This is a genomic window from Alistipes sp. CHKCI003 (assembly GCF_900021155.1).
Taxonomy (GTDB): domain Bacteria; phylum Bacteroidota; class Bacteroidia; order Bacteroidales; family Rikenellaceae; genus Alistipes; species Alistipes excrementavium.
The window spans coordinates 1-40435 of sequence record NZ_FCNT01000083.1; the positions used below are offsets into that span (position 1 = coordinate 1).

Sequence of the window (40435 nt, forward strand, 5' to 3'; positions counted from 1 at the left end):
ACCCCCCCGTCCGCACGGTCCTCACGGGCCGCCTCGTCCGCACGGTCCGCGACATCCGCACCGTTTTACAGGTCGCCCGCACCGCCCGCGCCGGGCGGCCCCTCCCGTCCGCACCGGCACGGCGGACGCACGGAATATCCACCTCCGATTCATTTCGACGATGACCCGCCGGCCGCTGCTCTTCGTGCTTCTTTCGCTGCTGCTCGCGGCGCTCTTCGCCGCCGATCTGGCCGTAGGCTCGGTAGCGGTCTCGTTCGGGGATATTTGGGGCGCGCTCACCGGCGGTGCGTGCGACCCGGTATCCCGCGAGATCATCCTCAAGATCCGGCTGCTGAAAGCCTCGACGGCCCTTCTCGCCGGCATGGCGCTGGCGGCCAGCGGCCTGCAGATGCAGACCCTCTTCCGCAACCCGCTCGCAGGCCCCTACGTACTGGGCATCAGCTCGGGCGCCGGACTGGGCGTGGCGCTCTTTCTTTTGGGCGCCCCCCTGCTCGGTGTCGCGAACCACACGCTGCTCCAGTCGCTCGGCATCGCAGGGGCCGCATGGCTCGGTTCGGCCCTCGTGCTGTTCGTCATCGTGGCCGTCAGCCGCCGCATCAAGGACATCATGGTTCTCCTGATCCTCGGCATGATGTTCGGCTCGGGCATCGGCTCGGTGGTCGAGATCCTGCAATACCTCAGCGAGGAGTCGGCGCTCAAATCGTTCGTCATCTGGACCATGGGTTCGCTCGGAGACGTAACGGCCGCCCAGATGGCGCTCATCGCGCCCGTCGTCGGAGCGGGTCTGACGCTCTCCGTCGCGGCGATCAAACCCCTCAACCTGCTGCTTCTGGGCGAAAACTATGCCCGCACGATGGGTCTCGACATCGTTCGTTCGCGTCGGCTCGTCTTCCTCTCGACCGTGCTGCTCGCCGGCACCGTAACCGCCTTCTGTGGTCCGATCGGCTTCATCGGGCTGGCCGTGCCCCACCTCGCGCGCATGCTCTTCGCCAGCGCCGACCACCGCATCCTGATGCCGGCGTCGATGCTCACGGGCGCCGTGCTGCTCCTCGTCTGCGACCTCGTCGCCAAGAGCCTCGCCTTCCCGATCAACACCATCACGGCCCTCTTGGGCATCCCGGTGGTGATATTCGTCGTACTCCGCAACCGCAATCTTTTCTGATGGGCATCACACTCCGCCGCCTCACGCTGAGCTACGGCTCGCGCATCCTGCTCGACCGCGTTTCGGCCGACCTCCCCGACAGTGCGCTCACGGCGCTTCTCGGCCGCAACGGCACCGGCAAAAGCACGCTTCTGCGCGCCATCGCCGGTCTGGGTCCCTCGGCCTCGGGCTCCATTCGCCTGTGCGGGCGGGAGCTGCACGGGCTCACGCAGCGGCAACGGGCCCGGACCGTCGGTTTCGTCGCCACGGACAAGGTCCGCATCGCCAACCTCACCTGCGAGGAGGTCGTCGCACTGGGCCGTGCGCCCTACACCGACTGGATCGGCCGCCTGAGCGGCGGCGACCGCGAAATCGTGCGGCATGCGCTGCGGCTGACGGGCATGGAGTCGTTCGCCGCGAAGACGATGGACACGCTCTCCGACGGCGAATGCCAACGCATCATGATCGCCCGCGCGCTCGCCCAAGACACGCCCGTGATCCTGCTCGACGAACCCACGGCGTTTCTCGACCTACCGAACCGCTACGAGCTCTGCACCCTGCTGCGGCGTCTGGCCCGCGAGCAGCACAAGTGCATCCTCTTCTCGACGCACGAGCTCGACATCGCCCTCTCGCTCTGCGACGGCGTGGCGCTGATCGACCCGCCCGCGCTGCACCACCTGCCGACCTCCGAGATGATCCTCAGCGGCCATATCGAGCGTCTTTTCGCGGGCGGCGGCATCCGCTTTGATCCCGCGTCGCGGAGCGTCCGGCCCCTAAAAGAATAGAAGAAACGATTTTTTTCATCCATTTTTTTGTTCGGGCCGCTTTTTTGTTTACCTTTGCACCGCTAAAGTAACCCCGCCGAGGAGGGGAAATAGCGGTAAAGGCCCGTTCGTCTATCGGTTAGGACGCAAGATTTTCATTCTTGAAAGAGGAGTTCGACTCTCCTACGGGCTACTCGAACGGCGTTTCCGCCGACGCGGAAATGACGGACGGGCGAACGATGCGAGGAGCGGGCTCACGCCTATCCGCAAACAGCCGAGGCTGTACGAAGAATAAGGAGCCGGAGAGGGGGAGGGCCGGAATCCATCGGATTCCGCCACGCCCGGGACCGGCAAAAATGCGACGGAGCGGAGGAAGTCCTCCGACCCGCGAAAAAAGAAACGGAAAAAGTAAAAATATAAAGTTCAAAAGTTATGGCAAACCATAAGTCGTCGAAAAAACGCATCCGCCAGACAGCAACCAAGCGTGCGCACAACCGCCTTTACCACAAGACGGCCCGCAACGCCGTGAAGGCCCTGCGCAATACCACCGAGAAGAGCGCCGCCGAGGCTCTGCTTCCGAAGGTAACCGCTATGCTGGACAAGCTCGCAAAGCACAACATCGTCCACAAGAACAAGGCGGCCAACCTGAAGAGCGCCTTGCAGCTCCATGTGAACGCTCTGTAATAGAACCGGTTTACCGATCCGAGAGATCCCGGCTTCCCCGATCGGGGAAGCCGGATATTTTTTGCGCCCCTCCCGCGATTCTCCGGTGTTTCTCTTGTCCCCCATCGGTTGCATCGGTACAGGCGGCGGGGACGAACACCGGAACAGACGCCGGAACAGATGACCGGAACAGATGACCGGATAAGTAGTCGGACAAGTGCCCGAGACAAGTGGCCGGGACAAACACCAGAACAAATGCCGGAACAGACGCCGGGACAAATGGTCGGGACAAACACCAGAACAGACACCGGCACAAATACCGAAACAAATGCCGGAACAAACACCAGCACAAATGCCAGAACAGACACCGGCACAAATACCGGAACAAATGACCGGACAAGTGGCCGGAACAGACACCGGCACATGCAGCAGACCGCCAGCATCGCCCGACACGATGTCGGCGGCGCGGGCAGAAGGGCCGCTCGCTGCCGGGGTGCGGACGGTCTGTCGCGCACCCGAGGCGTGTGCAGGCCACCGAAGCCGTCATGCTGCCAAACGTCTGCGACAGGTAAGAAAAGTGGCACCGAGCCCTGTTCCCGAAGCGCCGCGCAAAGACCACCGTGAAGACCGCCTCCCGACCGTGCGTTGCGGCACCGCCCCTTCCCCGGGAGCACCGCAACGCGAGAACGGAAGCCGAAGACGAATCTCCGCGCTCCGCCCGGAGCGTACATATGATCCCGCCGCCGAGACTGCACGACAAACCTACATGACAAAAGTGCATGATAAGACTGTCCTGTGAGACTGCACGACAAGACCGCACGATGAAAGATACGATCCTCGAAACCGACCGGCTGCTCCTCCGCGAACTCCGCGACAGCGATTTCGCAGCCTTGCGGCGCATGCTGCAAGACCCCGCCGTGATGTATGCCTACGAAGGCCCCCTCTCCGACCGCGAAGCGACCGAGTGGTTCGAACGTCAGAAAATGCGCTATGCGCAAGACGGATTCGGGCTCTGGGCCGCGATCCGCAAGTCGGACGACACGTTCGTCGGCCAGTGCGGCATCACGATGCAGCCCTACCGCGAACGGCGCGTGCCGGAGATCGGCTACCTGCTGTGCCGCAACTGCTGGCACGCGGGCTATGCGACCGAAGCCGCCGCGGCCTGCAAGCGCCTCGCGTTCGGACCGCTCGGCATGGAGCGCATCTATTCGTTCGTCCGCGACAGCAACGTCGCCTCGCAGCGGGTGGCGCTGCGCAACGGAATGCGGCGGACGGACACCGTCGTAAAACGCTTTCGCGGAGTCGACATGCCCCACTTCGTCTTCTGCGCGGAGCGCGCCGGCCGCGAACGGCAGCCGGAGGCCGTCCGCCTGCCGTCGCCGCATCCGCCCGGCGCCGTTCCGCCCGACAAATAGAAATTCAAGCCGCTTTTTTTGGCCGTCCGGACGAAAAGCCGTATATTTGTGCGCCCGTGCGATGTCCGCATCGGGCAACGAATTTATTATTAACCATTTAACGAGCGATTGAATCGCACATTCATTTCCGCTATGGAAGAAAACAACAAAGCAGTCGCCAACGAGAGCTTCGACTGGAACGCATTCGAGAACGATCTGGGCGTGTACGACCAACCCAAGGAGGAGATTGCCGCCGCCTACGACAAGACGTTGTCGAACGTAGCCGTCGGCGAGGTGGTCGAGGGCACCGTCATGCACATCAACAAACGCGAAGTGGTCGTGAACATCGGCTACAAGAGCGAGGGCATCATCCCCGTGTCGGAGTTCCGCTACAATCCCGATCTGAAGGTCGGCGACAAGGTCGAGGTCTACGTCGAGTCGGCCGAGGACAAGAGCGGCCAGCTCGCGCTGTCGCACAAGAAGGCCCGCCAGCTCAAGTCGTGGGACCGCGTCAACGAGGCGCTCGAAAAGGACGAGATCATCAAGGGATACATCAAGTGCCGCACGAAGGGCGGCATGATCGTCGACGTCTTCGGCATCGAGGCGTTCCTGCCCGGCTCGCAGATCGACGTGAAACCCATCCGCGACTACGACGTATACGTCGACAAGACCATGGAGTTCAAGGTGGTGAAGATCAATCAGGAGTTCCGCAACGTGGTCGTGTCGCACAAGGCGCTCATCGAGGCCGAGCTCGAAGCCCAGAAGCAGGTCATCATGTCCAAGCTGGAGAAGGGCCAGATCCTCGAAGGCACCGTCAAGAACATCACCTCGTACGGCGTATTCGTCGATCTGGGCGGCGTCGACGGTCTGATCCACATCACGGACCTGTCGTGGGGCCGCGTAAGCCACCCCGAGGAGGTCGTGCAGCTCGACCAGAAGATCCGCGTCGTGATCCTCGACTTCGACGATGCCAAGAAGCGCATCGCTCTGGGTCTCAAGCAGCTCGAACCCCATCCGTGGGAGGCGCTCGACGCTTCGCTCAAGGTGGGCGACCATGTGAAGGGCCGCGTCGTCGTGATGGCCGACTACGGTGCGTTCGTCGAGATCGCCCCCGGCGTGGAGGGTCTGATCCACGTATCGGAGATGTCGTGGAGCCAGCACCTGCGCTCGGCTCAGGACTTCCTGAAAGTGGGCGACGAAGTCGAGGCCGTCATCCTGACGCTCGACCGCGAGGAGCGCAAGATGTCGCTGGGCATCAAGCAGCTCACGCCCGATCCGTGGGAGAACATCGAGACCAAATACCCCGTCGGCACGCGCTGCACGGCCAAGGTGCGCAACTTCACGAACTTCGGCGTATTCGTCGAAATCGAGGAGGGCATCGACGGTCTGATCCATATCTCGGACCTCAGCTGGACCAAGAAGGTGAAGCATCCGGGCGAGTTCACGCAGGTAGGCGCCGACATCGAGGTGGTGGTGCTCGAAATCGACAAGGACAACCGCCGTCTGAGCCTCGGCCACAAGCAGCTCGAAGAGAATCCTTGGAACGCCATCGAGGGGCAGTTCGCTCCGGACAGCGTACACGAAGGCACCATTACGGAGCTCACGGAGAAGGGTGCCGTGGTATCGCTGGGCGAAAACATCGAAGGATACGCCCCGGCGCGTCACCTCGTCAAGGAGGACGGCACGACCGCCAAGGCCGGCGAGAAGCTGCCCTTCAAAGTGCTCGAATTCTCGAAAGCCACCAAGCGCATCACGCTCTCGCACACCCGTCTGTTCGAGGAGGCCAAGAAGGCCGAATACGCAGCCGAGAAGGCCGAGAAACGCGCAGCGGCCGACGCTACGAAGTCTACCGTGAAGAAGATCAACGCTTCGGTCGAAAAGACCACGCTGGGCGACATCGCCGGTCTGGCCGCCCTGAAAGCCGCCATGGAGAAGGAGGAGAAGTAATTCCGCTCTTCCTGCGAAACGATCCGCAAAGAGGCTGTCCGAAACTTGTCGGACAGCCTCTTTCTGCATTCGCACCGCCTTCGCCCCCGGAGAGGCTAATTCTCAAAGCGTTGAAACCTCATCAGCCCCCTCCTCTTCCTCATTCGTACCGGTTCCCGGGGGAGAACTCCGACAGGAAACTCTCCGAACAGGAAACCCTCCGAAAGGAACGGAAAAACGGGACGGCCTCTCCTGTTTATCCGTCCGTATATTCTAAAATGTTCGTCGACAAACGTTCGGGTTCCGAAAGAATCGGCCCTCCTCTTCGCCGGCAAGGCTCCCGGCACCCGAACCGGAGTGCACCTCACGGAATCCCCGTAACCGGAATGCAGATGCGAAAGCGTAACGCGGAAACAGATGCAGAATGCAGAATCGGAACGCGGAATCGGAATGCGGAATCGAAACGCGGAATCGGAACGCGGAATCGGAACGCGGAATCGGAACGCGGAATCGGAACACGGAATCGAAACGCAGAATCGGAACGCGGAATCGGAACGCGGAATCGGAACGCGGAATCGGAACGCGGAAACAGATGCAGAATCAAATGCGGAATCAGAACGCAGAATCGAAACGCGGAATCGAAACGCGGAATCGAAACGCGGAATCGGATGCCGCCATTTCGTACGAAAGCCCGTGGGTAAATGCCGACGGGCCCCCTCCCCCGAGAGGCAAGGGCCTGCCACATCAAAGCAGCCCGCCGGATACCCCGCCCCGACAACCGTCCGACCGCCCGGTACGCGGCATGTCATCCGCAGCGGACGTGCGGAGAAACGCGCGAAGCGGAACAGGACCGCCGCTCCCCGCCCGGACCATCCGCGCGGCTGCGCACAGCCGCACTCAGTGGACCCTGCTCGCCGGCGGATCCTCATGCGTGAGGTAGGAACGCAGCACGAGCCCCACGCCCACGAAGATCACGAGGGCGAAACAGACCGTGTCGACATGCAACCGGTCGAGCCCCATCCAGACGGAAATGATGATTGCCAGCACGGGCTGGAGATAGGTGTAGATACTCGTTACGACGGGCTGCACGAACTTGAGGGCGAAATTGAGCAGCAGATTCGGCACGTAGGTCGGGGCGATCAACACGAAAAATACCGAGAAGAGCACCTTGCCGCTCGATGCGATGAGCGCGTAATCCGTATGAACGATGTCCCGGATGCCGAAAGGGAGCATCACGACGGCCGCCGTGCAATAGACCCACCGGAGCATCGTCGTGATGTCGTACTTGGCCACCAGCTTCTTGAACCAGACCATATAGAGCGAAGTAACGCACGCACAGAGGAAAATCATGATATTGCCCCAAAGATGCGAGTGGACATGCGCCGACGATGCGCCTGTGAGCACCACGGCCACGGCGCCGGCCATGCCCAGTACGAGCCCCGCGACCTTGAGCCGCGTGAATCGGTCGATGCCGAGCACGACGGAGAGCAGCAGGACGAGCAGCGGGACGATGGTGTCGATGATCGAACCGTCGATCGGCGAGGTCATCGACAGACCGTACATGATGAAGACCTTGCGGGCCACGCCGATCAGCAGTCCGGCGCCGATCAGCTTCGGGATGTCGCGTCTCTCGACCTTTTGGGCCTTCTGCCAGAGGAGAGGGACGAGCGAAAGGAGAGCCGTAACGACCAGCGAAGCCGCGATCATGGCGATCGGCTCGATATAGCGGGGAAGCACGAGGTTATAGAACGGATAGTCCATCGCCCAAATGACGTTGCAGACAAGCAGGGCGATATGCGGAACGAATCGGGATCGGACGGCACTCATGTATTCGACTTTCCGAGCGGAAAAACAAAAACAGTGCCCGAAGAAGTCCGGGGATGCGGGTGAAGGAATCGGAAATTACGTTTCGCCAAACCGAGTGCTGAGACGAAATCGGGTTCGGACACTCCCGGAGCCGGAAAGAGACGAAAGAAATTCAAACGTTTCGCCAACCCGAGCGCCGAGACGAAATCGGGTTCGGACACTCCCGGAGCCGGAAAGGGACGAAAAGGATTCAACCGTTTCGCCAAGCCGAGCGCCGAGACGAAATCGTTTTCGGACACTCCCGGAGCCGGAAAGGGACGAAAGGGATCAAAGGAATCTCTGCGGACACAGCTCACGATTCTGCCGTCTCCGCTCGCTTCTGCGTCCGTCCCGCTTTCGCTCCCGCCGGGGCGCATCGACCCGCAGCCGACCGCTGCGAGGGAGGGGCGGGCCGGCGACCGACAGGGCCTTCTCGCAACCTCCTCAGTCTAAGGACAAAGCGCATCGAAAAAACAGCAAGGAGCTGTCTACCGAGTCTGATTTCAACGATTTCACGGGAGTGTCTGACAAGTTTTTTTAACCCTCCGAAAATTGCGCATTCGGAAAAGTTCCCGAATAGCCGTACGAATAAAAAAAGGGATGTCTAAAACGTGTTAGACAGCCCCATGATTTCCGATTTTCGGGACTTGTTAGACAGTCCCCTTGTGTTAGACAGCCCCCTTGCCGTTCATCGCAACTCCGGATTACTCCGCGGCGACTACGCTGAATTTGATCGTAGCCTTCACGTCGCGATGCAACTTGGCGACGGCCTCGTACTCGCCCACGGTCTTGATGCCCTCGACGACGATCGCCTTGCGGTCGAGCTCCACGCCCTTGGCGGCCAGCGCCTCCGCCAGATCGGCGGCCGTAACCGTACCGAAGAGCTTGCCCTCCTCGGCCTTCGCCGTCAGCACGACGGGCAGGTTGGCGATCTTCTCGGCCAACGCCTGCGCGTCGGCGAGGATCTTGGCGTCCTTGTGGGCGCGCTGCTTGAGGTTCTCGGCCAGCACCTTCTTGGCCGAAGCGGTCGCAGCCTTGGCATAACCCTGAGGAATGAGGTAGTTGTTCGCATAACCGGGCTTCACGTTCACGATGTCGTTCGCATAGCCCAAGTTCTCCATATCTTTAATCAGTATGATTTCCATGGTATCTCCTCCTCTATATTATTTCATACAATCGGTTACGAACGGCAGAATCGCAAGGTGGCGGGCACGCTTCACGGCCTGTGCGACCTTCTTCTGGAACTTCTGCGAAGTACCCGTCAGGCGGCGGGGCAGGATCTTGCCCTGCTCGTTGAGGAACTTTTTGAGGAACTCGCCGTCCTTGTAATCCACATACTTGATGCCGAGCTTCTTGAAACGGCAGTATTTCTTCTTCTTGACGTCTACCGAGACGGGATTGAGGTACCGGATCTCCGACTGCGCTGCATTGTTTTCCTGTGCCATGACTTACTCCTCCTGTTTGTTAGAAAGTTTCGCACGACGTTTCTCCGAGTACTCCACGGCGAACTTGTCCTGCTTGAAAGTTAAGAAACGGATGATGCGCTCGTCGCGGCGGTACTGCGTTTCGAGCGCGTCGACGAGCGAACCCTCGCCCGTGAACTCCATGAGGAAATAGAATCCGGTGGTCTTCTTCTGAATGGGATAGGCGAGCTTCTTCAGGCCCCACGCCTCCCTGTTCACGATCTGACCGCCGTTCTCGGTGATGACACCTTGGAATTTGTCAGCGACCTCCTGCACCTGTGCATCCGACAGGACGGGCGTAACAATGAAAACGGTTTCGTAATTGTTCATGACTTTAATCGGTTAATTATTCCCCGAGGGGAGCGCAAATATACGGATTTTTTCGCAATCCGCAATCCGTGCGACGTTTTTTTCTAATTCGCGGCCTCTTTTTCCGGAAAGCCCTGCGCCCGGAGGCGGATCTCCGAGCCGTCGGGCGTTACGAGAAACGCTCCGGATGCCTCGTCGGTGATGTGGCCGATCACATCGACCAGCCCCAGACGCATCACCCGCTCCCGCACCGCGAGCGGCACGGTGAAGAGCAGCTCGTAGTCCTCGCCGCCGTTGAGCGCCGCGATCACCGGATCGGTGTGCATCTCCTCGGCCAGCGCCGAGGTCTGGCGGGCGATCGGGATGCGGTCCAGATAGATGCGCGCACCGCACTTCGAAGCCTTGCAGATCTGGAGCAGGTCGCCGGACAGACCGTCCGACAGGTCGATCATCGACGTGGGCACGATTCCCTCCTCCGCGAGCGCCTCGACGACATCCGTCCGCGGACGCGGCTTGAGGTACTTCTCCAGCAGGTATTCGTATCCGGCGAACTGCGGCTCGGGGTTCTCCGCATCGCCCAGCACGCGCTTCTCGCGTTCGAGCAGCCGCAGTCCCATGTAGGCGGCGCCGAGGTTGCCCGTGATGCAGATCAGGTCGTGCTTGCGCGCGCCCGAACGATAGACCACCCGGTCGCGCGCGGCCGCCCCGACGGCCGTGATGCCGAGCACGAGGCCCGTCATCGAAGCCTTCGTATCGCCGCCCACGAGGTCGAGCCGCTGCTCGCGGCATGCGAAGGCGATCCCCTCGTAGAGGTCGTCGAGCGCCTCGACCGGGAGCTTCGACGAAAGACCGAGCGAGACGACGATCTGCTCGGGGGTGCCGTTCATGGCGAGGATGTCGCTCACGCCGGCCGTTACGGCCTTGTATCCCAAGTGCTTGAGCGGGAAATAGGTTAGATCGAAATCGACCCCTTCGTAGAGCGTGTCCGTCGAGCAGAGCACCACCTCGCCCTCGGCCGGTGCGATCACGGCCGCGTCGTCGCCCACGCCGGCCACGGTCGACGGGTTGCCCTTGCCGAAAGCGCGTGTCAGCCGGTCGATCAGACCGAACTCGCCCAGCTCGGCGATCTCCGTGCGTTTCTTATTCTCCATGAGTTTCGGATTTTTCACAAAATTAGGCGAAATCCCTTGTTTCCGCAAAAAATAACGTAAATTTGTATCACGAATCATAAAAACGATCTGAAACATGGTTAACATCGTCTTATTCGGCGCACCGGGCTGCGGCAAAGGCACGCAGGCCCAACGACTGAAAGAGCACTACGGCATCCATCATGTCTCCACCGGCGAAGTGATCCGAGGTGAAATCGCCCGCGGCACGGAGCTGGGCAAACGCATGGAGTCCTACATCAGGGAGGGCAAGCTGGCCCCCGACGAAATCGTCATCGACATGATCGCCAACTACGTGGCCGAACACAAGGAGGCGAAAGGCTGCATCTTCGACGGTTTTCCGCGCACGACGAGGCAGGCCGAGGAGTTCGACCGGATTCTGGCCGGGCACGGGCTGAAGGTGGATCTGATGGTCGACATCCACGTGCCGGAGGAGGAGCTGGTGAAACGCATCCTGCTCCGCGGCAAGGATTCGGGCCGCGCGGACGATGCTTCGGAGGAGGTGATCCGCGGCCGTATCGAAGTCTACCGCCGGCAGACGCAGGTCGTCGCCGACTTCTACGCCAAACAGGACAAGTATGCCGACGTCGACGGAGTGGGTTCGATGGACGAGGTCTTCGACCGCATCCGCGCGGTGATCGACCGGAAATTATAGAGCCTGCACCGCCCTCATCCTGCTGCTCGCGGCTGGATGCGGACGCGGGATGCAGGCGGGCACGGGATGCGGGCACGGGCGGCGGACGGGCACTCGCATTGCGCACGAAATGCCGGCGCCGGCTTCGCTGCCGGCAGGAGAGGTTGTCTGACGAGTTCGGACAGCCTCTTTTCGTTCGCACCGCCGTTCCGTTCGGCATACGCGATTCCCGAAGGAGGAAATCCTGTCGGGCAGTCCTTTCTCATCAGAACAGAGGAGCGGAACGGTCGGAGCTGGGGAGCGGCGGAAACGGGGGCCGGACAGAAAGATGCCGGGACAGGGGCGTCGCGGACAAAAAAAGGCCGGCCGGAACCGTGAGCAGGGTTTCGGCTGGCCTGTAAGAAAACTAATTTTCGACGGTGGGTCGAGACAAGGTGTCGATTCTGGCGCCGCAGGTTCTTAAGCTGCGACTCCGAGAACGCGGGGTTCACCATGCAGCGCACTTACGTTCATGCGCCGCACCCTGCGAGAGCGGGAATCGGCAGTGCTTGCCGCGGCCGCAGTCCGGGAAAAAACCGAACCGAGCGTTGCGGAGCTCGGCCGCAAGTCGAAAGAGAGCCGCGGGACGGGAAAGAACCGCAAACTGGAAGAGGGCCGGGAGAAGGCCATGGGCCGAGAGAGAACCGCGGGACGGAAGGCAGAAAACGAGGATACGAACTTTATCCGATAATAAAAGAGTTGTTTTCGCGGGGCCGGGAGCGTCCGCGCTTGTACGATGACCGCCGGAGGAGGGGGGGGTAAGACCGGAGGCAGGATGAAGCGACCGTGTCGCCAAACCGGGAACAGCGTCGAACGCGGTGCGAACTACGCCCCGGCAACCTTATGTGATCGTGTCGGCGGTATTGCTGTTCCCGGCAGCGGAACGGCATGTTTCTCGGGCGGGTGCACGCCGCCGCATCGGGATTGCGAACGGCCGAACACGGCGAAAGCAATGTCGGAGACACGACAGAAAAAATCAGAAAAATATACTTTATCGGTCGTCTTTCGAGGCTCTCGGGGCAACCGAAGGGGACACAGACTGCGGAGCATGCCGCCGCCCGAACAAAAATGCCCCGCAGCCGGAACAACACCGAGCGAGAACGAGCCGAAACAGAAACAGTCCGCAGCCGAAACGACACCGAGCGGGAACGAGCCGAAACAAAAACAGTCCGCAGCCGGAACGACACCGAGCGGGAACGAGCCGAAACAGAAACAGCCCGCGGCCGGAACAACACCGAGCGGGAACGAGCCGAAACAGAAACGGCCCGCGGCCGGAACGGCACCGAGCGGGAACGGGACGAACAGAAACAGTCCGCGCGCCACAGAGGGCGGCGGACCGTCGTTCGGCCGGCATGCGCAGGGGATTTACCGCTCCGCAACCCGCTGCCGCGGGGTGTTGTCGGGCACCACGGGCGAATCGTCCTCCAGCTCTTCGAGCAGCATGTCCGTAACGAGCAGACCCGTCTCGACGCCGTCCGTGTAGTGGAGATCGTCGTACTTATTATAAATGTAGTTGCTGACCGCCACCGAATAGGTCCGGCCCTCCGTGAGTTCCGGGAAACGGACATCCACGGCGTCGCGGCCGTCCGTAACGATCGTATAGGGCGTCGTCGAATAGAGGTCGATGCGATGCGCCTCCTTCGTATTCACCGGGTCGTTGTACTTCGAAAGGATCATCCGGCGCATCTGCTCGGGCGTCATCCGCAGCGTGCAGATCTCCGTCCCGAAGGGTTCGAGGTCGAAGAGGGTCGACAGCGCCACCTCGCCCGCGGGGATGCTGTCCAGACGCACGCCCCCGATGTGGTAGAAAGCCACGTCCGTATCGGTCTCGTCGGCCATGAGATCCGTCAGCCAGTTCGCTATTCCGGTCTGCACGGCGGTCTGCGCGAAGGCGCCCACGGGTTTGCGCAGGTCGGGATTCGCATAGTAGCGCTCCACCATGCCGGCGTACTCGGGATCGGGCCGGTATGCGTCCAGCGGAACCAGCCGGAAATCGACGCCCGCGACCTCGTGTCCGCGCAGGCGGACGGTCGTTACGCCGATGTTGCGCAGGTTCTTGCCCGTCTGCGTGAGCAGCGTGCCGTTCACCTCCTCGTCGATCTCCTCGTGGCTGTGGCCGCCGATCACCACGTCGTAGGCGGTCTCGGCGGCAAGCAGTTCGCGGTCGTGCGTCGACCCCATGTGCGAGAGGAGCACCAGCACGTCGCAACGGTCGGCGATCGAGGCGAAGCGGCGGGCCATCCGCTGCGGATCGGGGAAGGAGAGCCCGCGGAAGACGGCCTCCTGTCCGGCCGGATGGCCGTCGCCCTCGTAGTTGGTAACCACGCCGACGAAGCCGACCTTCACCCCGTGTTTCTTCACGACGACGCAGGGCTCAGGCTGCGGCACGGCCGTCGTATCGCTGAGGAGGTTGGCGCAGACGACCGGGAACTCCGCGAAGCGGAGCATGTCGCCCAGCACCCCCTGTCCGGGGTCGAACTCGTGGTTACCCACCGTCGCCGCGTCGTACCCGAGACGGTTCATCAGTTCGAGGATCGGACGACGGCCCTCGGCCATGTCGACGTAGGCGTTGCCCGTCCAGCGGTCGCCCGCGTCGACCAGAAAGACGATCCGGGCCGTGTCGCGGCAGGCCTCCACGGCCGCGGCCAGCTGCGGGAAGCGTTCGATCCGGGCATGGATGTCGTTCGTCGAGAGCAGGACGACGGTACGCTCGCGGGGAGCGCAGGCCGCGAGAAGCGCGAAGGCGCAGAACAGTCCGAAACGTATTGTCTTTTTCATAGATCCGCTTAAAATCTTTTACCGAATGTCAAAGTTACGAAGAAAATCGTTATCTTTACACACCATTATCCGGAAAATCTTATGTCCGACACCATTGAAGTCGTATGCGACAACATCGGCGGCACGATCGAGGTCGCCATGGGCACCACGCTGCGCGAAGTCGAACAGCGGCTCGGCATCGCGGGGCCCCGGCCTTTTCTGGCAGCCTATGTGAACAACCGCATCAAGGAGCTCGACTACAAAATATATACCCCCGTTACGCTGCGCTTCGTGGACATCACCTCGTTCGAGGGCATCCGCGTCTATCAGCGCACGTCGTGGTTCATCCTCCAGAAGGCGGCGCGCGAGCTCTTTCCCGGGCATACGCTCCACATCCGGCACTCGATGGGTACGAGCGGTTTCTACTGCGAACTGGAGGGGATCGACGAATTCACGCGCGCCGACGCCGACGCGCTCCGGGAACGCATGCAGCGGATCGTCGAACGCGACCTGCCCATTGAACGCACGAAGGCGCTCACCTCGGAGGTGCGCGCCATCTACGAGGCGCAGGGCCTCGACGACAAGGTGGCGCTCATCGACACCCGTCCGCGCCTGTACAGCAAGCTCTACACCCTCGACGGGCTGGCCGGCTACTTCTACGGTTCGCTGGCCCCCTCGACGGGCTATGTCCGTCTGTTCGGCATCGAGCCCTACTACAACGGATTCTACCTCGCCCTGCCCCAGCGAACGGACCCCGACCGGCTGAACATGCGCATCCATCAGGAAAAGATGTTCGGCATCTTCCAAGAGTACCAGTCGTGGGTGCGGATCATGGGCGTGCCGACCGTGGGCGCCATCAACGCCAAGGTGCTCGCCGGCGACGGCGGAGGACTCGTAAAAATAGCCGAGGCGTTCCACGAACGCAAATTCGCATGGGTGGCCGACTCGATCCTCGAAGCCAACCTCTCGCGCGGAGTGCGCACGGTGCTGATCTCGGGCCCCTCGTCGAGCGGCAAGACCACCTCGGCCATGCGGCTCGGGATTCAGTTGGGCGTGCTGGGGCTCAAGCCCGTGCTCATCTCGCTCGACGACTACTTCGTCGACCGCGAAAAGACCCCGAAGGACGAAAACGGCGAATACGACTACGAAGCGCTCGAAGCCATCGACCTCGGGCTGTTCAACGACCATCTGCACCGCCTCATGCAGGGCCGGAGCGTCGACATCCCGCGCTACGACTTCATAACGGGCAAACGCCAGTGGCACCGCAACCCGCTGACGCTCGACGAACGCTCGATCCTCATCGTCGAAGGCATCCACGGACTGAACCCCGCGCTGACGCCGAGCATCCCCGACCGGCTCAAGTTCAAGATCTACATCTCGTGCTTCACCTCCGTGGCGATGGACAACGTCTCGCGCATCGCCACCACGGACAACCGGCTGCTGCGCCGCCTCACGCGCGACTACACGCAGCGGGGCGCCGACGCGCTCCAGACCCTCTCGCGCTGGGCGAGCGTGCGGCGCGGCGAGGAGAAGCACATATTCCCCTTTCAGGAGAACGCCGACGTGATGCTCAACTCGTCGCTCTTCTACGAAATCTCGGTCCTGCGCAACTTCGCCGAACCCATCCTGCGCGAAGTGCCCGACACGGTCCCCGAATACGACGAGGCGCGCCGCATGCTCGCCTTCCTCGACAACTTCATCCCGATCGGACCCGAGGAAATTCCGCCCACGTCGGTGCTCCGCGAGTTCATCGGCGGCAGCAGCTTCCGCTACTGAAACAATGACTAACCAAATAACAAACCACAGAAACGCAATGTTCGACAAATTCACTACGCGCCACATCGGCGTGAGCCGCGAAAGCGACCTGAAAGCCATGCTGGAGACCATCGGCGTCGGATCGGTCGAGGAACTGATCGCACAGGTGATCCCGCAGTCCATCCGTCTGAAGAAACCCATCGCGCTGCCCGCGGAGGGCATGAGCGAATACGAGTACGCGGCGCACATCCGTTCGCTGGCCGAGCGCAACCGCTGCCTGCGGTCGTTCATCGGCATGGGATACTACCCCAATGCCGTGCCGGCCGCCGTCGTGCGCAACGTCTTCGAGAACCCCGCATGGTACACCTCCTATACGCCCTATCAGGCCGAAATCTCGCAGGGCCGCCTCGAAGCGCTCCTGAACTTCCAGACGGCCGTGATCTCGCTCACGGGCATGCAGATCGGCAACTGCTCGCTGCTGGACGAAGGGACCGCCGCGGCCGAGGCGATGCTCATGATGTTCGCCCTGCGCTCGCGCGAGGCGGTCAGGGAGGGGCGCTGCCAGCTCTTCGTCGACCGCAACCTCTTCCCGCAGACGCTCGACGTGCTGCTCACGCGCAGCGAACCCTTCGGGATCGAACTGATCGTCGACGACTACGACCAGTACGAATTCACGGGCAAGGAGTTCGGCGCCGTCGTGCAGTATCCCGCCGCCGACGGCCATGTGCGCGACTACGCCGCCTTCGCCGCGGCCGCTCACGCCAAGGGGGCGCTCGTTACGGCCGTGGCGGACCTGCTGTCGCTCGCGCTGCTGAAGGCGCCGGGCGAATGGGGCGCCGACATCGCCGTGGGTTCGAGCCAGCGCCTCGGCACGCCGATGGGCTTCGGAGGACCCAGCGCCGGCTACATGACCACGCGCGAAGCCTACAAACGCAACATGCCGGGCCGCATCATCGGCGTCTCGGTGGACCGTCTGGGCCGCAAAGCGCTGCGCATGTCGCTCCAGATGCGCGAACAGCACATCAAACGCGAGAAGGCCACGTCGAACATCTGCACCGCCTCGGCGCTGATGGCCTCGATGACGGGCTTCTACTGCGTCTACAACGGCCCCGAGGGACTCAGGCGGGCGGCCGAAACCGCCCACGGAGCGGCCGCGGCCGTGGCCCGCGGGCTCGAAGCGCTCGACTACAAACTGGCGCACCGCAGCTTCTTCGACACGCTCGAAGTCGAGGCCGAGGCGGCCGTGATCCAGTCGCTCGCGCTCGAAAGCGGCATCAACTTCCACTACCCCTCGGAGGGCCGCGTGCGCATGTCGTTCGACGAAGTTACCACGCCGGCCGAGGTCGACGAGGTGATCCGCATCTTCGCCGAGGCCAAGGGCCGCAAGCCCAAGGCCGCGAAAGGCCCGGCCGAAGAGGCGATCCCCGCCGAGCTGCGCCGCACGAGCGCCTATCTGACGGAGCCGGTGTTCAACACCTACCGCTGCGAGAGCGACCTGATGCGCTACATCAAGCGCCTCGAACTGCGCGACATCTCGCTCGCCAACTCGATGATCTCGCTCGGCTCGTGCACGATGAAACTCAACGCCGCCTCGGAGATGCTGCCCCTCTCGCTGGCCGGATTCCAGAACATGCACCCCTTCGCTCCGGCCGATCAGGCCGAGGGCTACCTGCAGCTGATCGCCGAACTGGAGAAGGATCTGGCGGCCATCACGGGCTTCGCCGCCTGCTCGCTCCAGCCCAACTCGGGCGCCGCGGGCGAGTACACGGGGCTGATGGTGATCCGCGCCTACCACCAGAGCCGCGGGCAGGGCTACCGCAACATCGTGCTGATCCCCGCCTCGGCGCACGGCACGAACCCCGCCTCGGCGGCGATGGCCGGCATGAAGATCGTAACGGTAGCGTGCGACGACAAGGGCAACATCGACGTCGGAGACCTCAAGGCCAAAGCGCAGGAGCACAGCTCGGAGCTGGCCGGCATGATGATTACGTACCCCTCGACGCACGGCGTCTTCGAGAGCCGCATCCGCGAGATCGTCGACGCGGTGCACGACGCGGGCGGACAGGTCTACATGGACGGCGCCAACATGAACGCACAGGTGGGGCTCACGAACCCGGGATACATCGGCGCCGACGTCTGCCACCTCAACCTGCACAAGACCTTCGCCATGCCGCACGGCGGCGGCGGGCCGGGCGTGGGTCCGATCTGCGTGGCGGAGCACCTCCGCGCGTTCCTGCCGTCGCACCCGATCGTCCCGACGGGCGGCGAAGAGGGCATCACGGCCGTGGCATCGGCTCCGTGGGGCTCGGCGATGCTGCTGCCGATCACCTACGGCTACATCAAGATGCTGGGCGCCGACGGGCTGCGCCGCTGCACCGAAATGGCCATCGTCAACGCCAACTACATGTCGGCGGCGCTCCGCGGCGAGTACCGCACCTACTACTCGGGCGAGACGGGCCGCGTGGGCCACGAGATGATCCTCGACCTGACGAACTTCAAGCACGACTACAACATCGACTGCGGCGACATCGCCCGCCGGCTGATGGACTACGGATTCCACGCCCCGACGCTCTCGTTCCCCGTGCACGAGACGCTGATGGTCGAACCCACCGAGTCGGAGCCGAAGGCCGAAATGGACCGCTTCATCGCAGCTCTGGTGCAGATCAAACGCGAGTGCGAGGCCGCCGCCGGGCAGACGGACAACGTGGTGGCGAACGCCCCGCACACGGCCCCGGAGCTCTGCGGCGAGTGGACCCATCCCTACTCGCGCGAGGAGGCCGCCTTCCCGCTCGAATGGATCCGCGAGGCGAAGTTCTTCCCCTACGTGTCGAAGATCGACAACGGCTACGGCGACCGCAACCTCTGCTGCCGCAACACGGACTGAAAAGTTCGCGGACACAGGCCGAAACCACAATCGGGGGGGGGACTGTCCGACAAGTTTTTTTAACCCCTGAGAATTGCGTATTCGGAAAAAGTTCACGAATAGCAGTACGGATAAAACGGGGCTGTCTAAAATTCGTTAGACAGCCCCGTTTCTATTTTTACCGCTCTTCGGGATTTTACCCGGACAGGCAATTCCCAAGCGGGGGGGGGAGAGTTGCAGGACGGCTTCTTCCCTACCGGTCCGGCGCATGTCTTCGGCGCGCCCTTTTCTGCGTTGCGAACTCCCGGACGGGCGGCCGGGCGGCTGTCGATTTGCGCCTCCGTGCGACCGTGTCCCGCATGGCGGGATGCGTCTTTTGCTTCGTACGAAGGTGCTTCAGGGACGGCCGAAGTCGGAAAAGGGCGCCCCGCCGTCCGAACGCTCGAAACGGGCGACTTTCGGGCGGGGCGTGTGCCCCGCCCGCGTTTTTCGTCGCTGTCAGTCCGGCGGATTCGGGGATGCCTTTCCCGGCGTTCGTCCGCTCTTCGGGGAACTTCGAGCAGGGAAATAAGGTGCGAAATCGAAGAAACATGCGGTTCGCCGCCGCCGAAGGGTACGAAGGGATCGTTCCGTCGTGCGACCGGCATCGCTCGGGCGATGGCGCAGGATGCCGGCACGGGGCAAGCAGTAGCAGAGCGGGGGGGGGAGAAAAGCGAGCGAGGGAGAAGGGAAAACGCGGACAAGCCCGCTGTTTTCGGCAGCCGCCCCGAAATACGGGGCAGATTATTCCCTCCGATTTGCGAAAACCCGCGGGAAAAATCCTACCTTTGCAAAACTTAATTTCTTAACACAGCAAATTCGCATGAAAGTAGAACAGAACAAAATGGTCGGCGTGGACTACAAGCTCACCGTAGACGGCCAAATCGCAGACCGGTCGCGCCCGGGAGAGCCCCTCGAATTCATCTTCGGGACAGGCATGCTGCTGCCCAAATTCGAAGAGGCTATCCTCGGCAAGGAGGTCGGCGAGAAGGTCTCGTTCACGCTCGATCCCAAGGACGGCTACGGAGAACGGATCGCCGAGGCCGAGGTGGATCTGCCGAAAGAGATATTCATGGTGGACGGCAAACTGACCGAAGAGATCCTCTTCGTCGGTTCGCAGGTGCCCATGAGCGACAATCAGGGCAACCGCATGATGGGCATCGTCAAGGAGGTCGGCGACCAGACCGTCAAGATGGACTTCAACCACCCGATGGCCGGCAAGACGCTCAACTTCGACGTCGAGGTGGTGTCGGTGCGCGACGTAACGCCCGAAGATTTGCAGGGCGGATGCGGATGCGGCGACTGCAGCGGCGGTTGCGAAGGCGGATGCGGCGGCCACGACGAGGGCCACTGCAACTGCCACTGATCATCCGGAGACGGCAAGGGGCTGTCCAACGGGTTTCGGACAGCCTCTCTGCTTCATTCGCACCGCCATCCGGGACTTTCCAGAACAACCATTCCCCCAAGGACGGTAAGGGAGACGGTTTGTCGGAGAACCTCCTTTCCCAATCCGGCAGTGCGTTCCGGCCGTTTTCGCGGCCGCACGACGGGTTTGCACACCGGACAGCACGCCAAGAATGCATGCCGGAACCACATGCCGGGGCAATACGCCGAGACCGCACGACGGGTTTGCACACCGGAACAGCACGCCAAGAATGCATGCCGGAACCACATGCCGGGGCAATACGCCGAGACTGCACGACGGGTTTGCACACCGGACAGCATGCCAAGAATGCATGCCGGAACCACATGCCGGGGCAATACGCCGGGACCGCACGACGGGTTTGCACACCGGACAGCACGCCAAGAATGCATGCCGGAACCACATGTCGGGGCAATACGCCGAGACTGCACGACGGGTTTGCACACCGGACAGCATGCCAAGAATGCATGCCGGAACCACATGCCGGGGCAATACGCCGAGACCGCACGAAGGGTTTGCACACCGGACAGCATGCCAAGAATGCATACCGGAACCACATGCCGGGGCAATACGCCGAGACCGCACGACGGGATTGCACACCGGAACAGCACGCCAAGAATGCATGCCGGAACCACATGTCGGGGCAATACGCCGAGACCGCACGACGGGTTTGCACACCGGGACAGCACGCCAAGAATGCATACCGGAACCACATGTCGGGGCAATACGCCGAGACCGCACGAAGGGTTTGCACACCGGACAGCATGCCAAGAATGCATACCGGAACTACATGTCGGGGCAATACGCCGAGACCGCACGACGGGTTTGCACACCGGACAGCATGCCAAGAATGCATGCCGGAACTACATGCCGGGGCAATACGCCGGGACCGCACGACGCGGTCGGCGAGGAAAGTGCGAGAGAGGGCTTCGCTCCCGGCACCGAAACCGCAAAAACACCTCTGAGCCTTGATTTCAGTCCGTCAATATCTCTTCTCGGTCGGCAACTCCCGCGGCCTGACGCGCACGCTGGGCCGGATCGACGTATGCCGCGACGCCGACGGCCGGATGTGCTACCGCGCGGGAAACAGCGCCGTGGTGTTCAAAATCCGCCGCGGCGGTGCATGTTACGCCCTGCGCTGCTACACGCGCAAAACGCGCAACCTCGAAGCCGTCTACGGACCCAAGCTGCTGCGCGGCGAACTCTTCGTCTACCGCGACGACCGGCAGGGCGAATGGACCGACGTGGTGGTCGACCGCTGGGTCGAGGGCCAAACGCTCCACGAGCGGATCGCAGCGGCCGACCGCGCGGAGTTCGCACGTCTGGCCGAAGCGTTCGACCGGCTCGCCGCCGCCATGACGGCCGACGACTGCGCCCACGGCGACCTGAAACCCGAGAACATCGTCGTCCGGCCCGACGGCACGCTCCGCCTCATCGACTTCGACGCCTCGTTCCTGCCCGCGTTCGCCGGCACGGAGAGTCCCGAGCTGGGCACGGCAGCGTTCCAGCATCCGGCCCGCACGACGGCGGATTTCGACGCCCGGCTCGACGACTTCCCCGCCGCGCTGATCTCCACGGCCCTCCACGCACTCGCCTGCGATCCCACGCTGCGCGAACGCTACGACACGCAGGACACGCTCCTGATCGACCCGCACCGTCTGCCGGCCGACGAGGCGCTGCGCGAAATACTCGCACTCTTCGAACGACAGGGCATGGCCCTCTCCTACCGCATCGCCCGCCTTCTGCTCTCGCCCGGCTACCGGCTGCCCGGACTGCCCGAGCTGTTCGCCCGTGCCGTCCGAACCGGTGCGGCATACGGCACGGCACACGCGGCTGCGGCACGGCCGCAGAATCGGTCGCAGAAGGCTCCGTGCACGGCACACGGTGAGCGGAACAGCCGGTCCGGCGGGGACGGGGCCGTCGGTGTCGGCGAAGTGCTGAACACCTCAGACATCCCCTTCCGGACGGAGACCGACGAAGACACCCTATGCGCCGCACACGGTAAGCGGAACAGCCGGTCCGGCGGGGACGGAGCCGTCGGTGTCGGCGGGGCGCCGGACGCCCTATGCGACACGGAAGCCCCGTCCGAGCGGTCGACCGCGCCCCTCGTCCCGCCGGACACAGCCGGAACGGAGGGCTTCCGGTGCGCTCCGTCCGAAACCGCGCCACCCGCCGAAGCGCCCGAGCTCTTCGTCGAACACGGTCTCTGGGGATACCGCGATCTCCGAACGGGCGAAGCGACGATTCCGCCCCTATACGACTGCGGATTCGACTTCACCGAGGGGCTGGCCGCCGTACGACTGGGGCGCACATGGCATTTCATCGACACCGACGGACACACGGTGATTCGCTGTCCGGGGTGCGAAGCCGTCAAACCGTTCCGAGACGGAAAGGCCCGTATCCTCCGCGGCGGACGCATCTCGGAAATCGACCGCGACGGGCACGAAACACCGCCTGCGGATTCCGTCGCAGAGGACATCTGCTGATGCGCGCCGCAACGGGTCCGGCCGCAAACCGCTCGTCGGACCGTTCGACACGCGGGCGGAACGGACGGGCTGTGCGGATGCGGAACGGACGAACCCGGGACCCGAGCATCCGACGCAACAACTTAGGCCGCAAACCGCCCGTCGGACCGTTCGACACGCGGGCGGAACGGACGGGCTGTGCGGATGCGGACCGGACGAACCCGAGACCCGAGCATCCGACGCAACAACTTAGGCCGCAAACCGCCCGTCGGACCGTTCGACACGCGGGCGGAACGGACGGGCTGTGCGGATGCGGACCGGACGAACCCGGGACCCGAGCATCCGACGCAACAACTTAGGCCGCAAACCGCCCGTCGGACCGCTCGACACGCGGGCGGAACGGACGGGCTGTGCGGATGCGGAACGGACGAACCCGAGACCCGAGCATCCGACGCAACAACTTAGGCCGCAAACCGCCCGCCGGACCATTCGACACGCGGGCGGAACGGACGGGCTGTGCGGATGCGGGCCGGACGAACCCGGGATCCGAGCATCCGACGCAACAGCAGCCGGATCGCTTATCCGCGCGCAACAGAACGACGGACGGAAATCCGACGATGACGGGTCGCACGGACGCATTCGCTCCAGTGCGCGGTGCGCATCAAGCGGAAAGACTGCCGCGCACGCAGCACACGCAACCGGCACCGATCCGAAGCGCACCCGGGCCGGAACGGTTGCGCAGAGCCGCCGAAAAACGGGCGTCCGCCCACTCCGGAGGAGAGGCTCCCGCGCCGTGCAGACACGGCCGGCGCACACAAAAATCGCCCCGCCGCCTGTTTTTTGCCGACAAATCGTTATATTTGCATCTGTAAAAAATTGCAATCCGGACGCCTTCCGGCAAAACAGATGGCACGATTGAGAAACTTAACCCCTGCGGAAATCGCTGAGGCCGAAACTCTCGGCTCGTCGGCCGACGACTGGACGCAGGTCATGGTCTCGGAGGATTTCCGGCCCGGGCAACTGCGCGCGAGCCGCTTGGAAGGGCGTGTGGAGATCGCTTCGGGCGCCCGCATCGTCTCGTCGCGCGTGCGCAACTACCGCATCGGCGAAGATTCGCTCGTCGAACAGGTTACGGCGCTCGAATGCCGGCACGAGAGCGCGTTCGGCAACGGAACGCCCGTGGCGGCGATGAACGAGTGCGGGGGGCGCACCGTCCGCATCTGCGACCTCATGTCGGCGCAGGCGGCCTATGCGTCGGCCGTCTACCGCCACCGCCCGCAGACAGTGGCGGCGCTGGAGCGCATGACCGAATCCGTGGTCCGCGCCCGCCGTTCGGCGATGGGCAGCGTGGGACGCGGCTGCCGGATCGTCGGCGCCCGCTTCGTCCGCGAAATGCGCATCGGCGACGGCGCGACAATCGACGGGGCCTCGCGCCTCGAAGAGGGCACGCTCGCCGAGGGCGCCGCCGTCGGCGCGGACGTCAAGGCGTCGCACTTCATCGCGGCCGAAGGCGCGCGCCTCGACAACGGCGCGATCGTCGAACGATGCTTCGTCGGCGAAAACTGCATCCTCTCCAACGGATTCACGGCCGTCGATTCGCTCTTTTTCGCCAACTCGCACTGCGAGAACGGCGAAGCCGCCTCCGTGTTCGCCGGCCCCTTCACCGTATCGCACCACAAGTCGTCGCTGCTGATCGCCGGCATGTTCTCCTTCTTCAACGCCGGCAGCGGCGCCAACCAGAGCAACCACCTCTTCAAGAGCGGCGCGGTGCACCAGTCGGTCCATCTGCGCGGCTGCAAGTTCGGCAGCGGAGCCTACATCATGTCGCCCGCGATCGAAGGGCCGTTCACCATCGTGCTCGGGCACCACTCCTCGCACCACGACACGTCGGAATTCCCCTATTCGTACCTCGTCGAAAAGGAGGAGCGCTCGATGCTCATGCCGGGCGCGAACCTCACGAGCTGCGGCGCCGTGCGCGACATCGAGAAGTGGGCGCAGCGCGACCGCCGGCGCGTGAGGCGCGACGTGGTCGATTTCGCGGAGTACAACCCCTACGTCTGCTCCGGCTTCGTCGCGGCCGTCAACACGCTCCACGCACTCGCCGAGGCCGATCCCGACGCAGGGTCGTACAACCACAGAAAAGTCGTCATCAAAGCCAATATGCTCCGGCGCGGAATCGGACTCTACAACAAAGCCGTCGTCGCCTCGATGGGCGCGATGCTCGCGCGGGGCGCCTCGGCGCCCGACGCCGACGGCAGCGGACGATGGCTCGACATCGCCGGACAATACATCACCAAACGCGCCGTCGACGAAATACTCGACGCGGTAGACGCCGGCTCGATCCGGACCTTCGCGGAGCTCGACGACCGCTTCCGCGCCTTCGACGCCCGCTACGACGACTATGCGCACAGCTACGCCGAAAACCTGCTGGCGAGCCTTCTGGGCCACCGCCCGTCGGCGCAGGAGATCGCCGAGGCGGTCGAAGCCGGTGCCAACGCCCACGCCGCCATGCGCCGCACGACGGACGCCGACCGGCAGCGCGACTGCTCGCCCGACATGGCCGTCGGATACGGGCTCGACAGCGACAGCGAAACTGAAATCATGGCGGACTACTCCGCCGTAAGAGGCCTCGAATAAAACCTATGTACACACAGAGCATCACACGCAACCGCCGCACGGCTTTCGTGCTCGCCATCGACTTTTCGGGTTCGATGAACGAACGGATCCGGTTCGACCGCCGCACGACGACCAAGGCCGAAGCCGTCGCCACGGTCGCCAACCGGCTGCTTTTCGAACTGACCGAACGCGCCCGCCGCAGCGACGGCATCCGCGACTACTACGACATCGCCCTCGTCGGCTATGCCGGCGGCGGCACGCTGCCCCTGCTGGGCGAAAGGGGATTCCACTCCATCGCAGAGGTCGCCGCACGGGGTGCCGAGCCGCCCGCCGCAAAGGCGGAATACCGCCTGCCGGACGGCAGCGCCGCCCTGCTCGACGAGGTGGCCGTACCCCGCTGGGTCGAACCGCACGCCGAGGGCGAGACCCCGATGTACGAAGCGCTGCTCGAAGTACGCGATCTGGTGGCGGAGTGGACCTCGCGCCCCGAGAACGCCGCCAGCTTCCCGCCCGTGGTCTTCAACATCACCGACGGCGAAGCCTCCGACTGCGACGATGCGGAGCTGCGCGAAGTTTGCAGCCGGATACGCTCGCTCCGCACCGACGACGGAAACGTGCTGCTCATCAACATCCACATCGCCTCCGGCACGGAGGAAAAGGCGCTTCTCTTCCCCACGGCCGACGAGGCCGCCTACGGCAACCGGTACGCCTCGCTGCTCTACGACTGTTCGAGCCAGATGCCGGCGGCGTTCGACGCGGCGATCCGCGAACTGCGCGGCGGCACGCCGCCCTATCGCGGCATGAGCTACAACGCCTCGGTGCAGGAGCTCGTGGCCGTGCTCAACATCGGTTCGATCAGCGTAAAAACGGAATAAAGGCATGACACCCACGATATACAGCTTCACGCGGGCGCTGCTCGCACCCGCCGACCACTTCGACGCACTGCGCGACGCACGCATCCCGACCGGGCCGGACGGGCGGCCGCGGATGAGCCGCACTTCGCGCTTCGCCGAAGCCGAGATCGACTGGCGGGGCGGACGATGGCTCGTCTGCATGCCCCTCGCGCCCTCCGCCGTGCCCGGCATCGAGCGGGCGGCCGCACGGCTCCGCACGCTCCGCTCGGAGTGGCTCGCCGAATACAGGCTCCTGCGCGACGAGATGCGCTACGAAGACTCGGCCGGCGGAGAACACCGCTCGGACCTCGTCCTGCAACGGCTCCCGGAGGGCCTCACGTTCGGCGAAGCGCTCGCCGCGGAGCCGAAAGAACGGCTTGCGGCGGCACTCGAAGCCCTGCGCGGCGAGCTGGCCCGTCTGGGCATCTCGCACGGGAACCTCAAACCCGAGAACCTCCGCTGGAGCGGCGGACGATGGCTGCCGATTCGCTGGCACCACGTCCGCACGGAGCCCGGAGGCGACGAGGAGGCTTTCGCGCAGCTGCTCGGCGCTGTCGGCGAAGCCGCCGACGGACCGCAGCGAACCCTCTCCGACGTACAGGCCGCATACGGCATGCCCGCCGACCGGCTGACGGGGCATCTGTGGGTCGGCCACGTATTCGAACAGCTCGTCTGCGTGGGCGACGAGGAGGGATTCGGCTATGTCGATGCGGAGAACCGCACGGTCATTCCGGCGCAATACCTGTGGGCCGACGATTTCCACGAAGGCCGTGCGGCCGTGCAGACCGCCGAAGGCATGGGGCTGATCGACAAGCAGGGGCGCTACGTCATTCCGCCCGTGTGCGAGATCGTCGAATACAGACCCGAAGCCAGCTTGTCCGAGGTCCGGCGGGCAGGCATGTGGTACATATACGACTACGAAGGGAACCCCGTCGCAGGACCGGCCGGGACCCGCGACGAAGCCTACGCACTCGCCGGGAAAGAACCCGAGAACTGAAAACAAATACGAAAAAAACTACTACGATTATGGAAGAAGTAAAAGTACTGATCATCGGCAGCGGACCCGCAGGATACACTGCGGCGATCTACACCTCGCGCGCCAACCTCGCGCCCGTGCTCTACGAAGGCATCGAACCGGGCGGACAGCTCACCACCACCACGGAGATCGAGAACTTCCCGGGATACCCCGAGGGCGTCGACGGCAATCAGATGATGGCCGACATACGCAAGCAGGCCGAGCGATTCGGCGCCGACATACGCTCGGGCAACATCACGAAAGTGGATCTCTCGTCGCGGCCGTTCCATGTCGTCGTGGACGGCGAGAAGGAGATCGCGGCCGAGAGCCTCATCATCGCCACGGGAGCCACGGCCAAATACCTCGGACTGCCCTCGGAACAGAAGTTCCGCGGCATGGGCGTGAGCGCCTGCGCCACCTGCGACGGATTCTTCTACCGCAAGAAGGACGTGGCCGTGGTCGGCGGCGGCGATACGGCCTGCGAGGAGGCCACCTATCTCGCCTCGCTCTGCCGTCAGGTCTATATGATCGTCCGCAAACCCTTCCTCCGCGCATCGAAGGCGATGCAGGAGCGGGTCTTCAAGACACCCAACATCACGGTGCTCTTCGAGCACAACACGGCCGAAGTGCTCGGCGACGAGAACGGCGTAACGGGCGCCCTGCTGCGCAGGAACGACGGCTCGGAGGTCAAGATCGACATCTCGGGATTCTTCCTCGCCATCGGACACCACCCCAACACCGAACTCTTCGCCGACCAGCTCGAACTGGACGAAGAGGGATACATACGGGTCGAGGGCGGCTCGTCCAGAACCTCCGTCGAAGGCGTCTTCGCCGCCGGCGACGTCAAGGACCCCCACTACCGTCAGGCCATCACCGCCGCCGGTTCGGGCTGTGTCGCCGCACTGGACTGCGAGCGGTTCCTGCTGCGCTAAGCAGGCTGTCCGACGCTCCTACGACCGGGAGGAAGGGAGGAAGGGGGCGGCTTCCCACGGCGCCCCTTGCTGCTTTCGGCACTCCCCGCTTCCGTCGCCGGCATCGGAACGGCTGCCGCCGCGGGTCTCGCTGCGAATTCGATCGGGGCGGGGCCGAAGGCTTAGGCTTCGGTTCATCGGAACGGTCCTCCCCGCAGTCCCCGTCGGAGAAGGGAGGGGCTGCGGGGAGGATTTCCCGTCGCCGCGATACGCCATACCCTGCACTCCGGCGCGGCGCGAACGGGACAGGACGGGATGATTCGGCACGGATACGGAGCGTTTGAACGGTACGACAGAGTATACACGGCCACACTACGGCGCGACCCGGACGCTGCGATACGGCGCGGCGCGAACACTCCGCTCGGCACAACCCGGTACCGCACAGTGCAGCACGGGCCGAACCGTGAGACCCGGCACAACGCGGTGCGGAGCGATCCGAACGGTACGGGACTGCGCAGCGCGGTCCGAAAAGAGAAAGGAAGAGCAGGCGAAAGTCGTTCGCACACCCGAGCGCGGGAAGGAGCCGGCAACTTTTCCAGCCGCGACGGTTCGGCGATATGCGCACGCTGTCCGCAGTTGCCGGGTGAGGAGGATGCGGAAGACGGGAACCTGCGGGTCGTGCGGACCGACGGCTCCGGCATTCCGGGTACGAGGCGGGCTGCACCGGAACCCGCCGGGACCTGCCGGGACCAAAGATGCGGGCGAGCGATTCGCCGCAAGGCGCGCGCCGCATCGGGGACAGACAACCGAAACGTCCGAAACAACGAAATATGACTGATCGTTTAGCAATTTGAGTTTTTCCGTTACCATATTGGGTTCGGCCTCGGCCAAACCCACGCCCACGCGCCATCCGTCGGCCCAGATAGTGAACGTCCACGAACAACACTATCTGGTCGACGCGGGCGAGGGCGTGCAGCAACAGATGATCCGACAGCGAATCAATCCGTTGAAAATAAGGGCCGTATTCATCTCGCATCTGCACGGGGACCATGTCTACGGACTTTTCCCGCTGCTCTCGACGCTCGGACTGTACGGACGGCGGACGCCGCTTGCGGTATACGCTCCGGCCCCGTTCGGCGAGATGCTGGCCTGTCATCTCCGCTATTTCGACAGCGGACTGCCCTACACGGTCGAATGGCACGAGACGGACACCACGCAGCACGCGCTGCTCTACGAGAACCGCACGCTGGAGGTGTGGTCCGTGCCTCTGCGGCACCGGATCCCCACCGCCGGTTTTCTGTTCCGCGAAAAGGAGCCGCCGCTCAATGTCGATAAATTCAAGATCGTCGAATACGGCCTCTCCGTCGCGCAGATCACGGCGGCCAAGCAGGGCCGCGACATTACGCTCGCCGGCGGCGAGACGATCCCCAACGGGGAGCTGACCTACCAGCCTTACGTTCCGCGTTCGTACGCCTATCTCTCCGACACGAACTATTCGGCCAAGGCGGCCGGATTGTGCGCCGGCGCAGATCTGATGTATCACGAGGCGACCTATGCCGCGGCGGAGCGGAAAATCGCCCGCGAGCGGGGACATTCGACCTCGGAGGAGGCCGCCCGGGCGGCGCTGCTCGCCGGAGCCGGACGGCTCGTGATCGGGCATTTCTCGTCCCGCTACAAGGACGAGACGATTCTGGTCGAGGAGGCCCGGCGGTCGTTCCCGGCGACGGAAGCGGCCGCAGAGGGCCGCCGATTCGAAATCCCCGAGCGAAAAGCGCCGCGAAGAGGGACCGCCGACAGGGAGCGGGAAAAGCTTTCCGAGGAAACGGACGTTCGGGACAGAGACCGACCGGAGACAGGGCCGGCGGAGCCAAAAGCCGACGAATGAAAATCCCGTCGTCTCCGAAGAAAGGGGGCCGAAGACGGAAGAGTGCAGGATTCCGAAGCGGACGAAGGACGGAGCGGGCAACGGTCCGGCGTTGAGCGCGGAGGGAAACAGAGCGGGCGGAGGCCGGGAGGAAGGCGGACACGGACGGAGAGGGGCGGACGGATGCCTCCCGCCGAGAGCCGCGGCAGACAAAAGCGGATCTGCCGAACACAAGGCCGGAAGTCGGAAGATACGATCCACAATACAGACGCCGAGAGCGGAGGTGGACAAAACAGACAATACAGGCGCAGAGGAGGACGGAGCGGGCAACGGTCCGGCGTTGAGCGCGGAGGGAAACAGAGCGGGCGGAGGCCGGGAGGAAGGCGGACGCGGACGGAGAGGGGCGGACGGATGCCTCCCGCCGAGAGCCGCGGCAGACAAAAGCGGATCTGCCGAACACAAGGCCGGAAGTCGGAAGACACGATACCTCCACAAAAGGGATGCGGCAGGCAAAAGAATGAGCGCGACGGAGGAACGGGCCGATGCGTTCCGAGGGCAGTTCCGATATGCGGACCGACGCCGGCGAACCGTCCGTCAGTTCGGGAAGTCCCCGAAAAGGCGTTCCGATCGGCGGAAGCAGTCCGGCGGCAGCCGAGCCGCTTCGGTGCGGAAGGCGTCGAAACCGCAGCGCTCCGACACCGGACGCACCCGGCGAACGACCGCTTCCGGGCGGTCCTCCAAACGTTACGAACGAACATGATTACCAAAGCCGAAATACGACAGGTGCGGGCGCTCGCCGACAAGCGGGGCCGCACCGAGACGGGTCTTTTCGTGGCCGAAGGCGAAAAACTCGTGGGCGAGCTGCGTACTTCGCACCTCAGGGTGGAGCGGATCTATGCGCTCGAAGGGAGCTTCTCCGGACGGGAGGTTACGCCCGTATCGCCGAAAGAGATGGAACGGCTCTCGCTGCTCAAGACGCCGACGAAGGCGCTGGCGCTGGTCGGAATCCCCCGGTACGCACTGCGTCCGGACCGACTGGCCGGGCGTCTCGTGCTGGCGCTCGACGATGTCGGAAACCCGGGCAACATGGGGACCATCATCCGTCTGGCCGACTGGTTCGGCATCGAGGATGTGGTCTGCTCGGCCGCTTCGGCCGACTGCTTCAATCCCAAAGTCGTGCAGGCTACGATGGGGGCGATCCTGCGGGTGAGGGTGCATTATACGGACCTTCCGCACTTTCTCGCCGGAGCCGCGGCGGCGGGCATGCCTGTCTACGGCACCTTCCTCGAAGGCACTCCGCTCGGCGAGGCACCGCTCACGCCCGACGGCATTCTCCTCATGGGCAACGAAGGGCACGGCATCTCGGACGCATGCGCCGCCTACGTCTCCCGCAAACTCTTCATTCCGCCCTATCCCCCCGGCCGCCGCGGCTCCGAATCGCTCAACGTGGCGATGGCCGCCGGCATCGTCTGCCACGAGTTCCGCAGCCGCACGAAGTAAAACCGGCCGTGCAAACGCGCCCGTGCAAGCGCGTCTGCCGGGCCTGCGGCGGCACCGCCCGTCGGGGGAAAAGCAGTTCACCGGAAGGGAGGGGCTGCCCTATCGAGGGAGGAATACCCCATCGGAGAGGAACGGGCCGTCGGAGAAAGAGGGTCCATCGGGAGAGGCACGGTTTGCCGGAGGAAAAGCAGTCCGCCGGAGGGGGTGCCCTATCGAGGGAGGAATACCCCCATCGGAGAGGAACGGGCCGTCGAAGAAAGAGGGTCCATCGGGAAAGGCACGGTTTGCCGGAGGAAAAGCAGTCCGCCGGAGGGGAGGGGCTGCCCTATCGAGGGAGGAATACCCCCGTCGGAGAGAAACGGGCCGTCGAAGAAAGAGGGTCCATCGGGAAAGGCACGGTCTGCGGGGGGGGGAAAAGCAGTCCGCGGGGGCTTCGGGAGAGGCGTGGTTGCCGGCTGTCAACCGCACGGCCCCTTGTCGGACCCGCACAGGGAGATAGTCGCCCGAATACCTCCCCCGCGTCGGTCGTGGCCGGTACAGGGCATACCGCATCCAGCGGCCAAACGCCGACGAGCGATCCTCTTCATGCAACGGTTTCGGCTCCTGCCGCCGCCGATCCGGCAGCCGTGCCCCACGGTGCCCGTCGCTCGTCGGCGGGCGCAGACTACGGCGTGGATCATGTGCTCCGGCACCGCCACTCTCTGCGGACGGCGGAAGAAGACCATCGAGTAGGGTGTCTTGCCGGTATGAGGCCGCAGATAAGGACGGGCGCACCCGCATTCGCCCATCGCCGTCACGGGCGGCACGGCGCCGGACCGAAGCGCACCGGAATCCGCAAACATTCAGGTCGTCCGCGCATCCCCGAATCTTTTCTTTCCGGGGCACGAAAACGCGCTCCTCCGACCCCATGCGCGGAGCCGGCGGCACAAGGCAAGACACGCTCCGTGCGAAAAAACGCAGCATCGGCCGCCACCCGTCAGGTCATTGAAATTCGGCATGTTGCTCCCGCAGGCAGAGGGCCGATGCGCTTTTTCGACCGGTCTGCATCCGCGATCCTTGCCGACCGCCGAAAGAAAGATCGGGAAAAAACGATGCCGACCTTCGCGGAATCCCCGATTTTTTGCTATCTTTGTTTTTTGAAACAGAACGATTTATGGCAGACCCGAAACTCAAGATAGGCATCACGCAAGGCGACACGAACGGCATCGGCTGGGAAGTCATTCTCAAGACATTCGCCGATCCGCGCATGACAGAGCTTTGTACGCCAATAATTTACGGATCGCCGAAGGCCGCGGCCTTCTATCGCCGCACCCTCGCCGCGACCGAAGAGTGCAGCCTCACGGAGATCGCCTCCGCCGAGGAGGCGCGGCGCGGAAAGGTCAGTCTCGTGGCGGCAGGTCCGCAGGAGCTGACCGTCGAGCCGGGCCATCCGAGCCCCGAAGCGGCGCACGCCGCCGTCGAAGCGCTCCGCGCCGCCACGGCCGACCTGCGCGAAGGCCGCATCGACGCGCTCGTAACCGCTCCCTTCAACAAGGAGACGGTGCACGAAGACCGCTTCCCCTACACGGGGCACACCGAATACCTCGCCGCAGAGCTGGGCGGCGAACCGATGATGATCATGTGCAGCGACCTGCTGCGCGTGGGACTGGTAACGATCCATGTCCCCGTGGCGGATGTCAGCCGCGACATCACCGAGGAGAAGATCGTCCGCTCGCTCTCGATCCTGCGCCGGTCGCTCGTGTGCGACTTCGGCATCGTCGAACCGCGGATCGCCGTGCTGGCGCTCAACCCCCATGCGGGCGACGGCGGACTGCTGGGCCGCGAGGAGCAGGAGACGATCCGTCCGGCGATCCGCACGGCGGCCGAACAGGGCATTCTGGCCTTCGGACCTTTCGCCGCCGACGGGCTCTTCGCCGGGGGAGGCTATGCCCGCTACGATGCCGTGCTGGCCATGTACCACGATCAGGGATTGGCGCCTTTCAAGGCTCTCTCGCCCGACGGGGTGAACTTCACGGCCGGTCTGGAGCGGGTGCGCACCTCGCCCGACCACGGCACGGCCTACGACATCGCCGGACAGGACAAGGCCGATCCGCAGTCGCTACGCAATGCCATATACACGGCGCTGGACATCGTGGAACGCCGCTGCGCATGGGCACAGTGGACGCGCAACCCGCTCCAGCGCGCCGAGCGCGAGAAGAGCGGACGCGACGTCTCGGTCCGCGATCTGCCCGACACGGAGAAGGAGGCGAACTGACCTCCGCCGAGAAGGAGGGGGGGGGCGATCCGCGAACGGCCCGTGTTGGTAAACAGTTTGCACTGCAGGCCGAGTGTGCAGAGTGAGAAGGACCTATGCAAGAAAGCGGGCGGTCCCGCGGATCGTTTCGCAGGGAACGGTTCGTGCCGGAAAACCGCTTGTACTGCGGGCCGAGTGCGCAGAGTGAGAAGGACCTATGCAAGAAAGCGGGCGGTCCCGCGGATCGTTTCGCAGGGAACGGTTCGTGCCGGAAAACCGCTTGTACTGCGGGCCGAGTGCGCAGAGTGAGAAGGACCTATGCAAGAAAGCGGGCGGTCCCGCGGATCGTTTCGCAGGGAACGGTTCGTGCCGGAAAACCGCTTGTACTGCGGGCCGAGTGCGCAGAGTGAGAAGGACCTATGCAAGAAAGCGGGCGGTCCCGCGGATCGTTTCGCAGGGAACGGTTCGTGCCGGAAAACCGCTTGTACTGCGGGCCGAGTGCGCAGAGTGAGAAGGACCTATGCAAGAAAGCGGGCGGTCCCGCGGATCGTTTCGCAGGGAACGGTTCGTGCCGGAAAACCGCTTGTACTGCGGGCCGAGTGCGCAGAGTGAGAAGGACCTATGCAAGAAAGCGGACGGTCCCCCGGATCGTTTCGCAGGGAACGGCCCGTGCCGGGGAACCGCTTGTACTGCGGGCCGAGTGTGCAGAGTGAAAAGGACCTATGCAAGAAAGCGGGCGGTCCCGCGGATCGTTTCGCAAGGAACGGCCCGCGCCGGGGAACCGCTTGTACTGCGGGCCGAGTGCGCAGAGTGAAAAGGACCTATGCAAGAAAGCGGGTAGTCTCGCGGTTTGTTTCGCAGGGAACGCCCCGTGCCGGAAAACCGCTTGCACGGCGGGCCGAGTGCGCAGAGTGAAAAGGACCTATGCAAGAAAGCGGGTAGTCTCGCGGTTTGTTTCGCAGGGAACGCCCCGTGCCGGAAAACCGCTTGCACGGCGGGCCGAGTGCGCAGAGAATGACGGAGGCATCCGGCGGCAGAGGCCGAGGTGCAAGCGTAGCAGTCCGGCAAGCGGAAGGATCGGGCAGCCGCACCCACGCGCAGGTACGGCGACCGCCCCTGCGGGCAGGACGCCGCAGACGGGCGGACGGGCCGCAAGCGCACGAAACATACGCCGATTCCCCCTCCGCCGGAGCGGCGACCGGTTCGCCGGAAAGACGACAGACCCTAATAAACCGGAGCGACGGTCCGTATTCCGTCTCGTAATTGTGGAAGCGGACACGGCTCCAAAAAACGAACACATAATGATTAAAATCACATTTCCCGACGGCTCGGTCAAGGAATTCGCCGAAGGGACCACGGCTTACCGGATCGCCGAAAGCATCAGCCCTCGTTTAGCTGCTGACTCTCTGGCGGCATCGGTAAACGGCACGACCGTGGACATGATGCGTCCGATCGACACGGACGCGACCGTCAGATTCTACAAATGGGACGACGCCGAGGGCAAGCACGCCTTCTGGCACACTTCGTCGCACCTGCTGGCCGAAGCGCTCGAATCGCTCTATCCGGGCATCCGATTCGGCATAGGACCTGCGATCGAGAACGGCTTCTACTACGACGTGGACAGCCCCGTGCCCATCACCGAGGCGGACCTTCCGCGCATCGAGCAGAAGATGCAGGAGCTCGCGCGCAACAAGGAGGAGCTCATCCGCCGCGAAGTGCCCAAGGCCGAAGCGCTGGCCGCCTTCACCGCGAAGGGAGACCCCTACAAGATCGAGCTGATCTCGGCTCTGGAGGACGGCACCATTTCGTTCTACACCAACGGAGCTTTCACGGACCTCTGCCGCGGTCCGCACATTCCCAATACGGGGTATATCAAGGCCATCAAGCTGACCTCGGTGGCCGGCGCCTACTGGCGCGGCGACGAGAAACGCCAGATGCTCACACGCATCTACGGCATCTCGTTCCCCAAGAAGTCGATGCTCGACGAATACGTGGCCATGATGGAGGAGGCCAAGAAACGCGACCACCGCAAGCTGGGCCGGGAGCTCGAACTCTTCACCTTCTCGCAGCGCGTGGGACAGGGGCTACCGCTCTGGCTGCCCAAGGGCGCCGCCCTGCGCGAGCGTCTGGAGCAATTCCTGCGCGGCGTGCAGAAGGAGTACGGCTACCAGCAGGTCATCACGCCCCACATCGGCAACAAGGAGCTCTACGTAACCTCGGGCCACTATGCCAAGTACGGTAAAGACTCGTTTCAGCCGATCCGCACCCCGATCGAAGGCGAGGAGTATCTGCTCAAACCGATGAACTGTCCGCACCACTGCGAAATCTACCGTTCGAAACCCCGCTCGTACAAGGAGCTGCCCGTGCGTCTGGCGGAATTCGGCACCGTCTACCGCTACGAGCAGTCGGGCGAGCTGCACGGACTGACGCGCGTGCGCGGCTTCACGCAGGACGACGCCCACCTGTTCGTGCGCCCCGACCAGCTGCTCGAAGAGTTCGAGCGCGTGATCGACATCGTGCTCTACATCTTCAAAACGCTCAAATTCGACAACTATACGGCACAGATTTCGCTGCGCGACCCCCTGAACCGCGAGAAATACATCGGCTCGGACGAGAACTGGGAGAAGGCCGAGAGCGCGATCATACGGGCCGCGGAAGAGAAGGGCCTCAACACGGTGATCGAATACGGCGAAGCGGCCTTCTACGGCCCGAAGCTCGACTTCATGGTCAAGGACGCCATCGGCCGCAAGTGGCAGCTCGGCACCATTCAGGTGGACTACAACCTGCCCGAACGGTTCGACCTCACGTACAAGGGAGCCGACGACAAGCTCCACCGCCCGATCATGATCCACCGCGCGCCGTTCGGCTCGATGGAGCGCTTCGTGGCCGTGCTGCTCGAACACACGGGAGGCCGGTTCCCGCTGTGGCTCTCGCCCGATCAGGTCGTCGTGCTGCCCATCTCGGAGAAGTACAACGACTACGCCGCACACGTGGTCGAATACCTCAACCGCCACGACGTGCGGGCGCAGATCGACGACCGCAACGAGAAGATCGGCCGCAAGATCCGCGACAACGAACTCAAGCGCATCCCCTATCTGCTGATCGTCGGCGAGAAGGAGGAGGCCGAGGGTCTGGTCTCGGTCCGCGCGCAGGGCGAGGGCGACAAGGGGCAGATGACGCTCGAAGCCTTCCGCAACCTCATCGCGGAACTGGTGCGCGGAGAGATCGAGGCCAACAAGCTGGAAAAGAAATAACAGATTAACCTTAAAATATTTACAATTATCGCAGCACCGAAACCATTTCCGCCGAGGCCGTTCACCCCGGGGAATAACAGACCGAAACCCGCAGGCGGCAATCCGAACAACCGTTACGGCCGCCGCCTGCCCGAAAAGGAAAATCCGCACCGCACGAACCGCGAAATCGCCGTTCCGGAGGTGCGCGTGGTCGGAGACAACATCGGAGAACCCCGCGTTCTGCCGATCCGCGACGCACTGGCGCTGGCCGACGAGCTGGGCCTCGACCTGATCGAGATCTCGCCCAAGGCCGAACCGCCCGTATGCCGCATCGCCGACTACCAGAAGTTCCTCTATCAACAAAAGAAAAAAGCCAAAGAGCTGAAAGCCAATCAGACGAAGATCGTCGTCAAGGAGATCCGCTTCGGCCCCCAGACCGACGATCACGACTACAACTTCAAGCTCAGGCATGCCGAGAACTTCCTCAAGGAGGGGGCCAAGGTCAAAGCCTACGTCTTCTTCCGCGGCCGTTCGATCGTCTTCAAGGAGCAGGGCGAGATCCTGCTGCTCCGCTTCGCCACCGATCTCGAAGAGTTGGCCAAGGTGGAAATGATGCCCAAACTCGACGGCAAGAAGATGAACATGATCCTCGCCCCCAAAGGCAAGAAATAGAGCCCGGTGCAAACCGGAAGGAAGAGGAGAGAGGGGCGCGGGGCACACCCGAGGCTCCGATACGAAACGAGGACGGGGCTGTCTAACAAATCTTGGACAGCCCTTTTTTATTCGTACTGCTCATCGGGAATTTTTCCGAATACGCAATTTCTCGGAGGGCTGAAAAACGCGTCAGACAGCCCCGTCCTCGTCTCGTTCGTTCCGGCAGGCCCCTGCTGCCGTTCATGCGCCCACCGCCTGCGCGACATGTTCCGGACAAATCCGGCCCGGCTTCGATTCCTTTTCGGCCTTCATCGGCCGTTTCCCGTCCGGTCTTCGTCCCGCGCCGTTCCGGCCGCACCATCCGTTTCGTCCTGCCGCGCCGACTTTCCGATCCTGTTCTGCGCCGGCTCTCTCTGCGTTCGGACCGTACATCCGTCGTGTTCCCGTCGTGTTTCGTTCTGCTTCGTCCGAACGAGGAAGAACGCGCCACAGCCGAGACATACGCCGGTCCGCACCCCGTTGCGGACGGTCTTCGCCTCGGCCGCCAGCAGCGAACGGCAGATACCGACGGTATCGAAGGCAATCATCCGCTCCGCCGCCCGGCCCCGTTTTCGCATCTTCACCGCCCGTTCGCACTCCCGCACCACGGCTGCGCATCTACCCGTCCACACCCCTCCCCGGGCCTTTCGTTCCACCTCCTCCGCCGTGCCGTCCGCTCCTGCCCGCGCAGCGTTCCGCACCTTCGCGCTCAGTGTACCCGATTCTTTTTCATCCTCGATTCGCGGACCGGAGCGGTTCACTTCCACCCTATTCCCGAAAACCGCGCCCGGTTCCCGATTTCCGACACCGCGTCCGCCGTCCGCTCCGACGGATTCTCCGGTCCGGCTTTCTGCACCCGCACTCCCGTTTCGAGCTCCCGGTCTCCCGTTCCCGCCTGCATTCGTGCAAACCACGCGGCAAACGGCTCGACGAAAACCCGTTGCCGCCGAGCGGAGAGCCGGCGGCCGTCGACAGATTCCCCGACCGGCAGAGTACCGGAACGTTTACGGTACAGTACTACGTATGAAATTGTTATGTCGCAAGAATTGCAGATTGGGCGACAATGCGGACGATTCGCAGAGAGACGGACCGCAGCTTCGGTTCCCGTGAAAACGGCAAAACTCCGAATGGCGGAGCAAAAGCGCAAAAAGGCATGCGGGATGACCGGCCCGCGATCGGACAACGGGCAGCAGGCGCATCGTTCCCGGAAGGCAAGCTGTCCGACGAATCTCCGCTAACGACTTCGCCCCTGCCGGCATAAGCTTCGGCAGGGGCGGAATCCGATTCCCGAAACCGGTCGGGCAGCCCTACGGCTGAGGATGCCGGTTAACGCACTTTGAATCCCTCGTCGGCACGCATCGGAATCGGCATCTTGGCATAAACGCCGCCTTCGAGCTTGTCGCGCACGGATTTGAACGCCTCGATCGTATAGCGCACGTCTTCGAGCGTGTGGGCCGCCGTCGGGATCACGCGCAGGATGATCTCGCCCTTCGGGATCACGGGGTAGACGACGATCGAGCAGAACAGGGCGTGGTTCTCGCGCAGGTCGACGATCAGGTTCGTCGCCTCGGGGATGCCGCCCTTCATGTAGACGGGCGTAACGGGCGATTGGGTAACTCCGATCTGGAAGCCGTTCTCCTTCAGTCCGCTTTGCAGGGCCCGGGTGATCTCCCAGAGTTTCTCCTGATATTCGGGATGGCGGCGGATCAGATCCAGACGCTTCAGCGCGCCGATCACCATCGGCATCGGGAGCGACTTGGCATAGAGCTGCGAGCGCATGTTGTAGCGCAGCAGGTTGATGAGCCAGCGGGGACCGCTGACGAAGGCGCCGATGCCGGCCATCGACTTGGCGAAGGTGTTGAACAGCACGTCCACGCCGTCGACCACGCCGAAGTGGTCGGCCGTGCCGCGGCCGCCGCGGCCCATCGTGCCGAAGCCGTGGGCGTCGTCCACCAAGAGGCGGAACGCGAAGTCCTTCTTCATCGCCACGATCTCGTCCAGCTTGCCCAGATCGCCCTTCATGCCGAAGACGCCTTCGGTGATTACCAGCACGCCGCCGTTCTGCTCCTCGGCCAGCTCGGTGGCGTGTTTGAGCTGCAGGCGCAGCGACTCCATGTCGTTGTGGCCGTAGACGAAGCGTTTGCCCTTGTGCAGACGCAGACCGTCGATGATGCAGGCGTGGGCCTCGGCGTCGTAGACCACCACGTCGCGCGGCGTGAGCAGGCAGTCGATGATCGAAAGCATGCCCTGATAGCCGAAGTTCAGCAGGAAGGCGTCCTCCTTGCCTACGAACTCCGCGAGCTCGCGTTCGAGCTGTTCGTGGTACTTGGTCTGCCCGCTCATCATGCGGGCGCCCATCGGAGCCGCCATGCCGAATTCGGCGGCGCCTTTGGCGTCGGCCTCGCGGACCTCGGGGTGGTTGGCAAGTCCGAGGTAGTTGTTCAGGCTCCAGTTGAGCATCATCTTGCCGCGGAAGATCATGTGGGGACCCAGTTCGCCTTCGAGTTTGGGGAAGGCGAAATAGCCGTGGGCATAGGACATGTATTGTCCGATGGGACCGCCCGCGTTTTTCTCGAGACGTGCGAAAATATCGACCATAATGCGTATGTATTTTAAGTTTTTCGTTGCTGTTTTTCGCGGTCGTTTCCGCCCTCCGGAATCGCCCGCGCGAACGCGGATCGCCTCCCGGCCTGACGAAAACGTTCCGTTCGGACGCATCGAAGTGCCGAACGCGCATTTTTTTGCCACCAAAAGTAGCTATTTTTTGCCGTGCCGGAGTACGCTTTAATACTTATTTTTGATTCCGGGCGGGCCGCGGCGGCCGTCGGGCG

Annotated in this window: 28 protein-coding genes and 1 tRNA gene; 20 read left to right on the top strand and 9 right to left on the bottom strand. The window is 63.5% G+C overall.

All coding sequences use genetic code 11. From position 1 onward, the window contains the following. Window positions 1-160 precede the first annotated feature (160 nt). The 6 genes from BN3659_RS10545 to rpsA all read left to right on the top strand — a co-directional run bounded on the left by BN3659_RS10545 (window position 161) and on the right by rpsA (window position 5909). Window positions 161-1162 (top strand): FecCD family ABC transporter permease, encoded by a 1002-nt coding sequence (locus BN3659_RS10545; protein WP_091536824.1) that lies wholly within the window; start codon window positions 161-163, stop codon window positions 1160-1162. After that, the gene (locus BN3659_RS10550; protein WP_091536825.1) at window positions 1162-1926 is read left to right on the top strand and encodes an ABC transporter ATP-binding protein; all 765 of its coding nucleotides are present in this window, start codon (window positions 1162-1164) and stop codon (window positions 1924-1926) included. Before BN3659_RS10545 ends, BN3659_RS10550 begins: the two co-directional genes overlap by 1 nt. Window positions 1927-2026: 100 nt before the next feature. Then, a tRNA-Glu gene (locus tag BN3659_RS10555) sits at window positions 2027-2098 on the top strand. Window positions 2099-2337: 239 nt separating this feature from the next. Further along, complete coding sequence (gene rpsT, locus BN3659_RS10560; RefSeq protein WP_091536827.1) at window positions 2338-2589, top strand: 30S ribosomal protein S20; 252 nt, start codon at window positions 2338-2340, stop codon at window positions 2587-2589. 800 nt (window positions 2590-3389) lie between these two features. Further along, on the top strand, window positions 3390-3983 hold the full coding sequence (locus tag BN3659_RS10565; RefSeq protein WP_091536828.1) for a GNAT family N-acetyltransferase: 594 nt from the start codon (window positions 3390-3392) through the stop codon (window positions 3981-3983). Window positions 3984-4115: 132 nt separating this feature from the next. Then, window positions 4116-5909, top strand: a complete 1794-nt coding sequence (rpsA, locus tag BN3659_RS10570; protein WP_091536830.1) for a 30S ribosomal protein S1 — start codon at window positions 4116-4118, stop codon at window positions 5907-5909. Window positions 5910-6785: 876 nt separating this feature from the next. Here the strand turns inward: rpsA and BN3659_RS10575 are convergent. From BN3659_RS10575 to thiL, 5 genes are all read right to left on the bottom strand, one after another. Further along, on the bottom strand, window positions 6786-7715 hold the full coding sequence (locus BN3659_RS10575) for a DMT family transporter (protein WP_091536832.1): 930 nt from the start codon (window positions 7713-7715) through the stop codon (window positions 6786-6788). 722 nt (window positions 7716-8437) lie between these two features. After that, the gene (gene rplI, locus BN3659_RS10580; protein ID WP_091536833.1) at window positions 8438-8878 is read right to left on the bottom strand and encodes a 50S ribosomal protein L9; all 441 of its coding nucleotides are present in this window, start codon (window positions 8876-8878) and stop codon (window positions 8438-8440) included. An 18-nt stretch (window positions 8879-8896) separates the two neighbouring features. Further along, the gene (gene rpsR, locus BN3659_RS10585) at window positions 8897-9178 is read right to left on the bottom strand and encodes a 30S ribosomal protein S18 (RefSeq protein WP_091536835.1); all 282 of its coding nucleotides are present in this window, start codon (window positions 9176-9178) and stop codon (window positions 8897-8899) included. A gap of 3 nt (window positions 9179-9181) precedes the next feature. Then, entirely contained in the window at window positions 9182-9526 is a 345-nt protein-coding gene (gene rpsF / locus BN3659_RS10590; protein ID WP_091536836.1) for a 30S ribosomal protein S6, read from the bottom strand. Between the two features lie 83 nt (window positions 9527-9609). Beyond that, window positions 9610-10656, bottom strand: coding sequence for a thiamine-phosphate kinase (gene thiL, locus BN3659_RS10595; RefSeq protein WP_091536838.1), 1047 nt, complete (start codon window positions 10654-10656; stop codon window positions 9610-9612). Between the two features lie 94 nt (window positions 10657-10750). Between thiL and BN3659_RS10600 the strand changes: the two genes are divergently transcribed. Then, a complete protein-coding gene (locus BN3659_RS10600; RefSeq protein WP_091536839.1) occupies window positions 10751-11326 on the top strand; it encodes an adenylate kinase in 576 nt (191 codons plus the stop codon). Window positions 11327-12709: 1383 nt separating this feature from the next. On the opposite strand, the gene BN3659_RS10610 is transcribed toward BN3659_RS10600, so the two are convergent. Continuing rightward, window positions 12710-14122, bottom strand: a complete 1413-nt coding sequence (locus tag BN3659_RS10610) for a bifunctional metallophosphatase/5'-nucleotidase (protein ID WP_091536842.1) — start codon at window positions 14120-14122, stop codon at window positions 12710-12712. 81 nt (window positions 14123-14203) lie between these two features. Between BN3659_RS10610 and BN3659_RS10615 the strand changes: the two genes are divergently transcribed. The 13 genes from BN3659_RS10615 (at window position 14204) to infC (ending at window position 37583) form a co-directional block, all read left to right on the top strand. Next, window positions 14204-15877, top strand: a complete 1674-nt coding sequence (locus BN3659_RS10615; protein WP_091536844.1) for a nucleoside kinase — start codon at window positions 14204-14206, stop codon at window positions 15875-15877. A gap of 37 nt (window positions 15878-15914) precedes the next feature. Next, on the top strand, window positions 15915-18740 hold the full coding sequence (gene gcvP, locus BN3659_RS10620) for an aminomethyl-transferring glycine dehydrogenase (protein ID WP_091536845.1): 2826 nt from the start codon (window positions 15915-15917) through the stop codon (window positions 18738-18740). 841 nt (window positions 18741-19581) lie between these two features. Then, complete coding sequence (locus BN3659_RS10625; protein ID WP_091536847.1) at window positions 19582-20124, top strand: FKBP-type peptidyl-prolyl cis-trans isomerase; 543 nt, start codon at window positions 19582-19584, stop codon at window positions 20122-20124. 1025 nt (window positions 20125-21149) lie between these two features. Continuing rightward, window positions 21150-22667 carry a WG repeat-containing protein gene (locus BN3659_RS13545; RefSeq protein ID WP_253181080.1) on the top strand — a complete coding sequence of 506 codons (1518 nt, stop codon included), beginning with the start codon at window positions 21150-21152 and terminating at the stop codon, window positions 22665-22667. A gap of 885 nt (window positions 22668-23552) precedes the next feature. After that, window positions 23553-25283, top strand: coding sequence for a DUF4954 family protein (locus tag BN3659_RS10635; protein ID WP_091536848.1), 1731 nt, complete (start codon window positions 23553-23555; stop codon window positions 25281-25283). A 5-nt stretch (window positions 25284-25288) separates the two neighbouring features. Then, window positions 25289-26137, top strand: a complete 849-nt coding sequence (locus tag BN3659_RS10640) for a vWA domain-containing protein (RefSeq protein WP_091536850.1) — start codon at window positions 25289-25291, stop codon at window positions 26135-26137. A 4-nt stretch (window positions 26138-26141) separates the two neighbouring features. Beyond that, window positions 26142-27152: a WG repeat-containing protein gene (locus BN3659_RS10645; protein WP_091536851.1), complete on the top strand. Its 1011-nt coding sequence runs from the start codon at window positions 26142-26144 to the stop codon at window positions 27150-27152. A gap of 29 nt (window positions 27153-27181) precedes the next feature. Beyond that, window positions 27182-28102, top strand: a complete 921-nt coding sequence (trxB, locus tag BN3659_RS10650; protein WP_091536853.1) for a thioredoxin-disulfide reductase — start codon at window positions 27182-27184, stop codon at window positions 28100-28102. 829 nt (window positions 28103-28931) lie between these two features. Beyond that, complete coding sequence (locus BN3659_RS10655) at window positions 28932-29966, top strand: ribonuclease Z (RefSeq protein ID WP_091536855.1); 1035 nt, start codon at window positions 28932-28934, stop codon at window positions 29964-29966. 738 nt (window positions 29967-30704) lie between these two features. Further along, window positions 30705-31445 (top strand): RNA methyltransferase, encoded by a 741-nt coding sequence (locus tag BN3659_RS10660; protein ID WP_091536866.1) that lies wholly within the window; start codon window positions 30705-30707, stop codon window positions 31443-31445. Between the two features lie 1153 nt (window positions 31446-32598). Beyond that, complete coding sequence (gene pdxA / locus BN3659_RS10665) at window positions 32599-33699, top strand: 4-hydroxythreonine-4-phosphate dehydrogenase PdxA (protein ID WP_091536857.1); 1101 nt, start codon at window positions 32599-32601, stop codon at window positions 33697-33699. A gap of 1280 nt (window positions 33700-34979) precedes the next feature. Next, window positions 34980-36932: a threonine--tRNA ligase gene (gene thrS, locus BN3659_RS10670; RefSeq protein ID WP_091536858.1), complete on the top strand. Its 1953-nt coding sequence runs from the start codon at window positions 34980-34982 to the stop codon at window positions 36930-36932. Window positions 36933-37112: 180 nt separating this feature from the next. Next, a complete protein-coding gene (infC, locus tag BN3659_RS10675; RefSeq protein WP_253181081.1) occupies window positions 37113-37583 on the top strand; it encodes a translation initiation factor IF-3 in 471 nt (156 codons plus the stop codon). Window positions 37584-37873: 290 nt separating this feature from the next. Here the strand turns inward: infC and BN3659_RS10680 are convergent, their stop codons facing one another. The 3 genes from BN3659_RS10680 to BN3659_RS13345 form a co-directional block, all read right to left on the bottom strand. After that, window positions 37874-38365, bottom strand: coding sequence for a hypothetical protein (locus BN3659_RS10680; protein WP_141682566.1), 492 nt, complete (start codon window positions 38363-38365; stop codon window positions 37874-37876). 565 nt (window positions 38366-38930) lie between these two features. Continuing rightward, window positions 38931-40202 carry an aminotransferase class I/II-fold pyridoxal phosphate-dependent enzyme gene (locus BN3659_RS10685; protein WP_091536863.1) on the bottom strand — a complete coding sequence of 424 codons (1272 nt, stop codon included), beginning with the start codon at window positions 40200-40202 and terminating at the stop codon, window positions 38931-38933. A gap of 14 nt (window positions 40203-40216) precedes the next feature. Further along, the coding region (locus tag BN3659_RS13345; protein ID WP_216092804.1) for a hypothetical protein at window positions 40217-40435 on the bottom strand (219 nt) is incomplete at its 5' end.

Excerpts from the sequence above, each read along its gene's own strand:
- BN3659_RS10645 (WP_091536851.1), top strand. The coding sequence starts at position 26,142 with ATGACACCCACGATATACAGCTTCACGCGGGCGCTGCTCGCACCCGCC.
- BN3659_RS10625 (WP_091536847.1), top strand. The coding sequence starts at position 19,582 with ATGAAAGTAGAACAGAACAAAATGGTCGGCGTGGACTACAAGCTCACC.
- BN3659_RS10610 (WP_091536842.1), bottom strand. The coding sequence starts at position 14,122 with ATGAAAAAGACAATACGTTTCGGACTGTTCTGCGCCTTCGCGCTTCTC.
- rplI (WP_091536833.1), bottom strand. The coding sequence starts at position 8,878 with ATGGAAATCATACTGATTAAAGATATGGAGAACTTGGGCTATGCGAAC.
- BN3659_RS10550 (WP_091536825.1), top strand. The coding sequence starts at position 1,162 with ATGGGCATCACACTCCGCCGCCTCACGCTGAGCTACGGCTCGCGCATC.
- thrS (WP_091536858.1), top strand. The coding sequence starts at position 34,980 with ATGATTAAAATCACATTTCCCGACGGCTCGGTCAAGGAATTCGCCGAA.
- trxB (WP_091536853.1), top strand. The coding sequence starts at position 27,182 with ATGGAAGAAGTAAAAGTACTGATCATCGGCAGCGGACCCGCAGGATAC.
- BN3659_RS10600 (WP_091536839.1), top strand. The coding sequence starts at position 10,751 with ATGGTTAACATCGTCTTATTCGGCGCACCGGGCTGCGGCAAAGGCACG.
- BN3659_RS10575 (WP_091536832.1), bottom strand. The coding sequence starts at position 7,715 with ATGAGTGCCGTCCGATCCCGATTCGTTCCGCATATCGCCCTGCTTGTC.
- pdxA (WP_091536857.1), top strand. The coding sequence starts at position 32,599 with ATGGCAGACCCGAAACTCAAGATAGGCATCACGCAAGGCGACACGAAC.
- rpsR (WP_091536835.1), bottom strand. The coding sequence starts at position 9,178 with ATGGCACAGGAAAACAATGCAGCGCAGTCGGAGATCCGGTACCTCAAT.
- BN3659_RS10565 (WP_091536828.1), top strand. The coding sequence starts at position 3,390 with ATGAAAGATACGATCCTCGAAACCGACCGGCTGCTCCTCCGCGAACTC.
- thiL (WP_091536838.1), bottom strand. The coding sequence starts at position 10,656 with ATGGAGAATAAGAAACGCACGGAGATCGCCGAGCTGGGCGAGTTCGGT.
- rpsA (WP_091536830.1), top strand. The coding sequence starts at position 4,116 with ATGGAAGAAAACAACAAAGCAGTCGCCAACGAGAGCTTCGACTGGAAC.
- BN3659_RS10615 (WP_091536844.1), top strand. The coding sequence starts at position 14,204 with ATGTCCGACACCATTGAAGTCGTATGCGACAACATCGGCGGCACGATC.
- BN3659_RS10545 (WP_091536824.1), top strand. The coding sequence starts at position 161 with ATGACCCGCCGGCCGCTGCTCTTCGTGCTTCTTTCGCTGCTGCTCGCG.
- rpsT (WP_091536827.1), top strand. The coding sequence starts at position 2,338 with ATGGCAAACCATAAGTCGTCGAAAAAACGCATCCGCCAGACAGCAACC.
- BN3659_RS10685 (WP_091536863.1), bottom strand. The coding sequence starts at position 40,202 with ATGGTCGATATTTTCGCACGTCTCGAGAAAAACGCGGGCGGTCCCATC.
- rpsF (WP_091536836.1), bottom strand. The coding sequence starts at position 9,526 with ATGAACAATTACGAAACCGTTTTCATTGTTACGCCCGTCCTGTCGGAT.
- BN3659_RS10635 (WP_091536848.1), top strand. The coding sequence starts at position 23,553 with ATGGCACGATTGAGAAACTTAACCCCTGCGGAAATCGCTGAGGCCGAA.
- BN3659_RS10640 (WP_091536850.1), top strand. The coding sequence starts at position 25,289 with ATGTACACACAGAGCATCACACGCAACCGCCGCACGGCTTTCGTGCTC.
- gcvP (WP_091536845.1), top strand. The coding sequence starts at position 15,915 with ATGTTCGACAAATTCACTACGCGCCACATCGGCGTGAGCCGCGAAAGC.